The sequence below is a fragment of the Aquimarina intermedia genome, assembly GCF_008124785.1.
Lineage (GTDB): Bacteria > Bacteroidota > Bacteroidia > Flavobacteriales > Flavobacteriaceae > Aquimarina > Aquimarina intermedia.
The window spans coordinates 1-47,294 of sequence record NZ_VNHU01000014.1 but is presented as its reverse complement, the minus strand read 5'-3'; the positions used below and the strand labels follow the sequence as shown (position 1 = coordinate 47,294).

The 47,294-nt window shown below is 35.9% G+C and carries 37 protein-coding genes; 19 read left to right on the top strand and 18 right to left on the bottom strand.

Annotated elements, in window-relative coordinates:
• Window positions 1–137: 137 nt before the first annotated feature.
• The 5 genes from BD809_RS15030 to BD809_RS15010 form a co-directional block, all read right to left on the bottom strand.
• The gene (locus BD809_RS15030) at window positions 138–2,921 is read right to left on the bottom strand and encodes a YobI family P-loop NTPase (RefSeq protein ID WP_148783807.1); all 2,784 of its coding nucleotides are present in this window, start codon (window positions 2,919–2,921) and stop codon (window positions 138–140) included.
• Window positions 2,922–3,592: 671 nt separating this feature from the next.
• Window positions 3,593–4,708, bottom strand: a complete 1,116-nt coding sequence (leuB, locus tag BD809_RS15025; RefSeq protein WP_148783806.1) for a 3-isopropylmalate dehydrogenase — start codon at window positions 4,706–4,708, stop codon at window positions 3,593–3,595.
• A 59-nt stretch (window positions 4,709–4,767) separates the two neighbouring features.
• A complete protein-coding gene (leuD, locus tag BD809_RS15020; RefSeq protein ID WP_148783805.1) occupies window positions 4,768–5,355 on the bottom strand; it encodes a 3-isopropylmalate dehydratase small subunit in 588 nt (195 codons plus the stop codon).
• Window position 5,356: 1 nt separating this feature from the next.
• The gene (gene leuC, locus BD809_RS15015; RefSeq protein ID WP_148783804.1) at window positions 5,357–6,739 is read right to left on the bottom strand and encodes a 3-isopropylmalate dehydratase large subunit; all 1,383 of its coding nucleotides are present in this window, start codon (window positions 6,737–6,739) and stop codon (window positions 5,357–5,359) included.
• Window positions 6,740–6,764: 25 nt separating this feature from the next.
• Window positions 6,765–7,937: a 2-isopropylmalate synthase gene (locus BD809_RS15010; RefSeq protein ID WP_148783803.1), complete on the bottom strand. Its 1,173-nt coding sequence runs from the start codon at window positions 7,935–7,937 to the stop codon at window positions 6,765–6,767.
• 206 nt (window positions 7,938–8,143) lie between these two features.
• On the opposite strand from BD809_RS15010, the gene BD809_RS15005 reads away from it, so the two are divergent.
• The 3 genes from BD809_RS15005 (at window position 8,144) to BD809_RS14995 (ending at window position 11,040) form a co-directional block, all read left to right on the top strand.
• Entirely contained in the window at window positions 8,144–9,688 is a 1,545-nt protein-coding gene (locus BD809_RS15005; protein WP_148783802.1) for a hypothetical protein, read from the top strand.
• Window positions 9,689–9,695: 7 nt separating this feature from the next.
• A complete protein-coding gene (locus tag BD809_RS15000) occupies window positions 9,696–10,559 on the top strand; it encodes a DMT family transporter (RefSeq protein WP_170251907.1) in 864 nt (287 codons plus the stop codon).
• 103 nt (window positions 10,560–10,662) lie between these two features.
• Entirely contained in the window at window positions 10,663–11,040 is a 378-nt protein-coding gene (locus tag BD809_RS14995) for a beta-barrel fold lipoprotein (RefSeq protein ID WP_148783801.1), read from the top strand.
• A gap of 212 nt (window positions 11,041–11,252) precedes the next feature.
• Here BD809_RS14995 and BD809_RS14990 read toward each other — a convergent pair whose 3' ends face one another.
• Together BD809_RS14990 and panB are read right to left on the bottom strand one after the other, a co-directional pair.
• Window positions 11,253–11,951 (bottom strand): RluA family pseudouridine synthase, encoded by a 699-nt coding sequence (locus BD809_RS14990; RefSeq protein WP_148783800.1) that lies wholly within the window; start codon window positions 11,949–11,951, stop codon window positions 11,253–11,255.
• Between the two features lie 59 nt (window positions 11,952–12,010).
• On the bottom strand, window positions 12,011–12,829 hold the full coding sequence (gene panB / locus BD809_RS14985) for a 3-methyl-2-oxobutanoate hydroxymethyltransferase (RefSeq protein WP_148783799.1): 819 nt from the start codon (window positions 12,827–12,829) through the stop codon (window positions 12,011–12,013).
• Window positions 12,830–12,958: 129 nt separating this feature from the next.
• On the opposite strand from panB, the gene BD809_RS14980 reads away from it, so the two are divergent.
• A complete protein-coding gene (locus tag BD809_RS14980; RefSeq protein ID WP_148783798.1) occupies window positions 12,959–13,456 on the top strand; it encodes a nuclear transport factor 2 family protein in 498 nt (165 codons plus the stop codon).
• On the opposite strand, the gene BD809_RS14975 is transcribed toward BD809_RS14980, so the two are convergent.
• Window positions 13,457–14,881, bottom strand: coding sequence for an L-serine ammonia-lyase (locus BD809_RS14975; protein WP_148783797.1), 1,425 nt, complete (start codon window positions 14,879–14,881; stop codon window positions 13,457–13,459). It abuts the gene before it with no gap.
• A 239-nt stretch (window positions 14,882–15,120) separates the two neighbouring features.
• Here BD809_RS14975 and dnaK point away from each other — a divergent pair, with 239 nt between their 5' ends.
• Window positions 15,121–17,031, top strand: coding sequence for a molecular chaperone DnaK (dnaK, locus tag BD809_RS14970; RefSeq protein WP_148783796.1), 1,911 nt, complete (start codon window positions 15,121–15,123; stop codon window positions 17,029–17,031).
• A gap of 74 nt (window positions 17,032–17,105) precedes the next feature.
• Here the strand turns inward: dnaK and ggt are convergent, their stop codons facing one another.
• Both ggt and BD809_RS14960 read right to left on the bottom strand, forming a co-directional pair.
• A complete protein-coding gene (gene ggt / locus BD809_RS14965; protein ID WP_148783795.1) occupies window positions 17,106–18,803 on the bottom strand; it encodes a gamma-glutamyltransferase in 1,698 nt (565 codons plus the stop codon).
• 58 nt (window positions 18,804–18,861) lie between these two features.
• Entirely contained in the window at window positions 18,862–19,446 is a 585-nt protein-coding gene (locus BD809_RS14960; RefSeq protein WP_148783794.1) for an acyl carrier protein phosphodiesterase, read from the bottom strand.
• A gap of 125 nt (window positions 19,447–19,571) precedes the next feature.
• On the opposite strand from BD809_RS14960, the gene glmM reads away from it, so the two are divergent.
• Window positions 19,572–20,960 carry a phosphoglucosamine mutase gene (gene glmM / locus BD809_RS14955; protein ID WP_148783793.1) on the top strand — a complete coding sequence of 463 codons (1,389 nt, stop codon included), beginning with the start codon at window positions 19,572–19,574 and terminating at the stop codon, window positions 20,958–20,960.
• 170 nt (window positions 20,961–21,130) lie between these two features.
• On the opposite strand, the gene BD809_RS14950 is transcribed toward glmM, so the two are convergent.
• Both BD809_RS14950 and BD809_RS14945 read right to left on the bottom strand, forming a co-directional pair.
• Window positions 21,131–22,030: a lysophospholipid acyltransferase family protein gene (locus BD809_RS14950; protein WP_148783792.1), complete on the bottom strand. Its 900-nt coding sequence runs from the start codon at window positions 22,028–22,030 to the stop codon at window positions 21,131–21,133.
• A gap of 108 nt (window positions 22,031–22,138) precedes the next feature.
• Window positions 22,139–23,038, bottom strand: a complete 900-nt coding sequence (locus tag BD809_RS14945; protein ID WP_148783791.1) for a lysophospholipid acyltransferase family protein — start codon at window positions 23,036–23,038, stop codon at window positions 22,139–22,141.
• A 128-nt stretch (window positions 23,039–23,166) separates the two neighbouring features.
• Between BD809_RS14945 and BD809_RS14940 the strand changes: the two genes are divergently transcribed.
• Window positions 23,167–23,817 carry a rhomboid family intramembrane serine protease gene (locus tag BD809_RS14940; RefSeq protein WP_148783790.1) on the top strand — a complete coding sequence of 217 codons (651 nt, stop codon included), beginning with the start codon at window positions 23,167–23,169 and terminating at the stop codon, window positions 23,815–23,817.
• A 53-nt stretch (window positions 23,818–23,870) separates the two neighbouring features.
• Here BD809_RS14940 and BD809_RS14935 read toward each other — a convergent pair whose 3' ends face one another.
• Window positions 23,871–24,986 carry a TlpA disulfide reductase family protein gene (locus tag BD809_RS14935; protein ID WP_148783789.1) on the bottom strand — a complete coding sequence of 372 codons (1,116 nt, stop codon included), beginning with the start codon at window positions 24,984–24,986 and terminating at the stop codon, window positions 23,871–23,873.
• A gap of 147 nt (window positions 24,987–25,133) precedes the next feature.
• Here BD809_RS14935 and BD809_RS14930 point away from each other — a divergent pair, with 147 nt between their 5' ends.
• Window positions 25,134–27,497, top strand: a complete 2,364-nt coding sequence (locus BD809_RS14930; RefSeq protein WP_148783788.1) for a GAF domain-containing protein — start codon at window positions 25,134–25,136, stop codon at window positions 27,495–27,497.
• 78 nt (window positions 27,498–27,575) lie between these two features.
• On the opposite strand, the gene BD809_RS14925 is transcribed toward BD809_RS14930, so the two are convergent.
• The gene (locus BD809_RS14925; RefSeq protein WP_148783787.1) at window positions 27,576–28,760 is read right to left on the bottom strand and encodes a Pycsar system effector family protein; all 1,185 of its coding nucleotides are present in this window, start codon (window positions 28,758–28,760) and stop codon (window positions 27,576–27,578) included.
• Window positions 28,761–28,818: 58 nt separating this feature from the next.
• Here BD809_RS14925 and BD809_RS14920 point away from each other — a divergent pair, with 58 nt between their 5' ends.
• Genes BD809_RS14920 through BD809_RS14915 form a run of 3 tightly spaced genes read left to right on the top strand, consistent with a single transcriptional unit; the run spans window position 28,819 to window position 33,099 of the window.
• Window positions 28,819–32,535, top strand: coding sequence for a metallophosphoesterase (locus BD809_RS14920; protein WP_148783786.1), 3,717 nt, complete (start codon window positions 28,819–28,821; stop codon window positions 32,533–32,535).
• A 6-nt stretch (window positions 32,536–32,541) separates the two neighbouring features.
• Window positions 32,542–32,718, top strand: a complete 177-nt coding sequence (locus BD809_RS15665; RefSeq protein ID WP_170251905.1) for a hypothetical protein — start codon at window positions 32,542–32,544, stop codon at window positions 32,716–32,718.
• A 12-nt stretch (window positions 32,719–32,730) separates the two neighbouring features.
• Window positions 32,731–33,099: a GNAT family N-acetyltransferase gene (locus tag BD809_RS14915; protein ID WP_148783785.1), complete on the top strand. Its 369-nt coding sequence runs from the start codon at window positions 32,731–32,733 to the stop codon at window positions 33,097–33,099.
• A gap of 43 nt (window positions 33,100–33,142) precedes the next feature.
• Here the strand turns inward: BD809_RS14915 and BD809_RS14910 are convergent, their stop codons facing one another.
• From BD809_RS14910 to BD809_RS14900, 3 genes are read right to left on the bottom strand one after another with little or no spacing between them, the layout of a single operon-like run.
• Window positions 33,143–34,006, bottom strand: a complete 864-nt coding sequence (locus BD809_RS14910) for an esterase-like activity of phytase family protein (RefSeq protein WP_246131563.1) — start codon at window positions 34,004–34,006, stop codon at window positions 33,143–33,145.
• Between the two features lie 4 nt (window positions 34,007–34,010).
• Window positions 34,011–34,928, bottom strand: a complete 918-nt coding sequence (locus tag BD809_RS14905) for a mechanosensitive ion channel family protein (protein ID WP_148783784.1) — start codon at window positions 34,926–34,928, stop codon at window positions 34,011–34,013.
• Between the two features lie 18 nt (window positions 34,929–34,946).
• Entirely contained in the window at window positions 34,947–35,441 is a 495-nt protein-coding gene (locus tag BD809_RS14900) for a Dps family protein (protein ID WP_148783783.1), read from the bottom strand.
• Window positions 35,442–35,845: 404 nt separating this feature from the next.
• On the opposite strand from BD809_RS14900, the gene BD809_RS14895 reads away from it, so the two are divergent.
• The 7 genes from BD809_RS14895 to acs all read left to right on the top strand — a co-directional run bounded on the left by BD809_RS14895 (window position 35,846) and on the right by acs (window position 45,090).
• The gene (locus BD809_RS14895) at window positions 35,846–36,265 is read left to right on the top strand and encodes an IS1/IS1595 family N-terminal zinc-binding domain-containing protein (RefSeq protein ID WP_148783782.1); all 420 of its coding nucleotides are present in this window, start codon (window positions 35,846–35,848) and stop codon (window positions 36,263–36,265) included.
• Between the two features lie 117 nt (window positions 36,266–36,382).
• The gene (locus BD809_RS14890; protein WP_148783781.1) at window positions 36,383–37,615 is read left to right on the top strand and encodes a hypothetical protein; all 1,233 of its coding nucleotides are present in this window, start codon (window positions 36,383–36,385) and stop codon (window positions 37,613–37,615) included.
• A gap of 11 nt (window positions 37,616–37,626) precedes the next feature.
• The gene (locus BD809_RS14885; RefSeq protein ID WP_148783780.1) at window positions 37,627–37,890 is read left to right on the top strand and encodes a DUF4212 domain-containing protein; all 264 of its coding nucleotides are present in this window, start codon (window positions 37,627–37,629) and stop codon (window positions 37,888–37,890) included.
• Window positions 37,891–37,931: 41 nt separating this feature from the next.
• Window positions 37,932–39,719 carry a sodium:solute symporter family protein gene (locus BD809_RS14880; protein WP_148783779.1) on the top strand — a complete coding sequence of 596 codons (1,788 nt, stop codon included), beginning with the start codon at window positions 37,932–37,934 and terminating at the stop codon, window positions 39,717–39,719.
• A 265-nt stretch (window positions 39,720–39,984) separates the two neighbouring features.
• Window positions 39,985–42,675, top strand: a complete 2,691-nt coding sequence (locus BD809_RS14870) for an ATP-binding protein (protein ID WP_148783777.1) — start codon at window positions 39,985–39,987, stop codon at window positions 42,673–42,675.
• A 47-nt stretch (window positions 42,676–42,722) separates the two neighbouring features.
• A complete protein-coding gene (locus tag BD809_RS14865) occupies window positions 42,723–43,088 on the top strand; it encodes a response regulator transcription factor (protein ID WP_148783776.1) in 366 nt (121 codons plus the stop codon).
• Window positions 43,089–43,137: 49 nt separating this feature from the next.
• A complete protein-coding gene (acs, locus tag BD809_RS14860; RefSeq protein ID WP_148783775.1) occupies window positions 43,138–45,090 on the top strand; it encodes an acetate--CoA ligase in 1,953 nt (650 codons plus the stop codon).
• A gap of 56 nt (window positions 45,091–45,146) precedes the next feature.
• On the opposite strand, the gene BD809_RS14855 is transcribed toward acs, so the two are convergent.
• Window positions 45,147–46,235 carry a M42 family metallopeptidase gene (locus BD809_RS14855; RefSeq protein WP_148783774.1) on the bottom strand — a complete coding sequence of 363 codons (1,089 nt, stop codon included), beginning with the start codon at window positions 46,233–46,235 and terminating at the stop codon, window positions 45,147–45,149.
• A 111-nt stretch (window positions 46,236–46,346) separates the two neighbouring features.
• Here BD809_RS14855 and BD809_RS14850 point away from each other — a divergent pair, with 111 nt between their 5' ends.
• On the top strand, window positions 46,347–47,063 hold the full coding sequence (locus tag BD809_RS14850) for a DUF4294 domain-containing protein (RefSeq protein WP_148783773.1): 717 nt from the start codon (window positions 46,347–46,349) through the stop codon (window positions 47,061–47,063).
• Window positions 47,064–47,294: the final 231 nt, after the last annotated feature.

Here is a 47,294-nt window from a genome sequence, read left to right as displayed (position 1 = left end):
TAATAATCACAGGCCTCATGATGCACTTGGTAAAATCTCTCCAGTAAAATATGCCGAAATTAATTCTTGTTTGGCTAGCCAAACAAGAATTAAAAATAATAACTTTATAAAAGTTTTAGAAAAATAAGCAGTTCTAATTAGGGGAAGCCTACATTAGAATCCTTTAGCAAAATATTTTTTACATTTAATCTTTTAATATCATCGATATTTTCAACTTTAGTTTTTGACTGGTTTATTATAAAACCTTTATTTTCTATGGAAATATCCATATTGTTTAAAAGGTTTTCTAAAGGTTCTATATCATTTGGTTCAATTTTCAAATCAAGGTAAACAGAAGTGATGTATTCATCTATGTTCGTGTCTATGTATTCGACCAAACTTTTTATTCCAGATTCTTTAATCGATGTATAATTCTTTTCTTTAAATAACTTTGAATTGAATGCATTATTAAAAGAAAGAATATTTTTTACCATTGAAGTATTGATTGAATAGTAGTTATTAGAATAAATAAATTCAAGTAATTCTTTTGGTGATGAATTGGAAATATCTTTAAATTTAATATCTAGTATTTCAATAACATCTTTTATTTTAGTTTGATTTTTTAATAAGTTTAAAAAATCTTTATTTTCTGAAATAGTCGATTTGTAATTAGCGAATATTTTTTTGATATCATTTGTGTCTGAGTGTTCAATTAATAACTTGAAATATTTCTTTTTTTTGTCTTCGGAAAAGTTAGATTCGCTCTCTATGTAATGCCAAATATTAGTCCATTTTTTACTGATAGTTTTAATAAACAATTCAGCGTTTGATGAATAATCAACAAAACCATCAATAAAACTTATTGATTTCTTAGATTCATTTTTTAACTGCTCGAAAATTAGATTAATCTTTAATTTATGTTTATTGTTTGAAAGTAGAAAATCTAGTAAAGAATAATTGAGAATGTATTCTTTTTCAAATTCTACTTGATTTATTTTTTTTATCAGATTATCAATTTTATTAAGTTTAAAATCAAATTCAGAACTTTTCTGAGTTTTGATATTTATCAAGAATTGATAATCAGTTTTAGATAAACTACCTTCATAGAAAATGGATATATATTCAAGATAACTTTCATCAATATATCCATTTCTTAGTAAAATATTTATGAGCTCATTTTGCTTGCTTTCTTGATTTCCAACTTCAATTTCTTTGGTTGATATTAACTCCTTTATTTGGTGCTTTTTAATTCGATTTTTACTTTCTTCCAATTCTTCAATCTGTTGTTTAAAATCATCTAGCTTATTTTTAGATGCAATTAGTTCTTCTCTTTCTTTGTATGTATGAACAGAGTTAATCTCTTTTTCTATAGAATTGAAATTTAAATTAAAGTTCTGTCTATATTGTTGGCTTTGATTATAAATGTATTGTAATCTAGTTGAATTAATAATGGCGTTAAAATTTTCTTCTTCTGTTGCTTGTGTCAAATTAACAATTCGATTGTTTATCCAAAATTTAAAAAATGGATGACTTGGATTGGTTTGTAATATGTTTTCTACAATTTTAGATAGATATATTGTTCTCAACTCTTTAATATCAATCAATTTAGCATTTTCGACTTCCTTAATTTTTTCGTTTATTGTTTCAATTTTTAAATCAACCTTTTTGTTTTGTTCTTGAATGTAGAATTGCTTTTTTGATAAAGTTTCGTAAAGAGAACCTTTGTTATTACTTAAATCGGTAAAATCAATTGGATGCATATTCTTATACACAATTATTGATAAAAGTTTGTCTTGGTTTAGATTAGAATTTAAACTATTTGAATAAATATGATATTCATTCATAATATTAAATAATAATCGCATATCGTCAATAAATAGAGAAATGTCACTAACTAAATCATTTGATATTTTGTAATGATTTTCTTTTATGATTTTTAATAATTTTTCACTCGAGTTTGAAGAGTTGATAACTGGAATTATTGGAATCATAAAGTCAAAGAACTTTGTTCTTTCTTTATCTTTAAACATATCGTCTCGAATGGCATAGATAAAGACAATATCTTCTTTTGTTTTTTTAGAATTGTTTATCAGTAAATTAAGTTCTCTCAACTTCGTAAAAACTTCTGTCTGCTCAAATCGATCAATATCCTCTATTATTACGGTGTTGTATTTAGTGACTTCAAAAAAGTATAAAATTTCATCAAGATGATTGTTAAGAATAGATTTACTGATATTGTCATCAATTTCGATCGTAGCATTATTAACACTTAGATTTTTGATTACAACGCTTTTAATAATTCGTGTCACTTTAAAAAGGAAGAATAATAAGCCTAAAGCAATAATTATTACCGCAATAGAATGAACCAAATTTTGGTAGTTTGGTGTAATATTAATCAAAGAAAATTTTGCTAAAAACTTTGGAAAAATTAAGTATAGAAAAGATATTAAAAATGAGATAAAACCAATGGTTTGAAATCTAAGGAACCATTTACTGTGTGATTTAATTTTTTTAAATCGTGAATCTGGTATTTTCTTATCTTCTTCGTGATAAAAAAACTGCTGTAATATACTTAACTCAATTAATCTTAATAATTCTTCATTTTCAGGCGTAGCTTTATCAATATTAATTTCTTTAAATGTGGCTAAAGAAATATTTAAAAATCTAAAATCGTTATTATGATTTTTTCTTTGAAAAGTTTGTATCACACTACTTTTTCCTGACCCATAGGGCCCTGAAATAGCTATGTTTTTAATCTTATTTCTATTTAAAAGAGCCCAATTTAGAGATTCAATGTAGTAATCTATGTTTTCAGCATTATCAGTTGGTGATAATGAGTTGTATGATAATGATTCAGATTTGTTTTTTGAAAATCTTAGATGATAATGAGTTAACCAATCAATGAATTTCTTTAAAATGTTTAGCAAATTTTTCTTATTCATTCTTTGGTTTCAGTTTTTTTGGGTATTGTGCCTAACAATTGTATAAAGAATATATGTCCTTTATTTCTCTTATACGATTACTAAAAGGCAACTTAAAAAGTTACCAACTGGGGTGGGGATTTGGTTTTAATGTTACTAAACTACATAAAATATTTGAGTCCATGCCTCTTTCTATATCAAAGGAGAATAACTTCACCTAAGATGATGACGCGGCAAAACGCTTTCACAGCCTATAGATAGTGATCCTGGGACGATTTTAGGCTTCCTGGGGTTCTTAATACGCATCCTGCGAGGCTTGGATAGTCTCCGGCGCAGGTATATACCCGTCCTGCGATGGTTTAATGGCTTCCGGGATGGGTAAGAACCACTCCTGCAACCATAAACAATGCTCCGGGGAGCGTTTTCAGTCATCCATTGCGGCCGGAGCGTGAAATTATCACCATGGAGCGAGAGTGCCACCTGCAGGGAGCAGTTTGTATGACCCTGCGAAGCTACTTGGTGTCACCGGAGTGAGTGCAACGAATCCCAAAAAACTGGCTAAAATTAATAGCATAGTAAATCCTTTAATGGGAGTTTATCTCTCTTTATAATATTACCTCCATAAACAAAAAGCAGCCTTGACGTAACACAAGACTGCTTTTCTAAACACATTACATGGATGTAATAAAAAACTAAATGATCGTGGATTGCCCCACATGTATATTTTCAAAATTCACATTTGTATCAAAAGGGTTTGTAATATAATCGGCAATAAAATCTCCCACTTTCTGTGTGGACAAAGGTTGATGACTGTTTAAATCCGGAGTGGTAATATGTAACTCCAATGCTTTTTCAACACCCTGCTCGATAACTGCAGCCTCTTCATTCAAATTAAAATGTCGTAGCAACATAGCCACAGACAAAATCGCCGCAATGGGATTGGCGATACCTTTTCCTGTAGCTTGTGGATAGGATCCGTGTATCGGCTCAAACATAGCGAATTTATCTCCGATAGAAGCAGAAGCTAATAATCCGATTGATCCGCCAATAACGCTCGCTTCGTCGGATAAGATATCTCCAAACATGTTTTCAGTAAGGATCACATCAAAACTTTTTGGATTCAAAATCAATTGCATGGCTGCATTATCGACAAACATAAAATCCAGTTGCACTTCTGGATATGCCGTGGCCAGCTCGGTAACCACTTTTCTCCATAACCTCGAAGTTTCCAGTACGTTTGCTTTGTCCACTAGGGTCAATTTTTTTTTTCTTTTTAAGGCTTCTTTAAACGCCAAATGTGCGATACGCTCGATTTCTTCTTTTGAGTATTCACACAGATCCGAGGCTACCGTACCTTCATCATTCAGCGTTTTCTTTCCAAAATAAATGCCTCCGGTAAGCTCACGATAGATTGCGATATCCGTACCTTCAATGATGTGTCGTTTTAATGGCGAATGCTCCAGCAGGGTAGGATAGGCTTTTACCGGTCTGATATTCGCGTATAATCCGAGTTCCTTTCGTAGTTTTAAGAGTCCTTGTTCAGGTCGTACCTTGGATCCGGGATTGTTATCATATTTAGGATCCCCGATAGCACCAAACAGCACAGCGTCTGTCGCAGCACACAGATCCAAAGTTTCCTGCGGTAGGGCATCGCCTGTTTTATCAATAGCAATAGCACCGACAAGTCCTTCTTTAAACAAAAAGGTGTGATCAAAACTATGGGCAATGGCTTCAAGCGACTTGATCGCTTGAGCAGTGACTTCTGGGCCGATTCCGTCGCCCGCGAGTACAGCAATTTCTAATTTCATAACGTAATTTTTTATGCTTAGAAGTACACAAGGCAGCTCTAAGCTGTAATTTCTCCTTTTTAATTTTTTGTTTCTTCGAAAGTTTCGATAGCGGCTAAATTGCTTAGCAGAAAATCGATATCATCATATCCATTAATCATACAGGTTTTTTTATAACTGTTTATTTCGAAGTGTTCGGAAGCATTGGTAGCTTTTAATGTTACTTTTTCATGCTGAAGGTCTACTTCAATCACCGTATTAGGATCTTGCTCAATTGCCTGTAACAGGGTTTCTAAAAATGCAGCCGAAACCTGTACCGGTAACACCCCGTTATTCAAAGCATTCCCTTTAAATATATCTGCGAAAAAACTAGAGATGACAACCTTAAATCCATAATCATGGAGTGCCCAGGCAGCATGTTCTCTACTGGAACCGCATCCAAAATTATCTCCGGCCACCAAGATCTGACCGCGATAGTTAATGTTATTAAGCGGAAAACTTGTATTTACGCTTCCGTCTTTTTCATAACGCCAGTCTCTAAATAAATTTTCGCCAAAACCCTCTCGTGTGGTTGCTTTTAAGAAACGCGCCGGTATGATTTGATCTGTATCGATATTTTGAATCGGTAAGGGGATCGCTGTCGAGGTTATATTTATAAAAGGCTCCATATTAGTTGAGGTGTTTGGTGATATCAATAATTTTTCCGTGAACTGCAGTTGCGGCAGCCACCAGCGGACTCGCTAAAATGGTTCTCGAACCTTGCCCTTGACGCCCTTCAAAATTCCTGTTTGAGGTAGAGACACAATATTCGCCTTCGGGAATCTTATCATCATTCATGGCAAGACAGGCAGAGCAACCCGGTTGACGTAACTGAAACCCTGAACTTTCAAATATTTCGTTAAGGCCTTCTTCCTTTATTTGTTGGGCAACTTGTTGTGAGCCGGGCACTAACCAGGCAGTTACATTGGATGCCTTTTGTTTGCCCTTGATATACTGCGCAGCCACTCTGAAATCTTCGATACGACTGTTGGTACAACTGCCTATAAACACATAATTGACAGCTTGATTAATCAGAGATTGTCCTTTTTTGAAATTCATGTAGTCCAGGGACTTCTCAAATGTTTTTGATGTATCCTGCGGAATAGGTTCGGAAATTTTGATTCCCATCCCCGGATTGGTTCCATACGTAATCATCGGAGCGATATCTTCGGCATCAAAATGGTATTCCTGATCAAAAACGGCATCGGTATCTGTAGCAAGGGTTTTCCAATAGGCTACTTTTTTATCAAAAGCTGCTCCCTGAGGTGCAAATGGTCGTCCTTTTACATAGTCAAAGGTAGTTGCATCGGGCGCGATCATTCCGCCGCGAGCACCCATCTCAATACTCATGTTACAAACCGTCATTCTGCCTTCCATACTCATTTCTTCGAACACATTACCTGCATATTCGCAGAAATATCCAGTACCCGAATTGGTACCCAGTTTGGAGATAATATAAAGAATCACATCTTTGGGTAACACTCCGGGTCGGAGCGTGCCATTAACATTGACACGTAGACTCTTTGGTTTTTGTAATAATAAACACTGACTGGCAAAAACTTGAGCCACCTGACTGGTACCAATACCAAATGCAATACTGCCAAAAGCACCATGCGTAGAGGTATGACTATCTCCGCATACGATGGTCATTCCCGGTTGGGTAAACCCCAATTCGGGGGCCATGACATGGACAATACCATTATATTCATGTCCTAAGCCATACAATGGAATGTCATTTTTCTCACAGTTTACAGCGAGTTGTGCCAATTGTTTACGAGACATCTCATCCTTAACAGGGAGATGTTGATCGATTGTTGGTGTGTTATGATCTGCAGTCGCAACAATTTGCTTAGGTCTAAACACAGGAATAGACCGTTGTTCAAGTTCGTTGAACGCTTGCGGACTGGTTACTTCATGAATCAGGTGTTTGTCAATATATAAAATTTGGGGACCGTCTTCTATTTTTTTGACTACATGCGCATCCCATACTTTATCAAATAAGGTTTTTTTCATAATTTTTCTTATAACATATACATTACTATGCTACAGCAGCAATCGCAACATTAGTTCTCTTCATAATATGATGTAAGTCGGTATCTTTAATTTCTTTCTTTTTATCTGCAAACTTTAAAAACTCACAGTAGACTTCATCCAATTGTAATTTTGTTAATTCATAACCCACTTTTTTAGCACGATAGGCGAGTGCCGCCCTTCCGCTTCTGGCAGTAAGTACAATAGAGGATTCAGTGACTCCTACCTCGGCAGGATCCATGATTTCGTAGGTTTCTCTGTTTTTAATGACACCATCCTGATGTATGCCCGAACTATGTGCAAAGGCATTGGCTCCAACAATAGCTTTGTTTGGTTGTACAGGCATTCCCATATGATCAGAAACCATTTGACTGGTTGCATATAATAATTGAGAATTAATACCCGTACTAAGATCCAGGTATGGATGTTGTTTCATGATCATGACAACCTCTTCTAACGAAGTATTACCGGCACGTTCACCAATCCCATTGATTGTACATTCAATCTGTCGGGCGCCGTTTAAGACACCAGCAATCGAATTGGCTGTAGCTAATCCAAGATCATTATGGCAATGACACGACAAAATCACCTTATCGATTCCTTTGACGTTTTCTTTTAAATATTTAATTTTCTGTCCATATTCTTCGGGTAGGCAATAGCCCGTTGTATCCGGAATGTTGAGTACGGTAGCGCCTGCTTTGATCATGGCTTCGCACACCCGTGCAAGAAACTCGTTATCGGTACGTCCGGCATCTTCTGCATAAAACTCAACGTCTTCAACAAAAGATTTGGCGTAGGTGACTGCGGCGATACCACGTTCGATCACCTGCTCTCGCGTAGCATTAAACTTATATTTTATATGAGAATCAGAGGTTCCGATACCCGTATGAATTCTGGGACGTTTTGCTAATTGCAAAGCTTCGGCTGCTACTTTGATATCATTCTTTACGGCCCGTGTAAGTCCGCAAACCGTTGCGTTTTTAACCAGTTTTGCGATTTCGTATACCGATTGAAAATCTCCGGGACTCGATACGGGAAAACCTGCCTCAATAACATCCACTCCCAGTGAATCTAATTGTTGCGCAATTACCAGTTTTTGAGCAGTATCTAATTTACAACCCGGTACTTGTTCGCCATCTCGTAGGGTGGTATCAAAAATTTGAACTTTATCAGTACTCATATGTCTTATGGGATTATCTATTATTAGGGTTTCAGTGGCAGTAAACTTTCTTAAAATACTACCTTGTATATTTCTTTTTTGTCTTACGAATTTATATTTTGGGAATGTTAAAGAGATAGAATTCTGATTAGCTTTTACAATATCAAAATAATCGGTTAGTCTTATAATTAACTAATAACCAATATTTTAATTAAGTTTTTCTTACAATGACTAATGATCAAAAAGACCCGTTATTCGTTTTGGTAAAATCACTTTCAAAATCAGAAAAGCGACAATTTAAAGTATATGTGGGTCGCTTAGGAGGTAATACAGATGCAAAATTCTTGGCACTATTCAATCACTTGGATAAATCTGCATCCTTAGATGAACAAGAGATTATTAAAAAAGGAATCGTGACCAAATTACAGCTTTCTAACCTAAAGGCGCACCTATATAAACAGATATTAGTAAGTATGCGACTGAGTCCGGTGCACCAAAATGTACGATCTCAGATTAGGGAACAAATGGATTTTGCTACCATTCTATATCATAAAGGGTTATACAAGCAAAGCCTTAAAATTCTTGAAAAAGCTAAGAACCTCGCGATTGAAAATGATGAAAATACAAGTGCATATGAGATAGTGGAGTTGGAAAAAATTATCGAAACTCAATATATCACGCGTAGCATTCATACCCGAGCCGACGAATTAACAATCCAGGCAAAGGAGTTGAGCATGAAAAATGTTCTGACCAGTAAGTTGTCAAATTTATCGTTGCAGTTGTACGGTATAATGCTTAAAACAGGTTATGTAAAAAATGATACAGAACATAAGATTATAACTGAATACTTTCATGACAAGTTACCCACCTATGATTGGAGTTTACTTGGTTTTAGAGAAAAACTCTGGTTATACAAAGCGCATTTATGGTATAGCTTTATAATACAGGATTTTATAAGTTGTTATAAGTATTCAAAAAAATGGGTGGATCTGTTTTATGAGTATCCCAAGATGATCACTCTTAATCCGGTATTTTATATGCGGGGAAATCATTATTTGTTAGAATCCCTGTATTTAATCAAAGATCAATCGCAACTTAAAAGTACCTTAGATACATTCGAGCAAACAATTACCTCCAAAACGTTTCCTGTAGATGATAATATTGAAATGTTATCATTTCAGTTTATGTATAACAATCGCCTGAATGTACATTTTTTGGAAGGTACCTTTGTGGAAGGCGAAGGATTGGTTCAACCCATTCTAAAAGGTATTAAAACATATGGCGATCGTATGGATGATCATCATATTATGGTATTCTATTATAAGATCGGTTGCTTATATTTTGGAATGGATAACTATCGTAAATGTATTGAGTATTTGTCAAAAATAATCAATAATAAATCCTTGCGAATGCGAGAAGATTTGATGTGTTTTGCAAGAGTATTGAGTTTGGTGGCGCATTATGAAGCCGGAATGGATTACCATCTCGAATCTCAATTGCGGGAAACCTATAAGTTTTTAATTAAAATGGATGATCTGCACGAAGTGCAAAAGGCGATGATCCGATTTTTGAAGAATCTGGGAGATATCTTTCCGCATCAAATTAAGGATGAGTTTAAGAAATTGCATAAAACATTGAAACAATACGAAAACCATCCCTACGAGAAGCGTGCCTTCTTATATTTGGATATTTTATCCTGGTTAGAGAGTAATATAGAAGGGAAGCCGGTGGCTCAGATCATTCAGGAAAAATCAAAAGTTTTAATTAGATAAGTACTTAATGCATAAAACCACGCACCTACGACATGTCTTAGAACTCAATCTTGCCATGCTTTTTATAAGTACCTCAGGTGCCTTAGGAAGATATATTGAATTACCCGTGCCGGTTACTATAGGGATTAGAGCCTTATTTGCTGCCATCTTATTGTTTTTATACTGTCGATGGAGAAAAATATCTTTTAGCATTGAGCGTAAGGATCTATTATCTATTTTATTTACGGGTGTGCTTATGGGATTGCATTGGCTTACTTATTTCTATGCGCTACGATTATCCAATGTAGCCATCGGAATGTTATCCCTTTTTACCTATCCCGTAATCACTGCACTATTGGAACCCTTGCTGCTGAAAACAAAATTTGATCGTAGTCATTTATTTCTGGGAGCACTCGTATTGATTGGTGTTTATTTTTTATTACCCGAAATGGATGTGGAAAATTCCATTACTCAAGCCGTCATTTTAGGAATACTCTCTGCTTTATTTTATGCATTGCGTAATTTAATCTTAAAAGCTAAAGTGAGTACCTACAATGGATCAGTACTTATGTGGTATCAGTTGGTGGTAATTTTTATCTTTCTATTACCTACATTTTATTTTTATGAGCTTTCACAAATAAAAGAGCAATGGGAGTTTCTACTAATTTTGGCTTTTCTAACCACCGCGGTGGGGCATACCTTGTTTTTACAGAGCTTTAAGCAATTCTCTATTACCACAGCAAGTATTATTAGTAGTATGCAGCCTATTTACGGCATTATTTTGGGGATGATCTTTTTAGGTGAAATTCCGGCATTGAATACCTTTATCGGGGGCGGACTTATTCTATGTTCGGTTGTTGTAGAAAGTATTCGATCTTACAAAACAACATAAATATCGATACCCTATCTTTTAATAAAGTGTGTTTTTGGTATAAAAAATTGGTTCGTTGACAAATTCTTCCGCTATTAGATCTTAAAGAACAAAATATATTTGTTTGAAAATTAAATTGTTAAGTGTTATTTTGATGATGTCTTTATTATGTGTCTCCTGTTCTAGTGATGACGATAGTGGAGAACCAACCGGAGGAGAAGCTGAAGTAGCCATTGTATCCAGTGGTGATGTAGAATTTTCATTTGACGATTCAGCACGTTTTTATGCATCCAGTACGAACAAGATGTATGGCGAAGGAGAATTAAATGGAGATTATTTAAAACCAATTGAGTCCGTAGAAAATAGTAACCAAGCATTTATTACGTTTTCGAGTCCATCCGATGAGACTACTTTTCTACCAAACGTAACAGCAACGAAAATTCAAACAAAAAACGCCAGTTTGACTACTACAGAATTTGATGCTATGGAAGATGACGCATAGTTAAAAGGACTAACTATTATTGCCGATCAAAAAGCTGTAAGTCCGAATGATTGTAAGCATAAAATCGTTCTCTTTCAGACTGCGGCAGGTAAAATAGGTGTGATCTAATTGAAGTCGTACAATGTAACTCACGTGTTAGTAGATATCAAAGTACAGGAATAATTAGTTATTCAAAATGTAAATCCCAAAGTCTTGGACAATTTGTGCAAGGCTTATTTTTTGCACGCTTCCCAAACCGGATCTTTTGGTGGAGGTGCTGTAATATGAATTGGTTCTTTTTTGACAGGATGGATAAACCTTAATTCCCGTGCATGTAAATGAATACTCCCATCTTTATTACTGCGATCTGATCCGTATTTAAGATCTCCCTTGATAACACATCCAATTGTGGCTAATTGCGTCCGTATCTGGTGATGACGTCCGGTATGTAAGTCTATTTCCAGTAGATTATAATGATCTAATTTTTTGAGAAGTCGGTAGTCCAGCACTGCCTTTTTACTTTCTGCTATTTCCTTTGGGTAGGCATACGATTTATTCTGCTTTGTGTTTCGCTTTAACCAATGTGTTAGGGTATCCTTATCATTAGGTGGTAATCCCTTAACCACTGCCCAGTAGGTTTTTTTTGCTTCTTTTTCCGCAAATAATTTATTAAGTCGGGGCAATGCCTTGCTCGTACGGGCAAAAACTACGATACCGCTAGTGGGACGATCAAGACGATGTACAACACCCAAATACACAGCTCCGGGTTTCTTATATTTTTGAGCGATGTATTTCTTAACAACCTCGCTTAGCGGTTGGTCTCCCGTTTTATCACCTTGTACAATATCTCCTGGGCGTTTATTTACTGCAATAATGTGATTGTCCTCATAGAGAACCTGAAGATTATCCTTAGTAGAAAGCTCTTTATTCATGAATTAGTATATCTGCGGATACCATAGCTGCTGCAATTGGTTGCATGCAATCAACTATTTTAGTACTGTTCTTCATCACTCGGAAAGTCTACTGCTTTTACATCAGTTACATATTGTGTAAAGGCATTTGTCATCTCAGTGTATAAATCCAAATAACGTCTCAAAAATCTTGGATGAAACTCGTGTGTCATTCCCAGCATGTCATGGGTAACCAGAACTTGTCCGTCAACACCATTACCGGCTCCGATACCAATCACAGGAATCGTAAGGCTTTGTGCTACTTCTTTAGCTAATTTGGCTGGAACTTTTTCTAAAACCAATGCGAAACACCCTGCTTTTTGAAGCATTAAAGCATCTTCCTTCAGTTTTTGTGCTTCTTCTTCCTCTTTTGCGCGAACCGTGTAGGTTCCGAATTTATATATGGATTGCGGCGTAAGTCCTAAATGTCCCATTACCGGGATTCCGGCATTAAGAATTCGTTTGATGGATTCTTTAATTTCTTTTCCTCCTTCCATTTTAACAGCATGCCCTCCGGATTCTTTCATTATACGAATAGCAGAGCGAAGCGCTTCTTTAGGATCACTTTGATAGCTTCCGAAAGGTAAATCTACCACAACTAGGGCTCGGTTTATAGCACGAATCACAGAAGAGGCGTGATAGATCATTTGATCCAGAGTTATAGGTAAGGTGGTCTCGTGACCTGCCATTACATTGGATGCAGAATCCCCAACCAATATTACATCAACACCGGCACCATCCACAATCTTTGCCATGGTGTAATCATATGCGGTAAGCATAGATATTTTTTCTTGGTTAGCTTTCATCTCTATTAGAGACTTCACGGTAATACGCTTATAATCTTTTTTTGCTGTGGACATACTCTTGAAAATTTGAATGATGTAAAAGTACTAATTTACTAAGATGTGACAAGTTGAAAATAGACTCCATTCCCGGGTTTATGGAACATTTCAAAAAAAACAGTATTTTTAGATCCAAAATAGTATACTATGAAAATTATTTACTCCTTATCTATCGCATTATCTTTTCTAAATTTAGCAGCCTTTGCTCAAGCAAAAAATGAGGCAGACCCTACGGCAAATGTCCAAAAAGAGGTAAAACAAACAATTTTGGAATTCTTTGATGGTTTCCACAACGGGGACACGACAAAAATTTACAACAGTATCGAAAAAAACATGACTCTACAAACTATTATTCCTGATAGTGAAGGGGGAAGAACGATTACCATGAGTAATGTTAAGATGTTTGTTTTAGCAATTCATAACAAACAGCAATCAGAAAACTGGAAAGAAGAGTTATTGGATATTAAGATTGAAGCTACAGAGAACATTGCACATGTTTGGACACCCTATAACTTTTATCTGAACGACACGCTAAGTCACTGTGGAGTTAATAGCTTTCAGCTATACAATAATGGTACTTCCTGGAAAATTATTGCTATCGCAGATACCCGTAATCAAGAAGGCTGTATAGCTACAAAACAATAATTAACAGTCACTCAGACTTACAGCTATCGCTAGTCCACCTTCACTGGTTTCCTTATATTTTGTGTTCATATCCTGGGCAGTCGCCCACATCGTGGCAATAACTTTATCTAAGGGAACCTTGGCGTTGGCGGCAGTTGTATCCAATGCCATTTCACAAGCATTAATTGCTTTAATAGCACCCATAGCATTCCGTTCGATACATGGTATTTGTACCAATCCACCGATGGGATCACAGGTGAGTCCTAAGTGATGTTCCATCGCAATTTCGCTGGCAATCAATACCTGCTCTGGGGATCCTCCCATCAATTCGGTTAAAGCTCCTGCTGCCATGGCAGATGAAACACCAATTTCTGCTTGACAACCTCCCATAGCAGCAGATATAGTAGCACCTTTTTTAAACAGACTTCCTATTTCGCCGGCTACCAGCATAAACTGCTTGATGTCTTCAAAATTAGCATCGTGATTCTCAATCACCATATAATACATCATCACTGCAGGTATTACTCCGGCACTACCATTTGTGGGTGCAGTGACTACACGACCTAGAGAGGCATTCACTTCATTTACGGCTAAAGCAAAACAAGATACCCATTTCAATATCTGTCTAAACTTTACTTCGGTATCGCGGATACTGGCAATCCATTCGTTTGGATTTGAGTATTGTGCAGTACCAATTAGATTTTTATGAGAATCGTAAGCACGACGCCGTACCTTTAACCCACCAGGTAAGGTTCCTTCTGTATGGCAACCGGTATACATAGATTCGAGCATGACCTTCCATATTTGAGCAATACGCTCGTCAATTTCTTGATCGGTATGCAACGACCTTTCATTCTCCAGAACAATATCTGATATCTTTTTATTTTGGACAGCACAATAGGCTAACAAGTCGGTTGCTTTTTGCACTGGCATTGGAAATTCTTTAAAAGCTTCCAGCTTTTTTTCCTTGCGCTTGCGTTCTTCTTTAACTACGAACCCACCACCAATGGAATAAAAGGTTGAAGTATACTTTTTACCGTCTTTAAACAGTACCGTAAATGTCATACCATTAGGATGAAATTTTTTAAAATCTTTATTGAAGACGATATCTTTTTTACAGTCAAAAACAATATCAAATTCTTGATTAAAAGGCAATAACTTAGTATCACCTATGCTCTTTATAATCGTATCAATTTGGAGTACATCAATAGTTTGTGGATCATAACCGCACAATCCTAGAATAGAAGCAATGTCAGTAGCATGTCCTTTACCCGTTAGAGATAAGGAACCGTACAAATCAACAGTAATTGCAACCACCTGATCAAACTTATTCTTTTCTTTTAATTCTGCAATCAATCTGCGACCTGCTCTCCATGGACCAAAAGTATGAGAACTTGAAGGGCCTACACCGATTTTAAGCATGTCAAAAATACTGATACATTCCATAATAATAGCGTCTACAATTACCGGGTAAATATAACGGTTTAGGACAAAGTAGCAAGAACTAACAGCAAAAATAGTATCAGTGAAAATAGCTACTGAAATTGCCTACATCGCCTGTAATTCTGCTAGATTTATCTACTATTTGTGACATCATGTCATATCTTTTGGCATGGCATAATCATTGAAATAATAGAAGTGTATTAAAAAAGCAATAACACTTAAACAATTTATACAACGATAATATGAGTAAGATAATAGGTATTGACTTAGGGACGACCAACTCTTGTGTTTCTGTAATGGAAGGTAATGAGCCAGTAGTTATCCCTAATGCTGAAGGAAAAAGAACAACTCCATCGGTAATTGCATTTGTAGATGGAGGAGAGATCAAAGTAGGAGACCCTGCAAAACGTCAGGCAGTAACTAATCCTACAAAAACTATTTCTTCTATAAAGCGATTTATGGGGAATAAGTTTTCAGAATCTGCAAAAGAAGCAGAACGTGCAGCTTATAAAGTTGTAAAAGGTGACAACGATACACCAAGAGTAGATATCGATGGTCGTTTATATACACCACAGGAATTATCTGCAATGACGCTTCAGAAAATGAAGAAAACGGCAGAGGATTACTTGGGACAGGATGTAAGCAGAGCAGTAATTACTGTACCAGCTTATTTTAACGATGCACAACGTCAGGCGACTAAAGAAGCCGGAGAGATTGCGGGTCTTAAAGTAGAAAGAATTATTAATGAGCCTACAGCTGCTGCCTTAGCGTATGGTTTAGATAAAAAAGGTACAGATCAAAAAATAGTCGTATTTGACTTTGGTGGAGGTACACATGATGTTTCTATCCTTGAATTAGGAGATGGAGTATTTGAAGTATTAGCTACTGACGGGGATACACACTTAGGTGGTGATGATGTTGATCAAAAGATTATTGATTGGTTGGCAGAAGAGTTCAAGGCTGATGAAGACATGGATTTAAGAAAAGATCCGATGGCGCTACAGCGTTTAAAAGAAGCAGCAGAAAAAGCTAAAATAGAGTTATCTTCTTCTTCTCAGACAGAGATCAACTTGCCATACGTAACAGCTACTCCAAGTGGACCAAAACACCTTGTGCGTACTTTGAGCCGTTCAAAATTTGATCAATTGATCGATGATTTAGTAAAACGTACGATTGAGCCATGTAGAACAGCGCTTAAAGCGGCTGGGTTATCTACTAGCGATATCGATGAAATTATATTAGTAGGTGGTTCTACACGTATTCCTGCAGTACAGGAAGCAGTGCAGAGTTTCTTTGGAAAAGCACCAAGTAAAGGTGTAAACCCTGATGAGGTTGTTGCTGTTGGAGCGGCTATTCAAGGAGGAGTACTAACCGGAGATGTTAAAGATGTATTGTTATTAGATGTAACACCACTTTCTTTAGGTATTGAGACAATGGGTAATGTAATGACCAAATTAATTGAGGCCAATACTACAATCCCTACCAAAAAATCTCAGGTATTCTCTACAGCTGCTGATAATCAACCATCTGTTGAGATCCACGTATTACAGGGAGAGCGACCAATGGCTGCAGATAATAAAACAATCGGACGTTTTCATTTAGATGGAATTCCACCAGCACAAAGAGGAACTCCGCAAATTGAAGTAACTTTTGATATTGATGCTAATGGTATCATCAAAGTTTCTGCAACAGATAAAGCAACTAATAAGAGTCAGGATATTCGTATCGAGGCTTCTTCAGGACTTACAGAAGAAGAAATCGAGAAAATGAAGAAAGAGGCTGAAGCGAATGCAGAATCTGACAAAAAAGCTAAAGAAACAGCTGAAAAGTTGAATGAAGCTGACGGAATGATTTTTCAAACAGAAAAGCAATTAACTGAGTTTGGAGACAAATTATCTGATGATAAAAAGAAACCAATCGAAGAAGCTTTAGAAGAGTTGAAAAAAGCATATGAGTCTAAAGACCTTGCATTGATTCAACCAGCACTTGATAAAATCAACGAAGCTTGGAAAGTAGCAAGTGAAGAAATGTATAAGGCGCAAGCTGATGCACAACAAAACGGTGCACCGGGACCTGATGCAGGAGCACAACCAGAAGGAGGAAGCTCTGAAGGTAGTGATGTTGAAGATGTTGACTTTGAAGAAGTAAAATAATTCAGATGTAATAATCTATAAAAAAATGCGCAGTGTTAACTGCGCATTTTTTATTTCTTATGGTTCTATGTATTCTAAAACCCCATAGCAGTATCATCTCCTCGTTTATCGGCACCTCCTTCTAAAGTTCCGTCTTCACGAACCAGAATTCCGTCAACTTTCCCTATGATTTGTGACTCTTGCTGATCAATAGTATACCCTTTATTTTTTAAGTTTTTTAGCAGCTCCTGATCAAATGCATTGGGTTCAAAAATAACTACATCCGGCAACCACTGATGATGAAATCTTGGTGCGTTGACTGCGTCTTGCATCGTCATATCAAATTCACTTACATTTAGAATCGTCTGTAACACCGAGGTGATTATTGTGGATCCCCCAGGTGTCCCTACCGACATCCATAGTTTGTTATTCTTTTCTACAATCGTGGGTGTCATCGAACTTAGCATTCGTTTTTCTGGCGCAATGGCATTAGCTTCGGCACCAATAAGTCCAAACATATTCGGTACTCCCGGTTTAGAACTAAAATCATCCATTTCATTATTGAGAAAAAAGCCCAGTTCTATATTATATAATTTTGATCCGTAAGCTCCATTAAGTGTGGTGGTAACCGAAATTGTATTGCCAAATTGATCAACAATAGAGTAGTGGGTTGTTTCGTCACTTTCATATCCAGGTAATTTGCCATGAGAAACTTCAACTGATGGTGTAGCTCGTTCAAAATTGAAATTTTGCATCCGTTTCCCTAAATAAGTAGCACTGATAAGCGTGTCTAATGGAATAGTTACAAAATCAGGATCTCCTAAATAATAGCTTCGATCTGCATACGCCCGACGTTCAGCTTCGGTAAGTAACTGAATTGTTTTTTCCTGATTGTGTCCATATTGTTTAATATCATAGGGTTCGATCATTTTCATAATCTGTGCAAGGCAAGTACCACCGCTAGATGGAGGAGACATTGAAATGACTGTAAGATCCTTATATGTAAATTGAACGGGTTTTCTCCAAACAGCTTTGTAACTAGCCAAATCATCTAAAGTTAGTATACCACCATTTTCTTGTAGGTGATTGACTAATTTTTCAGCAACAGCTCCTTTGTAAAAGCCATCACGGCCTTTGTCAATAAGTGCCTGTAAAGTAGTAGCCAGGGCTATATTTTTGATTGTATCTCCGGCGATAATATCTTTTGCATAGGGGATGGTATCCTTGTTTACAGTTAAAAATAATTCCCGGTAATTCGTAAATCGTCTTTGTTGTTTTTCAGTTACTACATATCCTTTTTGTGCCAAATGAATTACTGGCGATAGAATGTCTTGTATGGGTAAAGTTCCGAACTTTTTATGCGCTTCAAAAATTCCGGCAACTGTTCCCGGTACGCCCACGGCCAGTGCACCCAGCTGACTTTTTTCGGGTTGTACTTCTCCGGAAGCATCGAGATACATATTTTTAAATGCTGCTTTTGGAGCTTTTTCTCTATAATCCAATGCACCAACAGTGCCATCAGCCATTCTGTATACCATGAATCCGCCACCACCTAAATTTCCGGCAAAAGGATAGCTCACGGCAAGCGCCATCTCGGTAGCCATCATCGCATCAAAAGCGTTTCCTCCCTTTTTCAGTATAGCTACACCAATGCGCGAGGCTTCGGCTCTTGCTGAGACCACCATTGCCTTGTTCGCAATTAATCCAAAGGTAGGTTTTGATACTTCTACGGGATGTGTCTTACAAGAGTTAAGACATAACAACAAACAAAAAACACTTGCTAATCGAATCATCTATTATAAAATTTTGATTTGCCTACTCAAGATAGACGGTGTAATTATATACTATTCTTTAAATTTTTGAAATTTCGTGTTGAGTGAAGTCTCTCAGTTCTTCAAAAAAAGTTGTGAACTCATCTTCAAATTCAACATAATGTTCTTCCAGTTCTCGTACAGCTAAGTTCATTTTCGACCTGTTCTTGGTACGATGATTCATTTGATAAAGGATCTTACCAATGCCCTCAATCGTTGCGTAGCTTGCCAACCAATTATCTCTGATCATATGGGGTAGGAAATCTTTGATGCGTCTGGGTAACAGACCGTAATTGTCTTGCAGAATTTCATAAAAAGAAGCTACATATATTGGTAGGGGAATAACTTCATACTTATGCCAGTTTGCCGCGAGGTAATGGTCGTAAAGAATATCTACAATTACTGTACTGTAATGGCTATATTTAGGAAACAAGCGCCCTACACTTTGCCGAACAATGGGATGCGTATCCGTATAAAAATCGATTTGGCGGTGTAGTGTAATTCCTTGCTGAATTCTTTTTGGAAATTGTTCGAATTTTTTTCCTTTTACAGAATCCGCTATAAAATTGCCGATTTTCAATTCTGTATCATCTCCTGACAGATAGATATGTGCTAAAAAATTCATTAGGGGAAAATACGATAAATTAAAATGCGGTAATATTTTTATTAAACTTTTGTTGTAAAGTTGTGACAAACTATCATACCCTGTACATTTGTTAAAATCGATAAACAAAACAAAAAAATAAGTATATGACGTTAATAAAATCCATTTCTGGAATTCGTGGAACTATCGGCGGAAAGGTTGGAGAGAATCTGACTCCAATAGATGCTGTAAAATTTGCTTCTGCCTATGGTGCATGGCTAAAGGGAGAAACCAAAAAACAGCATCCGACAGTCGTAGTTGGGCGTGATGCACGTATATCGGGAGCTATGATACAGCAATTGGTGATGAATAGTTTGGTTGGTTTAGGTATTCATGTAATTGATCTAGGATTGTCCACCACACCTACAGTAGAGGTAGCTGTTCCTATAGAAGAGGCTGATGGAGGAATTATTTTAACGGCAAGTCATAATCCTAAACAATGGAATGCGCTAAAACTTCTAAATAGTAAAGGAGAATTTCTAAATGCAACTAATGGTGAGAAAATTCTAAAAATCGCTGAGCATGATGATTATTTTTTTGCAGAAGTAGATGACTTGGGGAGTATTACCGAAAATAACACGTATATTGATCGTCATATCGATGAGGTATTGAAGCTTAAATTAGTTGATGTAGATGCCATAAGTACTGCCGGATTTAAAGTTGTGGTGGATGGTGTAAATTCTACCGGAGGAATTGCTATTCCAAAACTACTTAGAAAAATGGGTGTAGAAGTGGTTGAACTATATTGCGAACCTAACGGACATTTTCCGCATAACCCTGAACCATTAAAAGAACATTTAACTGATTTATCGGCCTTAGTGATCAAAGAGAAAGCAGATTTAGGTATTGTGGTGGATCCTGATGTTGATCGTCTTGCGTTTATGAGTGAAGATGGCGAGATGTTTGGAGAAGAATATACCCTGGTTGCTTGTGCAGATTATGTGTTAGGCAAGCAAAACGGAAATACTGTGTCTAATTTATCATCAAGTCGTGCACTACGTGATGTTACCGAAAAACACGGAGGCTCATATGAAGCCAGTGCCGTGGGCGAAGTAAATGTGGTGGAACTAATGAAAGACAATAAGGCAATTATTGGAGGAGAAGGTAATGGAGGAATTATTTATCCAGAATTGCACTACGGACGGGATTCACTGGTAGGGGTAGCCTTATTTTTAACACATCTGGCTGAGAAAAAAAGTACAGTAAGCGCTCTAAGGAAGTCTTATCCTTCCTATTATATGAGTAAGAACAAAATTCAGTTGACACCTACGATGGATGTTGACGGAATTTTAAGCCAGTTTCAGGAAAAAAATAAAGAGGAAACTATAACAACTATCGACGGAGTCAAAGTTGATTATGAAAAGTCCTGGGTACACTTGCGAAAAAGTAATACAGAACCTATTATCAGGATATATACTGAAGCTCTGAGTCAGGAAGAAGCCGATCAATTAGCCGAAAAAACTATTGCTGTTTTAAAAGGGATTGCCGGTATTTAGTACGATCTTACTTTTGAGATATAATAAGAAGGTTGTCTAAAAAGTCAATTCTGATGTCACCTCGAGCGGAGTCGAGAGATAATTACATTTGATTATCAATACATTTCGACTCCGCTCAATGTGACATTTAGTTTAAAAATATACTTTTTAGATAGCCTCTTTGTTTTTTATTAATGAACTATAGCATCTGCCGGGATTGTAGCATTACGATGCTTCCATCGTTTATGGGTCCAAAGATAAAATTCAGGTTTTGTGCGAATTTGTTGTTCCAGTAGGCGCAGGTATTCTTTAACCACATAAAACTGATCCATTTCTCCGCTATTTTCGGCGATAGGAATGACGCGCACTTCATAATGCCCGCGTTTAACTTTTTCTACATGCATATAGATAGAGGTCAGGTTTAGTTTAGTAGCTAACACTTCCCCTCCCAAGAAGATTGGAACTTTTATACCCATAAAATTGGTCCAGAACTTAGCATTACCAATCTTAGGAGATTGATCCGAAATCATGCCATAGGTACAAACCTCCCCTTGCTGCTTATCACGTATTATTTGTTTCAGGACTTTATGACTGGCAATGAGGCGCGAATCGAATCTTGCGCGTATCCGATGTGCTAGTTGATCAAAATATTTATTCTTAACCTGCTTATAAATGCCAACGCATGGATTGAGAGAAACCAAGTCAATAGCATTTGACCATTCGTAACTTGCATAGTGTCCCATAAATCCGATAGTACTTTTCCCTCTTTTCTCCATCTCGTGAAATTCATCGAGATTTACAACTTTGTAACGTTCGAGAATCTCTTTTCTGGTAATAGATAAAGATTTAATCATCTCCAAAAACATATCACAGAGATGACGGTAGAATTTTTTCCGAATTTCCTTAATTTCATTTTTAGATTTTTCGGGAAAAACAAGTGTTAAGTTATCGGTAACCGTAGTGCGACGATATCGTATTACGTAATAGACTATATAATACAACAGATCGGATAAAAAATACAATAAGAAGAATGGAAGTTTGGAGATACACCATAAAAAGGGATACGCTATTCGATACACCAATAACTGCATAAATAAGTTTAATTTAGGTGATCAAATATACTGTAATTTGTGCAGTACACTGCTATAAATTATAGTTTTACATTCAGAACTTAAAAACGCAAAAATTACAGGTTTTACTTAATTTACGGTAGCTCCCTTGGGGATTTCTGCGTTCCGATGCTTCCATCGTTTATGAGTCCAGAGATACAATTCAGGTCGCTGTCGAATTTGCTTTTCTAAAAGCTGTAAATAAGTGTCCACGATTTGGTACTGCTCACATTTTGAAATATCGTCTGTGATAGTAATAAATTTTGCTTGATAATATCCACGTTTTGTCTTTTCGACATGAAGATAAGAAACGGATAAATCTAATCGCCTTGCCAGCACCTCACCTCCCAAATAGGCAGGAACTTTGATCCCCATAAAATCTGTCCAATACAGGGCATTTTTGAGCTTAGGAGACTGATCCGAAACTAACGCGTAAGAGCAAAGCTTTCCGTTCGCTTTGTCTTTTGTAATTTCTTGCATCGCATTAAAGCTGGGAATGAGTCTTGCTTCATAACGCTGTCGTATCCGATGAACTAAGCGATCAAAATATTTATTTTTTATTTGCTTATAGATCCCTACGGTTGGAAAATTTATAAGTAATTGTGCAACCGTTGCCCATTCATAACTAGCATAATGTGCCATAAGTACGATAATGCTCTTATTTTTGGCTTCCAATGCTTTGATTTCTTCGACATTGGTAATTTTGAATCTCGCCAATAACTCTTCATCGGTAATCGATATGGATTTTATCATTTCTAAAAACATATCGCACATATGTTTGTAAAAAGCCTTCCGAATCTTATAGATTTCGGTCATGGGTTTTTCGGGAAAAACCAAGGTAAGATTCTCAGTTACCGTTCGTTTGCGGTACCCTACAATATGATAGATAAATATATAAATTCCTGTAGAAAACATATAGAAGATTCGCCAGGGAAGCTTAGATATTATCCATAGAATAGGATAAACTAGTCGGTAAATGAGTAATTGCATTGTCAGAAATATCTAGCCAACAAATTTAAGATTATTTATGAGTTAATCATTTATTAAACCGAAATATGAGAAGTTTCTCTATTCATTTTTCCTTGAAGAAATCTGTATCTTTGACAAAAAAGAACTGTATGTCTGAGACGAATCTTGTAGTGATACTACTGATTGTTGCCAATGTGTTATTTTCATTAAAAGGTTTTAAAGAGTATTCATTTTTTGAACGGTATAAGTTCAATATTGCAGGAATACAAAAAGGTGAGCAAATTAGAATGTTAAGTTCGGGTTTCTTACATGCCGATTCAATGCATTTGTTTTTCAATATGTTCACCTTATATTTTTTTGGTCCTGTTGTTATTGTTTATGTAGGAATACTTAAGTTCTTAATCATTTATGTAGCAAGTTTGCTGGTAGGTAATATATTCTCTTTTGTTTTTCACAAAAATGAGCCTCATTACAGTGCAATAGGAGCAAGTGGTGCGGTATCCGGAATCATATTTTCAGCGATTCTTTTTCGTCCTGATATGAGTTTATATCTTATGCTTATACCAATTCCTATACCGGCCTATATTTTTGGTATCGGATATTTGTTATATACTATTTACGGAATGAAAAGCAGACGTGACAATATTGGTCATGATGCTCATTTTGGAGGTGCAGTAGGGGGATATCTGGTAACCTTAATAATGGCACCATGGCTTTTTGAACAAAACTTATTGATGATTGGTATTCTTGCGATTCCTATTGTTATTCTTTTTATTTTACAACGTTTAGGAAAATTATGAACAAACAAAGGCAACCATCGGTCGCCTTTGTTTGTTCAGGGTGTTATATTTTTTTAGTCTAAAAGCTCAGCAATTTTAGTTTCTAAAGCAGCACCTCTTAGATTTTTTGCAATTATTTTTCCATTTTCATCTAACAAGAATGTAGCCGGTATGGATCGCACGCCGTATAATTTAGCAATTGGTTCTTGCCAAAACTGTAAATTTGATACGTGACTCCATTGAAGATCATCTGCAGCAATTGCTTCTAACCATTTTTTCTTATCACGATCAAGGGAAACGCCAATAATATTGAGTCCTTTGTCATGGTATTTATTATACACACGTACTACGTTAGGGTTTTCTATTCTACAAGGCTTGCACCAAGATGCCCAAAAGTCGATGATTGTCAGCTTGCCCATGGCATCCTTTAGTGATACTGTAGTACCTTCGGGAGAAGGAGCAGAAAAACTTACCGCTTCACTACCAACATCAATACGACCTACAGAATTACGGATTAATTGATCTAAATTTTTACCTAAACGTGTCTTTTTTAAAGAATCATCCACGGTGGTGTATAATTCTTTAATTTGTCGAGCAGGCACTACTTTTAAATTGAGTAAATCGGTTAGTGCCATTACAGAAACTATTGAGTTTGGATTGTTTTTAGCAATCTCAGTTCTATATGCTTTTTCCTGATTAAACATATCAGACAGTTGCGTTGCAAGATTTTGAGCTTTCTCAGTTTCCTTTAATTTGGAAGCGATCTGATATTGGTTGTTGAGTTCGATTCGCTTTTTATTGTAATCCTGAACTTTGATTAAATATTCAAAAAATAAATCATTCTCAGAACCACCGTCAATTATTGAGGAACGCAAACTATCTTTATAAATAGTCATTTCAATCGGGTTGTTCTCTGCTAGATACAATACGTTACCCGGAACTTTGTTGAATGTCAAATAGTTGAAGTCCATTTGTTCAACACTGGGTAACTCAATTTCGAATTTACCATCTTGGATAGTCGTAGAATCGATAACCGCAGGGCGATTGGATTGACTTAAAGCATTTACATATACGGATGTTCCATTTTCAAAACCAGAAGTCGAGCCATAAATTATATAACTGTCTTTTTTTTCATTTTGACAGCTCAGGGTAATACTAATCGCTAGTAATAGCAGAAAAATTCTTGTCATAACATACATAATTAGGGACGTAAAAATAAAGAATCAGAATGGTATAAAAGAATAATTAACTTTATAATATAATTAATTGTTAATCCACGGGCCAAAGCTTTGTTAATTGCAGTATTTTTGTCATCTTTAAAATAAAGTAGCCGTATTATGGAGACGTTCGATCAAGATTTCCCGATGGATATCTGGATAAGTTTTTCATCTTTCTTTGATAGATATAGAGAATTTGCCAAAAGTGATAATTTGCTTTTGCGAGAAAGAGCGCTTAAAATTTTAGAAATCGCTGAGGCACATCCAACACTTGAAACGGGTTTGCAATCTAAAAAGGAGCTTGATGAACTAATGCCTCAGATTGACTTGGTGTTAGAAGATCTGTTTTCTGAAATTCTGCAGAAAAATGAAATCAAAATAGCTACGATTCCCTTTGGAAATTTAGTATTACAATCAACCCAGCGATTTAGAAATATCGTTAAAGCTGCTGGTGAAACGTTTACTCCTGCAATTACAAATTTAGAAGAAGATCAATATTACATCATGGGATGTAGTATCATTCTCAATCATTATTATGGCTACAGTATAGATTTTAAAAGACCGTTCCATTACAATATTCCTGATGCTTCAGGAATTATGAGGTATTATAGAATTTTATACAATGCCGATTTTGTGCAAATTGAGAAAACAGACCTAGCGCTGGATATTACCGACGACGAAGTAGGGGAATTACTGGATAGTTTTGAAGACATTACAGTTTGGAAAAAATATTTTCCACCCAAAAGCTATGTTTTTAAAGGGGTAGTAATTGCTAATATGTTTGATGCTACCACCGATGTTTCTTTATCAGAGTTCAAGACCAGCTTACTGCAATATGATAAAACTCAAAGTAATTTTATAGAACGCTTTCAGGGTATTTTTAGAGCTATTTTTAATTTGCCCGAAATACGCATTGGATTCTCTAATTATAATGAGGAAGATCAGGTGTTTGAACGTGTACCGTTCAAAGATATTGATAGTTATATTTTGAATGATCGTTTTTCTGAGGAATGTAAAGAAGCACTTTGCTGTGGTTCTTATGAGAATCTATTCGGTAAATCCACTTATTTCACAATTTCGGATGTTGAAAAGTACAAGGCAATGATGCCTGATGAAAAATTTTATCAAAATTTAGAACACCAAGGTATACAAAGTGCCATTATTGCTCCGATAGAGGGTGAAGGTAAGTTACTGGGTGTATTAGAAATTGTGTCTCCTAATAAGAGAGAGCTTAATAGTATAAATGCGCATAAGTTGCAAGATGTAATGCCATATTTAGTGGACTCTGTGTTGCGCTCAAAAGTAAAGTCTGAAAATGAATTGGAGCTTATCATTCAGGAAGAATGCACTTCGATTCACGGGAGCGTGTATTGGAAATTTAGACAGGAAGCTAAACGCTTTATGCGGGCTAAGGTTGAAGGAATGCCTGCCTCGTTTAGAGAAATAGTTTTTGATAATGTCTACCCGCTATATGGTCAGATTGATATCAAAGGTTCTTCTGAAGCTAGAAATGCGGCTATACAAAAGGATTTGAAATTACAATTAACCGAAATATCCAAAATACTGGATCGCGGTATAGAGTCCGATTGTTTACCTATATATGAGCAATTAAAATTCAGAATTGATAAATTTATTGATGAAGTCACCAATCAATTAGAGGTTGATAGTGAACAAAAAATTCTAAGTTTTATTAAGAAAGACATCATACCGCTTTTCGAGCATCTAAAAAAGAAATATAGTGATCTTGAAATATTGATTAATCAATATTATGATCAATTAGATGTAGAATTTAAAATGGTGTATAAACATCGTAAGAACTACGATGAGTCAGTGATGCTTATTAATAAGAAAATGGCAGATCTATTGGACGCCAAACAAATTGAAGCTCAACAACTCTATCCACATTATTTTGAGCGTTTTAAAACTGATGGTGTAGAACATAATATGTATATCGGAGAATCTATTACCAAGGAAGATAGTTTTAATAAGATATACCTCAAAAATCTTAGATTATGGCAGTTACAGGTAATGTGCGAAATGGAAAATGCATATTATCAGTTGAAACAGGATCTTCCGGCAAAATTAGATGTTGCTTCTATGATTCTGGTATTTAATTCCTCGCTTTCTGTCCGTTTTAGAATGGATGAAAAACGATTTGATGTAGATGGTACTTATAATGCAAGATATGAGGTCGTTAAAAAACGCGTAGATAAAGCTAATATTAAAGGTACTGAAGAACGTATTACAAAAGAAGGCAAACTTACTATTGTATATTCACAACGTTCTGATGAACTGGAGTATTTAAGATATGTAAAGTTTTTGCAGTCCAAAAAATATTTGGGTAAAGAAGTAGAAATATTGGAGCTTGAAGATTTACAGGGCGTAACAGGTTTAAAAGCACTGCGAATTAATATTTTGTACCATCCTGATAAAACTAAAAAAGAGTTTTATAATTATGAGGATCTCATGAAAGAACTAGCATAATTTTAATACTATAAAAATGAAAAACGCAACTGCTTAAAAAGTAGTTGCGTTTTTTTATGCATATTGTTTATTGAAGTGCTATAAATAGTAGAATGCTACTATAAATGCGATAACAGAAACGATAATTCCAATCATAAATACAGTATACGTTAATCGCAATAATTTATATTTGCGATTTAGCACTATACCCAGAAAGTATAAATCTTTGGTAAGTGATTCATAAACATACTCTTTGTCCTTAATAATTTCTTGAATAGCCCATTTATACTCCTGATATGGCATTTTATGAAAATTACCAAAAAAGAGAACATTAATCTCTTTATTTTGAACTTGCTCTTTGGTAAACTCACCCGTAGTAACATTAGGTCGGGTAGACATTATTGATAAAATGATGGATGCAACACTAAACAATACTAATATTAAACTGGGAAACAATAAATGCTGATTACTTACAGAATCCAGTTTTGGTATCAAATTAGCAAGCGCCAGCGAAATGATAATTGCATTTACTGAAAGTAAGATGTTGGCTTTTGTATCAGCAATATCACTCAGTTTGATGTGATTTCTTAGCGTTACCCTAAACAGTGTCTGAATACCGCGTTCAGGACTTTCGTTTTTATACTTTGCTTTTAACTGGGCCTTTAACGCCTCTTTTTTGTTCTTTTTCTTTCTCTTTTTTTGTTTTTCAATAAGTTTTAGGAGATTTTCGTCCTTTTTCTTGACCCAATTTCTCAAGGCATAGTTTGTATAATACTTATGTTTTTGAGTAAACATCTCAATATTCTCCTGAATCCATTCTTTGGTTGTGAATTCTTTTATATTGTGGAGACGAAGTTCTTGTCGTAAGAATTCACTGGTTTCTTCAAAGTATTTTTTTGCAAAATGTGAGCTATCAGCATCCCTGATTACTTCTTCCAAAAAGGAGTTAGGTTCAGAATTAAATTTGGTAGCCAAGATGCATGCAGTTACTTTTTCAATAACATCAGTATCGGCATTATGTTCGTTCAAAAATTGCTTAGCTATAACAATACTTTCTTCTTCATGATTATCAATACTTTTAGTGTACCCGGTATCATGAAGCCAAGCTGCCAGCCTTAGTATCTCGGCATCTTTAACACCAATTTCAGAATTTTCTATTATTTCGTTAGTACTTTTAACGACGCGTTGTGTGTGAATATAATTATGATAAACGAAAGTTTCAGGAAGTTCATTTTTAAATAATTCTAAAACAAACTTATCTGCTTTCTCTACTAGTGTTGACATAGATTCGTATTAAATTTAACACCAAAGTACAATATATTAAAATTACCGTCCTATTCGTATGAAAAAATATAACATAATTCTAACAATATTAAGCTTTTTACTATTATCGAATTGTGCACTTTATGAACCTCAGTACCGTGATAAAAAAACGAGCTATACGGTTACAAATGCTGACCAGATTGAAAAAACATTTTATTTAATTGGAGATGCGGGTTATGCATCATTAGGGGAGAGTACTCCCGGGTTACTGGCTTTTGAAAAATACCTGAAAGCGCATTCACAGCAGGGGAACTATGCAATTTTTCTGGGAGATAATATTTATCCCGATGGGATGCCCGAAAAGGATGCTGTTGATCGCCCCTTAGCAGAGCATCGATTGGACGCCCAAATTGAATCGGTTAATAGTTTTGATGGACAGGTGATTTTTATTCCGGGTAACCATGACTGGTACAATGAAGGTCTCAAAGGCTTAAAGCGTGAAGAAAATTATTTTGAAAGTAAGTTAAAGGACCGAAAGGTATTTCGTCCGGCCAAGGGATGTCCGATCGAAACTATTGATATCACTGATAATATACAATTGATTCTGGTCGATTCACAATGGTATTTAGAAGATTGGGACAAGCACCCAACTATCAACGATAATTGTCCGCAGATTAAATCCAGAGAAACTTTCTTTCTGGAGTTTCAAAGTGCTTTGAAAAAAGGACAAGATAAAACGAATTTAATAGCCTTACATCATCCATTGTTTTCAAATGGAGTACATGGAGGTAAGTATGCTCCTGTAAAACACTTGTATCCAAGCCAAAGAAAAATACCGTTACCGGTTTTGGGATCATTAGCTATGATGATTAGAACTAGCGGCGGGGTATCCAGCCAAGATATTCAGAACAAGCAATATAAATCATTGGTACGTCGTATGTCGACAATCGCCTCTGGAGGTGAACGTGTTATTTTTGCATCAGGCCACGAACATTCTATTCAGTACATTGTTAATGATAGTATCAAACAAATCGTTTCAGGCTCAGGTGCAAAAGCGTCTTATGCTACCTTAGCGAATGATGGGATTTTTGCCTATGGCGGACAAGGATTTGTACGCTTGGATATTTTAAAGGACGGTTCCTCAAGAGCTTCCTACTTTGGAAGTGAAAATAACGAACCAGTTTTACTGTTTGAAACCGAAGTACATCCAAAACGGAAGGATTACGATTTTTCTTCACTTCCCGATTCTTTTGATCAAACCGTAGAGGCTTCGGTGTATGACTATGAAGAGACTGATCGAACAGAAGTTTATGAAAGCATTTGGGGTGATCATTACCGTGATTTATACGGAAAAAAAATTCAAGCTCCCGTTGCTGATCTGGATACACTCTATGGGGGATTGACAGTTATTCGTAAAGGAGGAGGTCAGCAAACAAGGTCATTACGTGTAAAAGATAAAGATGGTAAAGAATTTAATTTAAGAGCTTTGAGAAAAAGCGGCGTACAGTTTTTGCAAGCCAACGCTTTTAAGAATAATTATGTAGCCGATGATCTGGAAAATACCATTTCAGAAGATATTCTTCAGGATTTCTACACAGCTGCACATCCTTATATATTTACAGTGATCCCGGATCTCTCTGATGCTGTAGGGATTTATCATACCAATCCTAAGGTATTTTATGTGCCAAAGCAAAAAACGCTAGGTAAATATAATGCCGAATATGGAGATGAACTCTATATGATCGAAGAACGACCGGAGGAACATCATGTAAACCAGATTACCTTTGGACAACCCGATGATATTGAAAGCACTGCAGATGTATATGAGCGCTTACGTAGAGATGAAAAATACAAGATTGACGAAGCTGCTTTTATAAGAGCGCGTATGTTTGATATGCTAATTGGGGACTGGGATCGACATCAGGATCAATGGCGCTGGGCAGAATTTGAAAAAGAAAATGGCGATCATATTTTTAGACCTATACCTAGAGATAGAGATCAGGCATTTTCAAATTTTGATGGCGCATTTTTGGGCACACTTCGAGGGCTCATTGGGGTAACAAATAAATTTCAGGTATATGATAAAACCCTCAAAAGTATTAAATGGTTCAATATCGCCGGGCTGAAACTCGATAGAACATTTATCCAGAGTAGTGGCAAAGATGAGTGGAAAAAGCAAGCAAAGTTCATACAAGATAATTTGACAGATGAAGTAATTGAAACAGCATTTACCAAATTACCCGATGCAGTAAAAGGAGATTCATCTAATGAAATTAAAGCAAAATTAAAAGGAAGACGTGATAACTTGGTAAAGATAGCTGAGAGATATTATAAATATCTTGCAGAACTTGCCATTGTCACGGGAACCGATAAGGATGATTACATCGAAGTGGAGCGCATGGAGAATGGCAAAACAAAGATAACGATCTCAAGAATTAAAGGTGGTGAAAAGGCTGATGTGGTCAGTGAGAAATTATATGATAGAAAAAACACCAAAGAAATATGGCTCTACGGTTTGGATGATGATGATTATTTCAATGTAAGAGGTAAAGGAGATAATCCAATTTATATTAGAATTATCGGCGGACAAGATCATGATAAGTTCAACATTGAAAAAGGACGCAGAGTTACGATTTATGATTACAAATCTAAGCCCAATACCATCATTCGTAAAGGCAATGCAAAAGTTCGCTTTACCGATACGTATGAGGTTAATTCTTTTGATAAAAATAAGGAAATAGTGACCAAAAACTCACTAATTCCGGCAGTTGCGTACAATCCGGATGATGGTTTTAAAATAGGTGTCAAAAATGTATATCGGGTAAATGGCTTTAATAGAAATCCATTTACCAGTAAGCATACTTTAACGGCTGGGTTTTATTTTGCTACTAATGGTTTTGATGTAAAGTATAAAGGAGAGTTTGCCGGAGTGCTCAAAAATTTCAATTTGATGGTCGGTGCAAAATTTACGAGTCCAAATTTTAGTGAAAACTTCTTTGGTTTTGGTAATGAAACAGTAAATAATGATGATGATTTAGGATTAGATTTTAACAGGGTTAGAATTAGTCATATTGGTGTGGATATTGGAGCGGCAAAATTTGGTCGATTTGGTAGTTACTTCGATTACAAAGCAAGATTTGAAGGTATTCAAGTGGATAAAGATGGTGATCGTTTTATTGGAAACCCTGTTTTTGAATCAGGTGATCCTGAGTTTTTTAAAAGAAAGTATTTTGTTAGTGCAGACGCCACGTATCGTTATGAAAGTTACGATGTTGATGTTAATCCTACCAATGGGATGAAATTTGAAATTAATGGGGGTATTACTGCTAATGCGGAAGATTTTGATCGAACCTTCGGGTACATCAATCCATATTTGGGCTTTTATAATTCCTTAATTACAAGCCGTAAATTAGTTCTTAAAACCTCGGCACAGGCACAGATCAATCTGGGAGATGATTATGAGTTCTATCAATCAGCTCAATTAGGACAGAATACTGGACTACGAGGTTATCGTAATCAACGTTTTTCAGGTAAACGATCCTTTGCAACGAGCGCAGATTTACGCTATAGTTTTAATCAATTTAAAACAGGTGTATTACCAATACAGATAGGGATATTTGGTGGTTTTGATTTAGGTAGAGTCTGGTTAAGTGATAACGACAACTCAACATTGTGGCACAATAATTACGGAGGCGGTTTTTGGATCAACAGTGCCGATTCCTTAAGCGGTACTTTCAATTTCTTTACAGGGGAGGATGGTTTACGTTTTTCTTTTGGTTTTGGATTTACATTCTAATTAAAAATGCTACAAACCAATAGCAATACCTTGCGATTAATAGACAAGGAGAATATTCATTCTATATATGAATTGCATACTGTCGAAGCAGTTGATCACTATAACACACTAGGCATACCAGAGTCTATAGAGGTTACTTCACAAATTTTATCTCATTGGATTATAAAGATAGAGGCTGCCTAGTTTCATGGTTTTATTATTGAAAATAAAATCACAAAAGAGTTTATAGGAATTATTGGGCTACAACTTGGTAATTCAAAATATAAAAGGGGAGAAGTATGGTATAAATTTATGCCGGAACAATGGAGAAAAAGATTCGGAACCGAAGTAACTCAAGAAATCATAAGATTTGGTTTCGCAAAACTTAACTTACATCGTATCGAAGCAGGATGGGCCTGTGAGAATATAGGTTCAGTACGAGTTTTAGAAAAGTCTGGATTTGTGAGAGAAGGAAGAAAAAGAAAAGTATTACCATTTAAATCAGGCTGGTCTGATGCTTACATTTTTGCAATTCTAAAAGAAGACTGGGACGGCATAAAAAATAGCAAAGAGCCTGACAGATGATTGTGATTCAGAGCTCTTTTATATCTCTAAAATTGTTTATGGCTTATTTGAGAGGATACTCATACAGATTTCCTCCTGATCGACCACGTCCCTCGTCAATTATAAATAAAGTAGTTTTATTTTTAAAACAAACACCTTCCTTTTGTGACCGATGTTCTAACTGAATTTTCTCTACGTCACCTTCTAGAAAATTGTCTCCTTCAAAGTTTTTGAAAAAGAACAGTTTGTCATAAGTAAGAAGTACTACGGTGTCATTCTCGGGGTTTATTGCAGCACCCGTAACAAAGCAATCATTGTCATCATTACACGTTTCATATGTCCCGATCAGTTTTGCTTCATATGCTCCTGCCGTTGCCGGAACTTTGTATAGTTTAGTAGTACCGTCAAAGTTTTTTGCTCTGTTTTTCGTAAACAAATAAAAATTCTGATTAAAATAGAAAAAGGCTTCTACGTCAAAATTTCTCTTATCCTTTTTAGGAGGAAATTTTTTTTGATCCTCAAAAGAAAAGGTTGTTTTTATCGCCGTTGCATTTCCTGACTGTTGATCAAACACATTAGAAACTTTATAAATGGCCAGGTCTTTTCGATCATTCCGATTGTTTCCAAAATCTCCGATATAGACATTTCCATCTTTGTCAGAAGCCATCGCCTCCCAGTCTATATTAACAGTATTAACGAGTTTAATTTCTTTTACAACATCCCCGGTTTCATCCAAGGCATATAAAATATTGTCGTTACCAGAATCATTAATCGCGTATATATAATCATCCTGAGGTATTTTTGCAATCCCTGAAATCTCTTGTATAGCTGTAGATAATTGGTTGATCTTAACTAAATCCCCATATTTTTGACAACTTCCTGCAATAGCAATAAATATAAAAAGCACTGTGGTTTTTATTCGGTTCATTTTCTTACTGATCATTGTTTGTTGGCGTAAGTGAAAGTTTATTTGAAAAATCAATGGTTCTAATAGGGAACGGAATATTAATACCTTCTTTATCAAAAGCCCGTTTTATAGCGATGATCCCTCTATGTTGAGCAGCTAATACTTCTTTCTTATTCCTAATATCTGTCCAAAACCTAACGATAAAATTAATAGAGCTATCTCCAAATTCTTGAAAGAAAAATTCGACATCTTCATTTTTGTTTTGTTTAAAAAGGTTATCAATAGTTTCTGTAGTTAATTGAGCTACCCTTTCCAAATCACTTGAATATCCTACTCCGCAAGAAATGATAACCCGAGATCGACTAGTTTGAGAGTAGTTGACAAAGGGCTCTTCGATTATCTTTGCATTCGGTATCATGACAAAATTGTTATCCGCTTGTCGAATTACAATACTCCTTAAATTAATATCTTCAACTTTCCCTGCAAAGCCATTGGTTTCTACCCAATCACCGAGTTCAATTCTCGGTAAAAAACTAAGAATAACACCAGAAAAGGTATTGTTTAGAGTTCCTTGCAAGGCCAAGCCGATAGCCAAACCAATCACACCTGCTCCTGCAAGCACAGAGGTCAGTACTTTATCAAGGTTTAATAAACCAAGTGCTATAAAAAAGCCGATTAGGATAACAATACTTTTTATCACCCTAATCGCAATACTTTTTATAGATTCTTGACGTATTCTACTTAAAATGACATTACGTAACAATCTTCCAAGATATTTGGCTGCCAAAAGAAATAAAAGAAAAACTAAAATGGCCAAAATTAAATTGGGCAGAATGAGAATTAAACCGTCTAACCAACCCTCCAACTTATCAGTCAGATTTTCAACGGAATCACTAATTTTGAATGTAGCTGAAGTGTTTTCTTCTTCTTGTAGTAATATCATGTGTCTATTTTGTCTATTCTATTTTGAAACTTGCATAGTATCACCGGTTTTCATTCTCCATGCATCCAGCATCCAACTGGTTTTTTCCAGTTCTCTAATATAACCCCCAACTAGATCTATAGTACCTTCATCACTCGCATCATCCGCAGTTTTTACAACTTTACTCATTTGTTTGAGAATTGCACCATGATCTTCCAGTAATGTAGAAATCATCTTTTCGTCACTCAAATCAGAACTAGATTCTTTTAAATTGGATTGCTTCAAATACTCCGAATAATTACTCACAGGTTGATATCTAAGTGTAAGGATACGCTCTGCAATCTCATCAACCTTTATTTTAGCATCGTCATACATAGCTTCAAACTGCACATGAAGATCAAAGAAATTTTTTCCCAGAATATTCCAGTGAAAATTTCTTAATTTTTGATAGTATAAATGATAATCAGCCAACAGGGTATTTAGTTCTTTTACCGTTTCTGAAGTCTTATCTGCATCTAAATTTAAATAATTCATATAGTTTATTTTTTTGTAAATTTTTATACAAATTACTATAGAATCTCTTTAAAAACCGTTGAAAACCTTATAGTTTAGTATAAATTTAACTTAGCTATGGACTTACGGAGAACCCTCCAATTGATAGTTGAACTTCAAAGTCATTTTGTATTATAATTCTTATCCTTCTATAAAAAGTATCTATCATAAAATGGAAATACGCAGTTCATTGTAGTAATTATTTGAATTGAATGGTAGTGGAAATAGCTTTTAACATAGCATTGAGTAAGAACGCTGTAATTTTTCAATCTGCGTATGTATAGGTTAAGACTTTGGGGTATTTTTTAGAGATATCTAATTAAATTAATAAATTCTTTAAAAATATTATATTGCTAAATTGGTATATTTATGCAAAATAAGTATAGATGATTGTTGAGAACTGTCCTAATTGTGGATCTCTTAGTTTTGTGAAAAGCGGAATTGTCAAGGACAGGCAGCGCTACCGCTGTAAAGTCTGCAAGTATTACTTCACGGTAAATAAGCTTGGTAAAAGAATTGACGAATATTATGTAAACAAGGCATTACAGCTATATCTTGAAGGCTTATCCTATCGTGAAATAGAACGAATTTTGGGAGTGTCTCACGTAAGTATCATGAATTGGGTAAAAAAGTATGGTATTAAAAGACCGTACAAATCAGAATATCATCCTACCTATAAGATTCTGAATCCTTCAGAACTTTCCAAATTCTTTACTAACCCTGAAAATATCAAGGGAGCAGGGGTTATTGTTACCGAACTTGGTGATAAATTTATGCTAATTAAATGGGAGCGTTTTAAAGAATAACTATCCTATTTAGCAAAAAACTATATTGATTTTTTTTTAGTATTTAGATTTCATGACTTTTAATCCTGTATATCATGTTGATTTACAACTCACACGCTAAATCAAATCTTACTAGTCATGAAAAAAAATCTGGTTTATTTTTGCATACTCTGTTGCTTAATTCCTCTCCAAAATTTTTCTCAAGGATCCGCTGATTATACAGGAGGGCTCAAGGTGAAATTAAATGAAGAAGGAACAAAATATTTTAGAATCTTATCATGGGCACAGTTTTGGGCTCAATACAATGAGGATGTTCCCGATGATGTAAGTACTACAAATTTTAGTATACGCCGTGCACGTGTTTTGATGTATTCTCAAATAAGTAAAGATTTTCTGATCTTAACACATTTTGGACTTAATAGTTTAAATGCGAACAACCAAAGTCCTACAGGCTTAGGAGAAAGTTCACAGTTGTTTTTTCATGATGTGTATCTTCAATATAGCTTGGGAGCAGATCATGCTATAGGTGGAGGTTTACATTATTGGAATGGTATATCCAGGCTCAATAATCAAGGTACTTTAAACCTTCTTACGCTGGATAATAACAGACAATCCTGGGCTACTATCGGTCTTTCTGATCAATTTGCCCGCCATATAGGTATTTTCTTCAAAGGTTCTTTTGGGAAACTACAGTATCGTGTATCAGTCAATGAGGCGATTACTAATAATTTACAGGATCAAGCGGTTCCCGAAGCCGGAGGGAGTCCAATTTATGCCGGAAGAAGGTTACTGGGATCGAAAGATGCAGGTAAAAATTTTGCCGGTTATTTTGAATATCAGTTTCTTGATCAGGAATCTAATTTCTTACCGTATAAAGTAGGCTCTTATCTGGGAACCAAAAAAGTCTTTTCTCTCGGAGCAGGTTTTTTTTACCATTCTGATGGAAGTGTTTCGGCTGAAGCGGATGGGTTGTTAACCGGAGAAGATGTGGCAATATTTGCAGTTGATGCATTTTATGATACACCTCTTGGGGATAATGGTTCTGCGCTGACTGCCTATGCTACCTATCAAAATAACAATTACGGTGATAACTATACGCTGGGACAAACCTATGAAACCGGATCCATGGTGTATGGACATGTTGGATATGTAATCCCAAATACAGACAAGAAACTAAAATTTCAACCCTACACATCTCTCAGTTTACGTACTATAGATCGTATCGATGATAACGCTACTACGTTTGGATTGGGAGCTAATATGTATATGAATGGTCATAACTCAAAATTAACTTTAGAATATAAGAATACAAAGTACGGAGATGGAGATGCTATAGGGCTGATCACACTTCAAGCAATGATTTATTTATAAAATATACCACTATGTCAGATGTACAAAAAAAGGCTACCGCCTATTGGAAAGAAAATGTAAGATACCTGTTTATACTTTTAACTATATGGTTCTTGGTATCCTACGGCGCAGGTATTTTGTTTAAAGATGCCTTAAATGAGATTCGTTTGGGAGGCTTCAGACTTGGTTTTTGGTTTGCTCAGCAAGGTTCGATTTATGTATTTGTCATTTTGATATTTGTCTATGTTCGTTTGATGAACAAGTTGGATAAAAAATATGGATACGATAAGGATTGATTTATAAATACAATTTTCACTAACAACTTAAAGATAGAATTATGAGCGTTCAAATATGGACTTATATTTTGGTAGGGGTCACCTTTGCTTTATATATTGGAATTGCAATTTGGTCTCGAGCAGGTTCAACCAAAGAGTTTTACGTAGCTGGTGGGGGCGTATCTCCACTTGCAAATGGAATGGCTACCGCCGCCGATTGGATGAGTGCAGCTTCCTTTATCTCCATGGCAGGTATAATTGCTTTTGCCGGATATGATGGTGCAGTGTATCTGATGGGATGGACTGGTGGATATGTACTTTTGGCATTACTCTTGGCACCCTACCTAAGGAAATTCGGAAAATTCACGGTTCCCGATTTTATCGGTGACCGATACTATTCTAAAACAGCCCGATCGGTGGCGGTATTTTGTGCGTTATTAGTTTCTTTTACCTATGTTGCCGGACAGATGCGTGGCGTGGGAATTGTTTTTTCCCGTTTTTTGGAAGTAGAAATAAATACGGGAGTTATTATAGGAATGATTATCGTACTATTTTACGCAGTTTTGGGTGGGATGAAAGGTATAACGTATACACAGGTAGCACAATATTGTGTCCTTATTTTTGCCTTTATGGTTCCTGCTATTTTTATATCCATACAAATGACAGGTAATCCAATCCCACAACTCGGATTCGGTGATACGGTAGCCGATGGGTCCGGAGTATATTTGTTAGATAAATTGGACGGATTAAGTACGGAATTAGGGTTTTCAGCGTATACCGACGGTTCAAAATCAATTTTGGATGTTTTTGCCATAACTTTAGCCTTAATGGTGGGTACAGCAGGTTTACCTCATGTAATTGTTCGTTTTTTTACTGTTAAACGAGTAAAGGATGCCCGAAAATCAGCAGGGTATGCCTTGTTCTTAATCGCAATTTTATATACAACTGCTCCAGCGGTTGCTGTATTTGCGAAAACAAATCTTATAGAATCAGTAAATAATAAAGCCTATCAGGAATTGCCGGTATGGTTTAAGAATTGGGAGGATACCGGTCTTTTGGGTTGGGTTGACAAGAATAATGATGGTAAAGTTCAATACAGCAATGGAAGTGCAGTCGAAGGAAACAAAAATAAGCCTGTATTTGACGGTAAGAATAGAGGGAGCAATGGAGAACGTGTTATATCCAATAGTAACGCATCCACTCAAAATGAACTTTTTGTAGATAGAGATATCATGGTATTAGCAAATCCTGAGATTGCCAAATTACCTAACTGGGTAATTGCTTTAGTAGCTGCCGGAGGATTAGCAGCAGCCTTATCAACGGCAGCAGGACTTCTTCTTGTTATTTCTTCTTCTGTTTCTCATGATCTCATCAAAAAAATGATCAAACCTAGTATTTCTGAAAAAGGAGAACTTATTGCTGCGCGTTTGTCTGCTGTTGCAGCAGTCTGCGTGGCTGGCTATTTTGGGATCAACCCACCTGGATTTGTGGCGGCGGTTGTAGCCTTGGCATTTGGCCTTGCCGCGGCCTCCTTTTTTCCGGCCATTGTATTAGGTATATTTTATAAACGCATGAACAAAGAGGGAGCCATAGCAGGTATGATTGTAGGAATTTTATGTATGCTTTTGTATATGATAAAATACAAATTGGGTTGGTTTGATGAAACTCTACCACCGCCCAGCGAATGGTGGTTCGGTATCTCTCCTGAAGGATTTGGAGCGGTAGCTATGATTATAAACTTTCTTGTTTCTCTTTCAGTTTCCTATGTTACAGCCCCACCACCTCAAGATGTACAAGAGATTGTAGAGCACATTCGTTTACCCAACAATGCGGGACAGGCAACACATTAATTAAATAAACAAAATTAGCTATAAAGTTGAGAAAGCGATTTCTTAACTTTATAGGGATCTTAATGATACCATGATATAATGAAAAGAAGACACGAACAGAAGTTGTTAGTACTATCCTTTGTACTCCTTTTTTTGTTTAACATTCCGTTGTTATTAATTTTTAATCAATCAGGGGATGTTGGCGGAATTCCGTTATTGTATTTTTTTATCTTTTTAATCTGGTTAATTTCAATTCTCATTTCGGCATACCTTTTAAAACGATTTCATGAATAGTTACAGTGTTATTAGCATCATTATACTATACTTGTTAGTCTTATTTGGTATAGCATATTGGGCAGAAAGAAAAGCTAAGAAGCGTTGGGTCAATAATGCGTATGTCTATACACTTTCTTTAGCAGTTTATTGTTCTGCCTGGACATATTATGGAAGTGTTGGAATTGCAGCTCGCTCAGGTGTTAGTTTCTTGACAACCTATTTGGGACCTATAATAGCAGCACCCTTATGGATCGTGGTGCTCAAAAAGGTAATTCGTATATCCAAACAGCACAAAATATCGAGTATAGCTGATTTCATTTCCTTACGATATGGTAATAATCGTTTTTTGGGTGGTTTAGTAACGGTGGTTTGCGTAATCGGGATTCTTCCCTATATATCATTACAACTCAAAGCAGTTTCTGAAACTTTCTCTATACTGACATCGACCCCCTTAACTGCCTCTACAAGCTCTGTTTTTACTGACACCACATTCTATGTTGCTATTCTACTAGCAACGTTTGTTGCGTTTTTTGGTACACGAACGGTGGATGCCGCGAGAAGGAGGCAAGGGATAATTTTTTCGGTTGCAGTTGAGTCGATTTTAAAGTTGGTATTCTTTTTAGCGATAGGCATCTATGTTACCTTTTATTTGTTTGATGGGACTTCTGACATTTTTAATAAAATTAGTAAAACGGATAATTTTGAGTCGTTGATCAGTTTGACTTCTATAGAGGCAGGAATTAATTGGTACTTCATGATAGCACTGTCCTTTTTTGCTATTTTTCTGTTGCCACGACAATTCCAAGTTTCAGTAATTGAGAATGTAACAGAAAAGCACTTAAAAAAAGCAATTTGGCTTTTTCCATTATATCTTTTGTTATTCAACATCTTTGTTATTTTTATTGCGTGGGGAGGAAGACTATCATTAGGAAATACTGTCAATCCGGATTATTTTACATTACTACTCCCTTTGAAAGAACAAAATACAGTATTAGCAACTTTAGTTTTTTTAGGAGGGTTCTCAGCGGTGATTAGCATGGTTGTGGTTTCTACTTTAGCACTCTCAACTATGCTTAGCAACAACCTGATCATTCCTTATGGATTTCTAGATAAATTTAGCCGTAGTCATCCGGAGCGTATAGACTATTACATTAAAAACATACGAAGAATTGCAATCTTCAGTCTTATTGTAGGTGCTTATTTGTTTTATATTAATTTTAATATACAACTCTCTCTATTTTCGATTGGTTTGATATCATTTGTAGTCATTGCACAGTTGGCGCCTTCTTTTTTTATTGGATTGTTTTGGAATAGGGGTTCTGCCAGAGCTGCTAAACTTTCTATAATTAGTGGAAGTCTAATCACCACCTACACATTAATTCTACCTTTTGTTTTGGATTCTATTTTTGATAATGCAACATATATTGAAAATGGACCTTTCGGTTTCGGCTTACTTCGACCGTATCAATTATTTGGTATTGATTTCTTGACACCGGTCACGCATGCATTCTTTTGGAGTATGTTTTTCAATATACTGGTTTATTTGGCAATATCTTTAGCGAGCGTAGGTAATTATCGTGAGCGCAATTATGCAGAGATGTTTGTTCATAGTAATGCACACTATCTGCAGGAAAATGCTTTTGTATGGAAAGGCGAAGCATATGTTCAAGACATTCGTAATATGTTATATACCTTTTTGGGAAGAAGAAAAACGGATCATGCATTGCATCAGTTTTTTAATAAATATGATATACCGCTAACGACAGAACGAGCAGATGCACGTTTGATAAACTTCTCAGAAAAATTGCTCACCGGAAGTTTGGGAGGTGCTTCTTCACGAATTCTTATAGCCAGTGTCATTCAGGAGCAACCGGTGAGTCTCGTGGAGGTTTTAGAAATATTAGAAGAAAATAAAAAAGCTATATCCAGTAATAAAACACTAACTCAAAAATCAAAAGAGCTGACTAAACTTACAGAGGAATTAAAAAAAGCTAACCATCAATTACAACTTCAGGACAAGTTAAAGGACGAGTTTCTGGATACAGTGGCTCATGAATTAAAAACACCGATTACGGCTATTCGAGCAACATCTGAGGTGTTGAAGGATAACGAGGATATGCCGGATTCGTTACAACAGGAGTTTTTAAGTAATATTCTTCACGATTCTAAGCGATTGTCTAAACTGATCAACAATATTCTGGATCTAGAAAAATTAGCATCTGGCAGAGAAATATTTGATAAAAAAGAACATAATCTGCAGAAAACCATTGATCGCGCGGTAAAGGGTATTCTTCCGATAGCTAAAGAAAAGCAAGTTCGTATAAAAGTGTCGAAAGAGATAAATATTATCAAAAGCCGCTATGATGAGGATCGCATGCTTCAAGTTTTTACTAATATATTATCGAACGCAATAAAATTTGTAGAAAAGGAAAAGGGGGAGATATCCATACGGTATAAGCGCGGGACTAACGCTGTTTTGATTCAAATAGAAGATAACGGTAAAGGTATTCCCAAAGAGGATGTCCCTCATATTTTTGACAAATTTTACCAATCAAAAAACCAAAATTTGCAAAAACCAGTTGGAAGTGGTTTTGGTTTAGCTATAAGCAAACATATTGTTGAAAACCATAAAGGAAAGATATGGGTAGATGAAGAAGTAATTACCGGTGCACGATTTAATATTAAATTGCCTTGCAAATAGATGTAATACTAACAGAGCGTAGCCGTATATTTTAAGAATTTGATTACATGAGTAAAAAAATTTTAATAGTAGATGATGAGCCTAATATTGTAATGTCATTAGAATACACTTTTAAAAAACATAAATATGATGTTTTTATTGCCAGAGACGGTAGTGAGGCGATAGCTATTTTGAAAGCAGAAGTACCTGATATTATATTATTGGATATTATGATGCCCAAAGTAGATGGTTATCAAACGTTACAATTTGTGAAGGCAAATGAAGCATATAAAGAGGTCAAAGTAATTTTCCTGACAGCCAAAAATAAAAATAGTGATATTGAGAAGGGTTTAGCGATGGGTGTCAATGCATATGTAACCAAACCTTTTTCTGTAAAAAAATTAGTAAAAAAAGTTGATGCCCTTATTAACTAAGTAATACGATTTAGACTCGTTGAAAATATAAATTGATAATATTAAAACTATGAAAGTTAGAGACACATTACAGTTACGATCTTTTGCAGAGTATAAAGAAGCATACAATCAAAGTATAGAAAATCCGGAAGAATTTTGGGCTTCAATTGCAGAAAAATTCTATTGGCACAAACGATGGGACACAATCTTAGAATGGGATTTTAAAAAGCCAGAAGTAAAATGGTTTAAAGGAGGTAAATTAAATCTTACAGAAAATTGTTTGGATAGACATTTGGATACCCTCGGAAATAAAACAGCTATCATTTGGGAACCTAACGATCCTGATGAAGAATCCCGGCATATAACCTATAGGCAATTGTTTGTAAAAGTTTCTCACTTTGCCAATGTGTTAAAAAACAATGGTATCAAAAAAGGAGATCGTGTGTGTCTGTATATGCCAATGATTCCCGAACTAGCCATTGCAATGCTAGCATGTGCAAGAATAGGTGCGGTGCATTCTATAGTTTTTGCTGGCTTTTCCAGCAAAGCAATAGCCAGTCGTATCAATGATTCACAATGTAAAATGCTCATTACAGCGAATGAGGTATATCGTGGTACAAAACCCATCAAACTAAAAGAAATGTGTGATGAAGCCTTGAAGGAAACGCCCTCTATTGAAACCGTAATTGTATATCGACGTACAGTAGAGCCCACACCAATGAAGGAAGGTAGAGATAAGTTCTGGTATGATGAATTACAAAAAGCAGAAAAAGAGTGTCCTGCAGAAGTTATGGATGCCGAGGATCTGTTGTTTATTTTGTATACCTCGGGGTCTACAGGTAAACCAAAGGGTATGGTGCATACCATAGGAGGGTACATGGTGCATACTACGTACACCTTTGCCAATGTTTTTCAATGTGATCATCTTGCTGCAGCAGGGGTCAAAGGTCAGGTGAAATCCGTACCTGATGTATATTGGTGTTCGGCTGATATCGGCTGGATCACCGGGCATTCTTATATTGTATATGCTCCGCTAGCAGCGGGTGTAACTACAGTAATGTTTGAAGGGATACCAAGTTATCCGGATTATGGACGTTTCTGGGAAATTTGTGATAAGTTAGATGTAACGCATTTTTATACCGCGCCAACTGCTATTCGGGCATTGGCAAAGCAGTCGCTTGACTTAGTGAACAAACATGATCTCAGTTCCATTAAAGTTTTGGGAACGGTAGGGGAACCCATAAACGAAGAAGCTTGGCATTGGTATAACGATAATATTGGTAAAGGAAACTCTCCTATAGTGGATACCTGGTGGCAAACCGAAACCGGCGGAATCATGATCTCGCCTTTAGCTGGAATTACACCCACACGTCCTACTTTTGCCACTTTACCATTACCGGGCATTCAGCCGGCGCTTATGGATCCCGAAGGGAACGAATTAGAATTTAATTCACAAAGTGCCGAAGGCCGATTAGCCATTAAGTTCCCGTGGCCATCAATGGCACGAACTATCTATGGAGATCATCAACGCTATAAAGAAGTATATTTTTCAACGTATGAAAACATGTATTTTACCGGTGATGGTGCGTATCGAGATGCAACCGGAAATTATAGAATTACAGGAAGGGTAGATGATGTAGTTATCGTTTCCGGACATAATTTGGGTACCGCACCTATCGAGAATGCTATCAATGAACATCTGGCGGTAGCAGAATCTGCAATTGTCGGCTTTCCTCATGATATAAAAGGAACGGCATTATATGCTTTTGTTACTTTATATGATGGAAAAGAACCTAATGATGCCTTACGGATTGAGATTAGAGAGTTAGTAGCAAAAACTATAGGACCCATTGCAAAACCAGACAAAGTTCAATTTGTTAGTGGATTACCCAAAACAAGAAGTGGTAAAATTATGCGTCGCATCTTGCGCAAGATAGCCTCAAAGGACACCGCTAACTTAGGAGATACTTCAACATTGTTAAATCCAGATGTAGTTCAGGAGATTATGGATAAAGCTTTATGATGAAAAAACAAAAGGCAATCGATTCGATTGCCTTTAAATTTGTTGGGATGATTTTATTATTTGAAATAACTAAAATCTTCTCCATCCTCAATAGCAAGAAGACTTTCGTAAATCAACTTGATCACGTTTTCCACATCATTTCTGTGTACCATTTCTACAGTGGTATGCATATAGCGTAAGGGTAGAGAGATTAATGCAGATGCAACACCGCCATTACTGTATGCGAACGCATCGGTATCTGTACCGGTCATTCTGCTTGATGCCATACGTTGAAAAGGAATATTACTTCCCTCGGCGGTGTCAATTAAAAGCTCTCTTAATTTGTTTTGAACAGCAGGAGCGTAGGAGATTACAGGACCCTCCCCGATTTTTGTTTCGCCTTGAGTCTTCTTTTCGATCATCGGCGTTGTGGTATCATGACATACATCAGTTACAATAGCTACATTAGGTTGTATGGTGTGCGTTATCATCTCTGCACCGCGAAGACCAATTTCCTCTTGTACAGAATTGGTAATATATAAGCCAAAAGGTAGCTCCTTTTTATTTTCTTTCAATAAACGAGCAACTTCAGCAATCATGAAACCACCCATTCTATTATCCAGAGCTCTACAGACGAATTTGTCGTTATTTAACACAAAAAATTCATCAGGATAGGTAATTACGCAACCTACATGTACCCCAAGTTCTAAAACTTCTTCTCTCGTATTACAACCAACATCAATACAAATGTTCTCTAATTTTGGCGATTCCTCCTTTGATTTATCACGGGTATGGATAGCAGGCCATCCAAAGACACCTTGAACCATTCCATTTTTAGTATGAATATTAACTCTTTTAGAGGCGGCAATTTGATGATCACTACCTCCATTACGGATAACGTAGATTAAACCATTATCAGTGATGTAATTCACATACCAAGAAATTTCGTCAGCATGACCCTCAATTACGACCTTATATTTGGCGTCAGGATTAATAACACCGACAGCAGAACCATACGTATCGGTAATAAAGGTGTCTACATAGGGTTTTAGATAATCCATCCATATTTTTTGACCATCCCATTCATAACCGGTCGGAGCTGGGTTATTCAAATATTTCTCCAGAAAATTTAATGAGTCTTGGGTAAGAATACTTTTCTTTGACATAGTAAAGTTTTAAATTACAATTTTTCACGAAGTTAATAATATTCGAATAGATATTAAATTTAGCTAAAGGTATTTCTTATTTTTGGAATGATTTTAGAAGCGATAACAAGCATGATAAAATACCTTATATATATAGGATGTCTTTTTTACTCAATTACAATACTCGCTCAAGGCGGAATTGAAAAGGATACTACATATAATGATTCTACTAAGTATGTTCAGTATTATATAATAGAAGGTGACACCATACCCCATGAAGCAATTGACTTGGATGAAGTAATTATTCTGGGAAAACTGAAGTTTGATGATAAACTTGCTAGAAGACGCTACTTGATTTTGAGAAGAAAAACAAGGAAGGTGTATCCATATGCTAAATTGGCAGCTGATAGATTAACAAGTTTGAACAATCGACTAGTTGCAATAAAAGGTAAGAGAGCACGTAAGCGGTATGTGAAAATTCTTCAAAATTATATGGAAGATGAATTTACACAGGAGTTAAAAAAAATGACGCGAACAGAAGGACAGATTTTAGTGAAGCTGATTAACAGACAAACAGGGTACACAATGTTTGATTTGGTGAAGGAATATCGAAGCGGTTGGAGTGCCTTCTGGTACAACAACACCGCAAAGCTTTTTAAAATTTCTTTAAAGGAAGAATATGATCCTATCAATGTAGAGGAAGATTATTGGATAGAAGATATCTTACAGCGTAGTTTTCAGAATAATATTCTTGAAGAACAACGTACTGCACTTGACTTTACTTTTTATGATTTGAGAAATAAATGGTCTACAAGTAAAGCTACTCCGTCAGCGAACTCCAAGTCTTAATGGGATAAGTTTTGAGACGAGTGACAAATTTTCAATACAAAATCATTAAAAAAATTCATGCTTGATAGAGTTAATTTAAATTATTTTTATTAATTTTATATTCTATCTTTTTTAAAATCAGCAACTTCTATTTTAGGTTAAAACATTTTACAGAAAAAGGCTTGCGATACTGCAAAAGGGTTGTATGTTTGCACCCGCAAAACGGGCTAACTGTTGCGCGGATGTTCATAG

Bases quoted from the DNA above. Each gene is read 5' to 3' on its own strand.
- BD809_RS15030 (WP_148783807.1), bottom strand. From the start codon at position 2,921: ATGAATAAGAAAAATTTGCTAAACATTTTAAAGAAATTCATTGATTGG.
- leuB (WP_148783806.1), bottom strand. From the start codon at position 4,708: ATGAAATTAGAAATTGCTGTACTCGCGGGCGACGGAATCGGCCCAGAA.
- leuD (WP_148783805.1), bottom strand. From the start codon at position 5,355: ATGGAGCCTTTTATAAATATAACCTCGACAGCGATCCCCTTACCGATT.
- leuC (WP_148783804.1), bottom strand. From the start codon at position 6,739: ATGAAAAAAACCTTATTTGATAAAGTATGGGATGCGCATGTAGTCAAA.
- BD809_RS15010 (WP_148783803.1), bottom strand. From the start codon at position 7,937: ATGAGTACTGATAAAGTTCAAATTTTTGATACCACCCTACGAGATGGC.
- BD809_RS15005 (WP_148783802.1), top strand. From the start codon at position 8,144: ATGACTAATGATCAAAAAGACCCGTTATTCGTTTTGGTAAAATCACTT.
- BD809_RS15000 (WP_170251907.1), top strand. From the start codon at position 9,696: ATGCATAAAACCACGCACCTACGACATGTCTTAGAACTCAATCTTGCC.
- BD809_RS14990 (WP_148783800.1), bottom strand. From the start codon at position 11,951: ATGAATAAAGAGCTTTCTACTAAGGATAATCTTCAGGTTCTCTATGAG.
- panB (WP_148783799.1), bottom strand. From the start codon at position 12,829: ATGTCCACAGCAAAAAAAGATTATAAGCGTATTACCGTGAAGTCTCTA.
- BD809_RS14980 (WP_148783798.1), top strand. From the start codon at position 12,959: ATGAAAATTATTTACTCCTTATCTATCGCATTATCTTTTCTAAATTTA.
- BD809_RS14975 (WP_148783797.1), bottom strand. From the start codon at position 14,881: ATGGAATGTATCAGTATTTTTGACATGCTTAAAATCGGTGTAGGCCCT.
- dnaK (WP_148783796.1), top strand. From the start codon at position 15,121: ATGAGTAAGATAATAGGTATTGACTTAGGGACGACCAACTCTTGTGTT.
- ggt (WP_148783795.1), bottom strand. From the start codon at position 18,803: ATGATTCGATTAGCAAGTGTTTTTTGTTTGTTGTTATGTCTTAACTCT.
- BD809_RS14960 (WP_148783794.1), bottom strand. From the start codon at position 19,446: ATGAATTTTTTAGCACATATCTATCTGTCAGGAGATGATACAGAATTG.
- glmM (WP_148783793.1), top strand. From the start codon at position 19,572: ATGACGTTAATAAAATCCATTTCTGGAATTCGTGGAACTATCGGCGGA.
- BD809_RS14950 (WP_148783792.1), bottom strand. From the start codon at position 22,030: ATGCAGTTATTGGTGTATCGAATAGCGTATCCCTTTTTATGGTGTATC.
- BD809_RS14945 (WP_148783791.1), bottom strand. From the start codon at position 23,038: ATGCAATTACTCATTTACCGACTAGTTTATCCTATTCTATGGATAATA.
- BD809_RS14940 (WP_148783790.1), top strand. From the start codon at position 23,167: ATGTCTGAGACGAATCTTGTAGTGATACTACTGATTGTTGCCAATGTG.
- BD809_RS14935 (WP_148783789.1), bottom strand. From the start codon at position 24,986: ATGACAAGAATTTTTCTGCTATTACTAGCGATTAGTATTACCCTGAGC.
- BD809_RS14930 (WP_148783788.1), top strand. From the start codon at position 25,134: ATGGAGACGTTCGATCAAGATTTCCCGATGGATATCTGGATAAGTTTT.
- BD809_RS14925 (WP_148783787.1), bottom strand. From the start codon at position 28,760: ATGTCAACACTAGTAGAGAAAGCAGATAAGTTTGTTTTAGAATTATTT.
- BD809_RS14920 (WP_148783786.1), top strand. From the start codon at position 28,819: ATGAAAAAATATAACATAATTCTAACAATATTAAGCTTTTTACTATTA.
- BD809_RS15665 (WP_170251905.1), top strand. From the start codon at position 32,542: ATGCTACAAACCAATAGCAATACCTTGCGATTAATAGACAAGGAGAAT.
- BD809_RS14910 (WP_246131563.1), bottom strand. From the start codon at position 34,006: ATGAACCGAATAAAAACCACAGTGCTTTTTATATTTATTGCTATTGCA.
- BD809_RS14905 (WP_148783784.1), bottom strand. From the start codon at position 34,928: ATGATATTACTACAAGAAGAAGAAAACACTTCAGCTACATTCAAAATT.
- BD809_RS14900 (WP_148783783.1), bottom strand. From the start codon at position 35,441: ATGAATTATTTAAATTTAGATGCAGATAAGACTTCAGAAACGGTAAAA.
- BD809_RS14895 (WP_148783782.1), top strand. From the start codon at position 35,846: ATGATTGTTGAGAACTGTCCTAATTGTGGATCTCTTAGTTTTGTGAAA.
- BD809_RS14890 (WP_148783781.1), top strand. From the start codon at position 36,383: ATGAAAAAAAATCTGGTTTATTTTTGCATACTCTGTTGCTTAATTCCT.
- BD809_RS14885 (WP_148783780.1), top strand. From the start codon at position 37,627: ATGTCAGATGTACAAAAAAAGGCTACCGCCTATTGGAAAGAAAATGTA.
- BD809_RS14880 (WP_148783779.1), top strand. From the start codon at position 37,932: ATGAGCGTTCAAATATGGACTTATATTTTGGTAGGGGTCACCTTTGCT.
- BD809_RS14870 (WP_148783777.1), top strand. From the start codon at position 39,985: ATGAATAGTTACAGTGTTATTAGCATCATTATACTATACTTGTTAGTC.
- BD809_RS14865 (WP_148783776.1), top strand. From the start codon at position 42,723: ATGAGTAAAAAAATTTTAATAGTAGATGATGAGCCTAATATTGTAATG.
- acs (WP_148783775.1), top strand. From the start codon at position 43,138: ATGAAAGTTAGAGACACATTACAGTTACGATCTTTTGCAGAGTATAAA.
- BD809_RS14855 (WP_148783774.1), bottom strand. From the start codon at position 46,235: ATGTCAAAGAAAAGTATTCTTACCCAAGACTCATTAAATTTTCTGGAG.
- BD809_RS14850 (WP_148783773.1), top strand. From the start codon at position 46,347: ATGATAAAATACCTTATATATATAGGATGTCTTTTTTACTCAATTACA.